The organism is Nonomuraea turcica (assembly GCF_030718205.1).
Taxonomy (GTDB): domain Bacteria; phylum Actinomycetota; class Actinomycetes; order Streptosporangiales; family Streptosporangiaceae; genus Nonomuraea.
The window spans coordinates 57672-113506 of sequence record NZ_JAUZQF010000008.1 but is presented as its reverse complement, the minus strand read 5'-3'; the positions used below and the strand labels follow the sequence as shown (position 1 = coordinate 113506).

The following is a 55835-nucleotide window of genomic DNA, read 5'->3' as shown; positions in this document are numbered from 1 at the left end:
GCGGCCATCAGCCGTCCCGTCGCCCAGGCCTGCCACGCCTGGCGGCTGTGCACCGGGTGGTTTCCCGGACGCAGGCGCAGCCCGAGCAGCCGCACGCTGACCAGCGTGACCAGGGCGAAGGCCGCCATGCCGGTGATCGTCGCCAGCGGTACGCCGGCCAGGGCGGAGGCGAGGGCCTCGCCGAGCGTGCGTGCGTCCCCGGCGAACGCGGCCAGAACCGCGAGGCCGGCTCCGGCAGCGACCGCCGGGAGCAGGCTGAGCGCGATGGCGGTCAGGCTGTACAACGTCGCCCAGAAGCGGGACCGGACGGCTCGCTCTCCTGGTTTGCGTGACTTGCCCTGCCGGAACGCCGGCGCGCCGGCCCAGAGCTCGCCTGCGGGCACGGTGCCGGCGACCGCCGATCCCGGCGCGATCCTGGAGTTCTTCCCGATCCTGGCACCGGGCAGCAGCGTCGAGCGGGAGCCGACGGTGGCGCCCGCGCCGATCCGGATCTCGCCGATGTGCAGCAGGTCGCCGTCGTACCAGTGGCCGCTGAGGTCGACCTCCTGCTCGACCGACGCGCCCCGGCCCAGCCTGAGCAGTCCTGTGACGGGCGGAGGCGAGTGCAGATCGGCCTCCGCGCCGACCTTGGCGCCGAGCATCCGGGCGTACCACGTCATCCAGGGGGCGCTGGCCAGGTCGGGGACGCCGAGTCTGGCCGCGAACTGCTCGGCGAACCACAGTCTCAGATGCACGCCGCCACCGCGTGGGTGGCTGCCCGGCCGTACGCCGCGCAGCAACAGCCGAGCCAGCCCCGCGGACAGGCCCATCCGCCCCATGGGGGTGACGAACGCCAGCGCGCCCAGGGCGACCCACCACCAGGACAGAGCCGGTGCCCACGGCGGCGCGAACAGGTTGTTGAGCGCCGCCAGCAGGACGATCCAGCGCATCGCGCCGGCAGTGAGCAGCGGAACCATGAGCAACGACTGCACGAGAGCGGCCCGCCGGGGCATGGGCGAGACGGGCGGCCGCGCCGGCTCGCGCTCGCCTCTCGCGATCAGGAGCCGCGCCAGCCCGGCGAGCGTCGGCTGTGCGTACACGTCGCCCACCGCCACATCCGGATAGTCGGGGCGCAGCACGGACACCAGCCGGGCCGCGGCCAGGCTGGTGCCGCCGTCGGCGAAGAAGTCCGCATCCGGTCCTTCCGGCGCGACGCCGAGGATGCCGCTCCACCGCTCCGCGAGCAGCGCCTCGGCCGGGCTCCACACGGCCGCGGGCGCGGACGGCTCGGCCAGCGGCCAGGGCAGCGCGTCACGATCGATCTTGCCGGAGGTCCTCGTCGGGAGCGAGTCGACCGGCGCCAGGCGCGGCACCAGGGCGGCGGGGAGCGAGTCGGCGAGCAGCTCGCGCGCCTCACCTGCGTCGAAGCCGGGTCCGGTGACGACATACCCCACGAGCACCTGGTGGCCGCCGCCCGCGGTGCGGACCGCGGCGGCCGCGCCGGTGACGCCCGGCAACGCTTGCAACGCGGCGTCCACCTCGCCCAGCTCGATCCGGCGCCCGCCGAGCTTCACCTGGTCGTCGGCCCGGCCGACGAAGACGAGGCCCTCGGGCTCGGCCCGGACGAGATCACCGCTGCGGTAGGCGCGTTCCCAGCCCAGCGATGGCAGCGGCGCGTACTTCTCGGCGTCTTTCACCGGGTCCAGGTAACGGGCCAGCCCCACGCCCCCGATGACGAGTTCGCCGGTCTCACCCATGGCCACCGGCTCACCCGAGTCGCCGATCACCGCCAGGTCCCACCCGTCGAGGGGCAGCCCGATGCGCACGGGACCCTCGCCGGTGAGCCGCGCGGCGGACGCCACCACCGTCGCCTCGGTGGGCCCGTAGGTGTTCCACACCTCCCGCCCCGGCACGGCGAGCCGCTCGGCCAGCTCGGGAGGGCATGCCTCGCCGCCGAAGATGAGCAGCCGGATCCCGGCGAGGTGCTCGACGGGCCAGAGCGCGGCCAGCGTCGGCACGGTCGAGACCGCTGTCACGCGCTGGGCGGCCAGCCAGGGGCCCAGGTCCATCCCGGTCCGTACGAGGGCTCGCGGCGCGGGCACGAGGCAGGCGCCGTGCCGCCAGGCCAGCCACATCTCCTCGCACGAGGCGTCGAAGGCCACGGAGAGCCCGGCCAGCACCCGATCGCCGGGGCCCAGCGGGCGGTCCGGCAGGAAGAGTCCCGCTTCGGCGTCGGCGAAAGCGGCCGCGGACCGGTGCGTCACCGCGACCCCCTTCGGCCTGCCGGTGGACCCGGACGTGAAGATGATCCACGCGTCGTCGTCCGGGAGCGGCGCCTCCGCAGCCCTCCCCGTGCCCTCGGACAGTGGCGCAGCGGTCTCCGCGTCCACGGACAGCGGCGCAGCGGTCCCCGCGCCACCGTACATCGTCAGCTTGCCGGCGAGGACGGCGTCGACCCCGGCTTCGGCGAAGACCAGTTCGGCGCGCTCGTCCGGGTCGTCGGCGTCGACGGGCACGTACGCGGCGCCGACCGCGAGCACGGCGAGGATGGAGACGTACAACTCGGCGGTTCCCGAGGCGATGCGCACGCCGACTCTGGCGCCGCGGCCGACCCCGGCTTCCGCGAGCTCGGCCGCGACCCGGTCCACCTCGGCGCGCAACGAGCGGTAGTCGAGGCGCACGGTGCCGTCGTCCAGCGCGGGGGCCTCCGGATGACGGCGCGTCGTCTCGTCGAGGATGTCGAGCAACGTGCGCGGTGGCGGCGCGAGCATGCCGGCGGGATAGACGGCGGACGCGGTCCTAGGGCGTAAATCGGCCGAGTGACGAGACAATGCTGCTCCCTGAGTCAGGCGGTCGGTGGCGCCTGCCCGGGAGGGTATCTGCCGCGCATCCACATCATCCGCCACTTTCGTGGCGATCGCGCCACCCCCGTGCCCAACGACCGCTATGTCCGCTGCTATTCCGCGACCTGCGCCGGACTGGCGTTCCACGCGCCGCGTCACATTCCTCCCTCGCCGCGGGTCAGCGCAGTAGAGATCCACGAAAGGGAGGAAGACATCATGTCACCGATTCTGGTCACCGGCGGGACGGGCACGCTGGGGCGCCTGGTGGTGCCGCTGCTGCGGAAGGCCGGTTGCGAGGTAAGGGTGCTCAGCCGGGGCGGCCACGGGCCCGAGAACGGTATCGAGTACGTGACCGGCGACATGTCCACCGGTGAGGGGCTGCAGGCCGCGGTGGACGGCGTCGAGACGATCGTGCACTGCGCGGGAAGCGCCAAGGGCGATGAGGTCAAGGCCCGCAACCTGGTGCAGGCGGCGTCGCGGGCGGGCGCCCCGCATGTGGTGTATATCTCGGTCGTCGGCGCCGACCGGGTCCCGGTCGTCAGCGGCATCGACCGCGCCATGTTCGGCTACTTCGCGGCCAAGCGGGAAGCCGAGCAGGTCATCACCGCGTCCGGACTGCCGTGGACCACCCTGCGCGCCACCCAGTTCCACGACTGGGTCTGGACGACGCTGGGGACGATGGCCAAGCTGCCGGTGCTGATGACGTGGGGCGGTGCCAGGTTCCAGCCGGTCGACGCAGGCGAGGTGGCGGCCCGGCTGGTCGAGCTCGCCCTGGACGAGCCCGCCGGGCTCGTGCCCGACATCGCCGGGCCGCGCGTGTACAGGATGGAGGAGCTGGCCCGCGACTATGTGAAGGCCACCGGCAAACGCCGGCTGATCCTGCCGGTGCGGAGCCCGGGCAAGGCCGCGGCCGCGTTCCGGGCCGGCGCCAACCTTGCCCCGGACCACGCCGTCGGCCGCCGGACCTGGGAGGACTTCCTGGCCGAGCAGAAGCGCCGAGGCCGCTAGGAGGGGACCGGCACTGCGGGGAGCAGCAGAGGCGCGGCCGCGGTGCGGAGCTCGTCGCTGAACGGCGCCGGCCGGAAGGTGGCGGGATCCAGATTGACGTTGACGCGATAGCCCTCCGCGTACACCACCGAGCGGTCCGCCGACAGCACACGGAAGCCGTACACCCCGCTCGTACGGCCAAGACGATCGATCCAGAAGTGCACCAGCGGCTCGCCCACCCCCGCGATAGGCACGTTGTAGGTCACCTTGAACTCCCGCACGGCCAGGAACACGTCCTTGAACGCCGACGCGGCGGCGTCGGGGGCCCAGCCGAGCCGGTGCCAGTAGGCGCTGATCGCCCGCTCGACCAGCAAGGCATACCGGGAGTTGTGCAGCAGGCCCATCGCGTCGAGGTCATCGAAATGCACCTGGACAGGCTCACAAACGCCGTATTCCATCATGTCAATCCTCCGGGAGCAGCTCAGGGTGAGGGGAGAGGGTGCGCAGCCGCTGGAGCACGGCACGGCGGGCATGAGCGAGAACGGCCGGCCCGTCGAGCAGCCGGGAATGGATGATGACCATCTCGCCGAGTGCGTCGATCTCGTAGGCGAGCTGGGCCGGGTCCACGCTCTCGGCCAGCTCGCCCAGCTCCACGGCGCCGGCCACCAGCCGCCTGATGAACTCCTGCCACTCGCGCATGGCCCGCGCGAGGCGGTCGTGCACGGCTCCGGGCCGGTCGTCGAACTCGGCCTGCACGGCGAAGAAGAAACACCCGCCGGGCAGCACGCCGTCGCCGTAGAACGCCAGCCGCGCCTCGTGCAGCGCGAACAGGCGCCGCACGCCCGCGGGGGCGCGCAGGGCGGGCCCGACCACCTGCTCGGTCCATTGGCGGGTGGCCCATTCCACCGCATCAAGCTGCAGTTTCTCCTTGTCGCGCCAGTGCGCGAAAAGTCCGGACTTGCTGATGCCGGTCGTCGTCGCCAGCCGTCCCAAGGAGAGCCCGGCCAGGCCTTCGACGGAGGCCAGCCCCACTGCCTGCTGGAGGATCGTCTCGCGGCTGCGCATCCCCCGTAGCAGCCGGCCGTCTTGCGTCATGCGGCTCAGACTATATGAACGACCGATCGGTCGTAAAGTTGAGCCGGGAATGCCGGGCCGTACACCCGCGTTGAGGCGGGCAGATGTAATTGAATATTCAACAGCCAGGAGGGATCATGCCCGCCATCACCGCCGACACCCTGACGCTGCCGCGCGTCGCCGTCCCCGATCCGACCGCGGTCGCACGCCGCCCCGTGCGGTCGGTGACGACCGCGCCCAGCGGGTTCGAGGGCGAGGGCTTCCCGGTGCGGCGCGCCTTCGCCGGCGTGCCGCAGTCCGCGCTGGACCCGTTCATTCACATGGACCAGATGGGCGAAGTCGAGTACGCCCCCGGCGAGCCCAAGGGCACCCCCTGGCACCCGCACCGCGGCTTCGAGACCGTCACCTACATCATGGACGGCATCTTCGAGCACCAGGACTCCAACGGCGGCGGTGGCACGATCACCGACGGCGACACGCAGTGGATGACCGCGGGGTCCGGGCTGCTGCACATCGAGAAGCCCCCGGAGCACCTGGTGGTGTCGGGCGGGCTGTTCCACGGCGTCCAGCTGTGGGTCAACCTGCCCCGCGCCCACAAGTTCCACCTGCCCCGCTACCAGGACATCCGCGGTCGCCAGACGGCGCTGCTCGCCTCGGCCGACGGCGGCGCGCTGCTGCGGGTGATCGCCGGTGAGCTGGACGGGCACGCCGGTCCCGGTGTCACGTTCACCCCGATCACGATGGTGCACGCGACCGTGAGCCCCGGAGCGCGGCTGGAGCTGCCGTGGAACCCCGGCTTCAACGCGCTCGCGTACGTGCTGGCCGGGCAGGGCTACGCCGGGGACGAACGCCGGCCGGTACGCAAGGGACAACTGGCCGTCTTCGGCCAGGGCGGGGCGCTCACCGTCGCCGCCGACACCGCCCAGCCCCAGGCCGAGCCCAACCTGGAGGTGCTGCTGCTCGGCGGGCAGCCGATCCGGGAGCCGGTCGTGCACTACGGCCCCTTCGTGATGAACACCCGCGCCGAGATCGTTCAGGCGATGGAGGACTACCAGGCCGGCCGCCTGGGCGTCGTCCCCGCCGAACGCGTCCCGCACGCCGAGGGGCCCGTCCCCGGAAAGGAGTGAGATGGTGATCGAGAACCTGGCCGAGGAGTACGAGCGCGGCCGCCTGTTCTTCGCCGCGGAGGACTACATCGGGGCCGCTCGCATCCTGGCCGGGGTGGTCGAGGCGGCCCCGGAGAACCTGGCGAGCCGGCTGCTGCTGGCCCGTGCCTACTACCACTCGGCCCAGCTCGGCCGGGCGGAGGCCGAGCTCCGGCTGGTCCTGGAGCGCGACCCGGCCGAGGGGTACGCCTGCCTGCTGCTCGGCCGTACGCTGCAGCGCCAGAACAGGCCGAAGGACGCGGAGCCGTACCTGCGGCTCCATGCCGCGATGACCGGAGAGTGACCCGCCTAGACGCGCTGCAGCAGGAGGGAGACGAAGCCGAGCACCCCACGGTAACCGGTGAGCCACATGTCACGGTGCTGTCTCATGGCGGCCATGGCCTGCTCGCCGTCGGGGCCGGGGTTGGCGGCGGCCCAGCGGGCCAGGGTGCCGGTCCACGACAGCTCGTACTCGTCCCATTCGGCCAGGTCGCTCACATGGCCGTAGACAGTCAGCCAGCCGCCGGACTCGGCCGCCGCGATCGTGCCCGCCAGGTCCGGGAACGTGCCGATGGCCTCGGCGAGGGCGGGATCGGGAGTGCGCTCCCAGAATCCCTCGCCGACCAGCGCCAGCCCGCCGGGGCGGACGAAGCGGGAGACGGCGTCCATGGTCTCCTTCAGCCCGCCGAAGGCGTGGGTGGAGCCTACGCAGAGCACCAGGTCGTACGGGTCGGCGGCGGGAAAGTCCGCGGCGGGCGTCAGCTGCAGTGACAGCCGGTCGGTCAGGCCACGGGCGGCGGCGGACCGTTCGGCGGCGGAAAGGGCGTGCGGGGAGAGGTCCACGCCGTCGGCGACGGCCGACGGGACGAGTTCGAGCGCCCGCAGCGACCACGCGGCCTCGCCGCAGCCGAGGTCGAGGATGCGGGCGCCGTCCGGCAGCTCTGCCCGGCGCAGCAACCGGTCGAGGTTGGCGTCTGTGATGGGGGCGGCGATCGGATGGTCGCGGTGAGCGATGGCGCTGATCAGCTGTCGGTCCATGCCGCCCATTCTCAGACGGCGGCCGCGTGGCCGCGGACCAGGCGGCCGACCTCGGCGCGCAGGTGCACGAAGTCGGGGTGCTCGCGGGTGGAGATCTGGTCACGCGGCCCGGGCAGGTCCACCTTGAGGTCGCCGACCACGTGCGCCGGGGCCTTGGACAACACCACCACGCGGTCGCCGACGTAGACGCTCTCGTCGATGTCGTGCGTGATGAGCACGATCGTCATCTGGTGGTGGCCGCGCACCTTGAGCACCAGGTCTTCCAGGTCCTCCCTGGTCTGCGCGTCCACGGAGCCGAACGGCTCGTCCATGAGCAACAACGACGGCCGGTACGCCAGCGCCCGCGCGATCGCCACCCGCTGCTGCATGCCGCCCGACAGCTGGAACGGGTATTTGCGCTCCGCGCCCGACAGCCCCACCGACTCCAGCGCCTCGAGGGCGGCCTCGCGGCGGGCCTTCTTGTCCATGCGCTTGCGGCGCAGCGGCAGGGCCACGTTGTCGGCCACCGACATCCACGGGAACAACGAGCGGCTGTAGTCCTGGAAGACCACGGCCAGGTTGTCCGGCGTCTGGCGCACGAGATTGCCCTCGACCTTGACCTCGCCGCCCGTCGGCGTGATCAGGCCGGCGATCGACCGCAGCAGCGTCGACTTCCCGCAGCCCGACGGCCCGACGATGCACAGCAGCTCGCCCGCGGCGACGCTCAGGTTGAGGCCTTCGATGGCGTGGTGCGCGTTCGGGCTACCGCCGCCGTAGACGTGGGAGAGGTTGTCTATCTCGAGCATGGAGTTCCTTGGGGGGCGGGACCGGCATCAGCACCAGACTCTAGCGGAGCAGGGAAAGCCGGACATGTCGGTCAGGTAAACCTGTTCAGGGCGCTGATCTTACTCCGTGAGTCGCTGGGCGGAGTGGTGCCAGCCGAGCACCCGGCGCTCCACGATGAGGAACAGTTCGTTCAGGAGGTAGCCGAGCACCCCGAGCAGGACGATCCCGGCCCACATGGACAAAGGGTCGGTCTGGTCCTTCGCGAAGGTGATCTGGAATCCGATGCCGTTCGTGGTGCCCGGCAGCAGCTCGGAGAACACCATGACGATCAACGACAGCGACAGGGCCAGCCGCAGCCCGGCGAACATCTTGGGCAACGCCGACGGCAGGATCACCAGGCGCAGCCGCTGGGCCCGCGTCAGCCGGAACACCTGACACGTCTGCAGGTGCATGGGCTCCACCGAGCGGGCGCCGTCGGCGGTGTTGAGCAGCACCGGCCACAGGATGCTGAACATGATGAACGCCAGCTGCATCCGCAGCCCGAACCCGAACACCAGGAACACGCTGACCAGCGCGGGAGGCGGGATCGCCCGCAGGAACTGCAGCACCCCGTCGAGATAGTCGTACACCCGCGCGGACAGCCCCACCGCCAGCCCGAGCACGACGCCGGCCAGCGCGCCCCCGATGAACCCGGCGGTCATCCGGCCGAGGCTCGGCAGGATGTTCTCGATGGCCGCGTCGGTCAGGAACACCGTGGCGGGCGGCCCGGAGAACCACATCGTGTGCATCCGCACCACGATCATGCTGGGCGCCGGGAAGAACGGGCTGCCCGCCGCCCTGGTGGCGGTCTCCCAGACCACGATCAGCACGACGAGCACCAGCCAGCGGAACGCCGCCGTCCGCACGCCCTTGCGGCGCGCGAGCGTGGTCCTGGTCGCGAACGTGGCGACCTCTGCCGTGGCTTTCATCCCGGCTCTCCCAACCGCGCGTGATGCCAGCGGAACGCCAGCCGCTCGGCCGCGACCAGCAACGCGTTCACCGCGACCCCGAACAGCCCCACCCAGCACGCCCCGGCCAGGATGTCGGTCATCCGCGCGGGCATGGCGATGCCGGCGAAGAAGATGAACACGCCGATGCCCTCACCACGGCCGGCCACGATCTCGGTGCTCACGGTCAGGATCAGCGCCACCCCGGTGGCCAGCCGGAAACCGGTCATGATGAAGGGTGCCGACGACGGCAGCGAGACCCGCAGCAGCACGGACAACGGCCCGAAGCCGTACGACCTGAGCGACTCCTTGGCCAGCGGGTCCACGCCGCGCAGGCCGTACATCGTGTTGTAGAGGATCGGCCACAGCGAGGCGTAGACCACGAGCGTGACGCGCAGCTGCAGACCCGTGCCGATCATGAGCGCCACCAGCGGGATCAGCGCGACGGACGGGATCGGCCGCAGGAACTCCACGACCGAGCGGGACGCGGCGTCGATGATCGGCACGCTGCCGAGCAGCAGGCCCAGCGGCACGGCGATCAGCGCCGCGATGCCGAGCCCCATGGCCCAGGCGAGCAGGCTCGTCAGGGCGTGCCCGCGGAAGGCCGGGTCGAACACGAGCGCCATGCCCCGCCCGGCGATCTCCGTGACGGGCGGCAGGTACTCGGAGGAGACCAGGCCGGTCCGGCTGAGCAGCTCGATCAGCGCGGCGAAGGCGAGGGCTCCGGCCGCCCGGCGCGACCACCTTGTGGCGGTCCCGGCCGGGCGGGCGCGGGCCAGGGTCTGAGCGCTCACCCGGAGGTCGTCGGCGACATGAGGGACTTGACCTCGATCGCCTTGCCGAGCCACTGGGCCTCCAGCATCCAGTCGGCCACGCGTTGCAGCCGGACCGGGTTGTCGTTGCTGGAGAAGTACGGGAACGTGACGGTGGCCGCGGTGGCCGCGTCGATCTGAGTGAAGGTCGGCAGCACCTTGGCCACCGCCTCGCGGTTGTTCTCCATCAGCTTGGCCGCGTTGTGGATGGCCCGCTGGAACGCCGCCGCGACCTTCGGGTTCTTGTCGTACCACTCCTGGGTGCTGACGTACCCGGAGATCGGGAACTCGGCCGCGGGGCCGGAGGCCGGGTCGAGGATCTTGCGTGCGCCCATCGAGGCCGTGGCCGCCGTGACCATGGGCTCGCCCAGGTAGGCGGCGTCGATCTGGCCGCTCTTCCACGAGGTCATGATGTTCTGAAACGTCACCGGGACGTACTTGATCGAGGCGGGGTCGACGTTGTTGGCCTTGAGCACCTGGGTGAGGGCCAGCTCCTGGAAGTTCCGCAGGACGTTCACGTTGATCGTCTTGCCTTCGAGGTCCTTGGCCGTCTTGATGGGCGAGTTGGGCAGGGCCATGATGCTCAGCGAGTCGGGGGCGGCCCGCGAGCCCTCGGCCAGGATCCGCAGCTTGAGCGAGCCCTTGTCGTGGGCGGCGAACATGGACACGTAGTTGCCGAACATGGCGTCGATCTCGCCGTTCAGCAACATGGGGATGGCCTCGGGCGCGGCCTGGACGACCTGCGGGGTGACCTCCAGCCCCTCCTTCTCGAAGAGCTTCTGGTCGATGGCGACGTAGATGGCCGCACTGTCGATCGCCGGCAGGGTGGCGATCTTGATCTTCGTCTTCTCCAGGCCACCGGCGGTGGCGGATGGTGGCGCGCTGGCAGTAGTGGAGCCGCCCGTGCTGCACGCGACGGCGCCGAGTGTCAAAGCTAATCCGATGATGGCGGCCCTGGCGGGATGGCCAAGCCTCATGTCAGGGACTCCCTTCAGATGGAGCCGGGGGGTGAGGGGGACCGGGCGGTTTCTGCTGCCGGGGTTGTGTGCCTGACGCACAACAGGGATTGACCGTAGCACCAAATTGGTGGTCATTATCGCGAAGATAACACTTGTGGTTGCAATGTCCGTTTGTCGCTATATCGTGAAATTTTGACGAGATGTAAGAAACTGAGTGTTTGTCCATTTTGGGAAAGGTGGTGTCGACGGGACCTCCGTTACTCCTGGGACAGATCTTGCTCGCGTTCTGTGGGTCTGAAGTGGCTTCTGGGACGCCTGATATTGGACGTTTTCCCAGATGGATGGCGGTCTACCGATTCAGTCCAATTTTTCGGACAATCAGGGATAAACACCTCATCGGGGCACTATTGGTGGTTGGCCCTAGCTAACCCTTGTGCTCAAATGGCGCTTATCTCGACGTACATATTGCCCCACGTGCATTTACCTGCATGGTCACCGAGAATTCCCCTCCCGGGGCGAGAGGTAGCGAAGGCAAGTGAGAACGCAGAGCGCTGAAGCTTCCGCCGACCGCGAGCCGCGCGCGCACCAGAAGCGACGGCCTGCCGCATCGTCGTCTGGCAGGTTCGGGCTGGGCAACTGGCACGTGCGGTCGCGCCTCATCGCGCTGATCGTCGTTCCCACGGCCGTGGCCGTGGGCCTCGGCGGGCTGAACGTGATCACCTCGCTCAACGACGCCAGCACCTACCAGACCCTTCGAGAGGTCGCCGAGGTCAGCGAGCAGCTCGGGGCGGTCACCCACGAGCTGTCCTTCGAACGTGACGAGAGCGCCCTCTGGATCGCCCAAGGCCGCCCCGAGAACCGCGAGGCCCAGCTCCGCACCACCTACAGCCGGGTGAACGCGCTCATCGAGGAGGCCAAGAACCGGGCGCAGGCGATCACCGACTCCCACGCCGAGGCCGTGCGGCCGGTGCTGCGGCGTCTGGAGGAGATCCCGACGCTGCGCGACACGGCCGTCAACGGGAAGATCCAGCCGCTGCCGATGATCCAGAAGTACTCGCAGATCATCGCGGCCCTTCTGCAGTTCCACGACCAGGTCGGCCAGGTCGCGGTCGACGACCAGGTCTCCGACAGCGCCAGCTCGACGGCCGCGATCGCCCGCGCCAAGGAGCAGGCGTCCAAGCAGCGCGGCATCCTGGCCAGTGCGCTGGACAAGAAGGGCTTCGACAGCGGCGAGTTCGACGCGCTCACCGACGCCAAGTCGCGCGAGGAGAGCGAGGAGACGCTCTTCGGCACCCTGGCCAACCTCGAGCAGCTGGAGCTCTACCGCAACACCGTGGTCGGCCGGGACGTGGACCAGACCGACCTGTTCCGGTTGCGGGCCATGGCGCAGTCGGCCGAGGGCAAGGAGCTGAGCATCGGCGTGCCGGCCAACAAGGACGTGGCCACATGGTTCGAGGTCAGCACCGGCAAGATCGACGCACTGCGCAGCGTGGAGAAGGAACTGGCATCCTCGGTGATCCTGCGGGCCCGGACCCTGGAGGAAGGCGCCAACCGCTCGGCGCTGATCTCCGGGGGGCTCATCCTGGTCCTGCTGCTCGTGGTGGTCGCGATCATCTCGCTCATCGCCCGCTCGCTCATCAGGCCGCTGCGCAAGCTGCGCCACGAGGCACTCGACATCGCCGGGCATCGCCTGCCCGAGACCGTGCAGCAGCTGCGTGAGAGCGGCGAGGGTACGGTCGGCCCGGTCGTCCCGATCGGCGTGGACACCCATGACGAGATCGGCGAGGTGGCGCGGGCGTTCGACGAGGTGCACCGCGAGGCCGTGCGGCTGGCCGGCGAGGAGGCGCGGCTGCGCAGCAACGTCAACGCGATGTTCGTGAACCTGTCGCGGCGCAGCCAGACGCTGGTCGAGCGGCAGATCACCCTGATCGACGGCTTGGAGCAGGGCGAGCAGGACGAGCAGCGGCTCGGGAACCTGTTCAAGCTCGACCACCTGGCCACCCGCATGCGGCGCAACAGCGAGAACCTGCTGGTGCTGGCCGGCCAGGACCCGCCGCGCCGGTGGAGCCAGCCAGTGAAGCTGGTCGACGTGGCGCGGGCCTCGCTGTCGGAGGTCGAGAACTACGAGCGCGTCGTGCTGCAGGTGCCCGACGGCGTCTCGGTGGCGGGACAGGCCGTCAACGACGTCATCCACCTGCTCGCCGAGCTGGTGGAGAACGCGTTGTCGTTCTCGCCGCGCGAGACCCGGGTGACGGTGTCGGGCAGCAGGATCGACGGCGGCGGTGTGATGTTGTCGATCACCGACTCCGGCATCGGCATGACGCAGGAGGAGCTGGTCCAGTCCAACGAGCGGCTGACCGACGCGCCGAGCGTCGATGTGTCGGTCTCGCGGCGGATGGGCCTGTTCGTGGTCGCCAGGCTGGCGCACCGGCACGGCATCCGGGTGCAGCTGCGCCCGCACAGCTCCGGTGGGCTGACCGCGATGGTGCTCATCCCGGAGAACATGCTCGGCTCCCAGGCGCCGACCTTCCCCGGCCAGCCGTCCTACAGCGGTAACCAGCCGCCGTCCTACAACCCGCCGGCCATCTTCCCTGGTGACCCGCCTTCGCCGTTCGCACAGTCGCCCGCTGCGGGCGGTGACCAGCCGCCCGCGTTCGGCCGGCCGCCTGCCTTGGCGGGCGACCCGCCGCTCGCCTTCTCCGGCGCGGGGAGCGGCAGGGAGGAGCCGTACTCGGGACCGCATCCCGCGCCGCCCGCCACGGACTGGCCGGAGTCCGCCTACCAGATGGGCCCAGGCCACCCCTCCTTCCCGTCGAACGCCGGGCCGGGCGGCTGGCAGGCCCCGCCGACCCAGTGGCAGCCCGACGCCGGGGCCTGGCCCGCCGAGCCGCGCGGCGCCGGCGGCTACGACAGCTCCGACGTCTGGTCCCCGCCGCGCAACGCGGGCTGGAACGGCAGCAGCCTGCCCAAGCGGTCCGTGCCCGGCTGGAGCGGCGGTGACACGATGCCGCCGCAGCGGCCGGGGTTCGAGTTCACCGACGGCGAACCGGCGGCCGCCGGCCCCATGCCGTCCGTCCCGCCCGCGTCCGCGGGCGACGACTACCTGCCGATCTTCGCCGCTGTGGAGTCCGCCTGGTTCGGGCGGGACAAGAGCTGGAGCTCCACCAAGGCGGACGAGGGCTGGAGCGCTGCGGAGGCGGTTGTGGAGCCCGTGCGTGGTGAATCGACGGCGGCGGGGCTGCCCAAGCGGGTGCCCAAGGCCAACCTGGTGCCCGGCTCGGCCGACACCTCGTCGGCGCCGAAGGGCGTCACGCCGATGCCATCGGTGTCCCCGGACCGGGTGCGCAACCGGCTCTCCAGCTTCCAGCAGGGCTTCCGGGCGGCACGCGATGACATCCACGAGGGCAGGGCGGCGTTCACCTCTGGCCCGCGGAACGACGACAGGGAGGAGGGAGTATGAACGATTTGAGCCATGCGGCACGCGGGGTCGACTGGCTGATCACCGATTTCGTCAGTACGGTCCCGGGTGTCGCGCATGCGGTGGTCGTCTCATCTGACGGGCTGCCACTGGCGGCCTCGTCGGGTTTCCCGGCCGACCGGGCTGATCAGCTGGCCGCCATCGCGTCGGGGCTGGTGAGCCTGACGCAGGGGGCGGCCAGGGTGTTCGAGGGGGGTGCGGTCAATCAGACGATCGTGGAGATGCAGCGCGGGCTCATGCTGATCATGTCGATCAGCGACGGCTCGTGCCTGGCGGTGCTTGCCGCCCCGGACTGCGACATGGGTCTGGTGGCGTACCAGATGACACTGATGGTCGACCGCGCCGGTCAGGTGCTGACTCCGGCTGTGCGCGCGGAGCTGCGTGCCAGCCAGACCAGGTGATGTACACGTGACAGACCCACGATGGACCAGCCGCGAATGGGCGTCCCCGCCAGAGCCACAGGCCCAGCCGCAGCTGAACCCAGACCCCGCTTCGCCCGTCCGTCCGTACGCGGTGACAGGTGGACGGACGGCGCCGCGGGTCAAACTGGCGATGGAGGCTCTGGTGTCCTCGGCCACGGCCGAGCACCGGGAGTTCTCGCATATCACGCCGGAGTACCAGGCGATCAGTCAACTGTGCCGGCAGGTCCGGTCCGTGGCGGAGGTGTCGGCCCTGCTGCGGATTCCCCTCGGCGTGGCACGCGTGCTGATCGCTGACATGGCGGCCGAAGGCCTGGTCCGCGTGCACCAGCCACAGCTGGACGCCGGACGGCCCGACGTTAATCTGCTCGAAAGGGTGCTCAGTGGACTTCGCAGGCTCTAGCCCCGGCCTCACCTCGACGAAGATCGTGGTGGCTGGAGGTTTCGGGGTGGGCAAGACGACGTTCGTCGGTGCGGTGTCGGAGATCATGCCGTTGACGACGGAGGCGGTGATGACCGACGCCTCGGCGGGGATCGACGACCTCGGCATGACGCCGCTGAAGTCGACCACCACCGTCGCGATGGACTTCGGCCGGGTCTCCCTCGACCGTGACCTGATCCTTTATCTGTTCGGCACGCCTGGACAGCACCGGTTCTGGTTCATGTGGGACGACCTGGTGCGCGGCGCGATCGGCGCCGTCGTACTGGTGGACACCCGCCGTCTTGCCGACAGTTTTCCGGCGATCGACTATTTCGAAGAAGCGCAGCTGCCGTTCATCGTGGGCGTCAACGGCTGGGACGGCCAATATCCGCACAGCGACACCGAGGTGCGCGACGCCCTGACCCTGGCGCCGCACATCCCGCTGGTGCGGCTCGACGCCCGCAAGAAGGACTCGGTGAAGAGCACGTTGATCAACCTCGTCGAGCACGCGCTCACGGTGCGGATGGCCGTGCCGGGCTGGGGCAGTTAGCCCCCGGCGGCGCCAGGAAATCCTGACGATCACGCCGGAGGCCCTCGCTCAGCGGGGACCGGCCTCGATGAGGCTCGCCCCGGAGCCCATCTCGATGACCTCGCCGATCGCCAGATCCGCCCGCCCGAGCAGCGCCGCGTATTCCTCGCGGCTGCGCTCCGCGCCCCCGTTGAAGATCGCCAGCATCCGCAGGTCGATGTCCTTGCCCAGATGCGGCGCCTCGTCGTCGGGCAACACCACCTCGAGGACCAGGACGCGACCGCCCGGGTTCATGGCCTGGCGGACGTTGCGCAGGATCTTGACGGCATCCTCGTCGTCCCAGTTGTGCAGCACACTGGCCAGTAGATAGACGTCGCCGCCGGCCGGGACCGAGGCGAAGAAGTCACCCGCGACGACCTCCGCCCGGTCCGACAGGCCCGCCGCGGCCAGCGTGCGCGCGGCGTGGGCGGTCACGTGCTCCAGATCGAACAGGATGCCCCGCATCCGCGGGTTGGCGTGCAGGACCGTGGCCAGGATGTGGCCCTTGCCGCCGGCCACGTCGACCATGGTCGCGGTGGCGGGGAAGGCGTAGCGTTTGGCCAGGCCCTCGGTGAGGGGCACGGCCCGGCGCCTCATGTAGTCGTCGAACAGGCTGCTCGACGACGGGTTCTTGGCCAGGTGGTCGTAGAGGTGGCCGTAGCGCTTCACGAAGGCCGAGCTGCCGTCGCGCACCGTGGCGGGGAGCATGCCCAGCGCGTACCAGAAGCCCTCCTCGCCGAGCATGCGGATCGAGGAGCGGACCGAGTCCGGCGCGTCGGACCGCAGGGCGGCGCCTCGCTCGGTGAGGTCGTACGTGTCAGGACCGGCGGGACGAATCAGGTCCTGGCTCGCCAGCTCGCGCAGCACCCGGCGCAGCGAAGGCGCGTGCGCGCCGCAGCGCCTGGCCAGCTCCGCGCCGTCGAGCGGGCCGTGCGCCAGGTGGTCGGCCAGGCCCAGCTCGGCCATGGTCAGCAGAGCCGCGAAACGGGACAGATCGCTTACGGCTCCCCAGAGGAGGTCGTCGGAATGCGGCATGAATTCTTCCAGCGGGATCACGCGTTGCGGTTGGCCTGCCGGTGCCAGACGAGCAGGCGCCGCTCGGCCAGCACGAACAGGGAGTTCACCAGGTAGCCCAGCACCCCGAGCAGGGCGATCGTCGCCCACACCCCCGCGCCGTCGAAGCTGCGCTGGGCCACCAGCAGCTGGTAGCCGATGCCGTCGGTGCTGCCGAACAGCTCCGAGATGACCATGAGGATCAGCGCGAGCGACAGGCTCAGCCGCAGCCCGGCGAAGATCTTCGGCGAGGCGGCCGGGAGGAGCACCACCCGTAGGTACTGGGCCTTCGACAGGTTGAAGACTCTGGCCGTCTCCGTGTACGTGCGGTCCACGGCCCTGACCCCGTCGATGGAGTTGAGCAGCACGGGCCAGATGACGCCGAACACGATCGCGGCCAGCTGCATGGTCAGCCCGGCCTTGAACAGCACCAGGAACAGCGGCAGCAGCAACGGAGGCGGGATGGCCCGGCCGAACTCGATCAGTGGGTCCACGTAGTCGGTCGCCGTCCGCGAGCGCCCGAGCAGCACGCCGAGCACGACGCCGAGCACGGCGGCCAGGATCCAGCCGCTCAACATGCGGCCGAGGCTCGGCAGCAGGTTCTCCACCGCGTCGTCGGTCAGGAAGATCCGCGTGACGGGCCCGGAGAACCACAGCTCGTACATGCGGACGACGATCGTCGTCGGCGGGGGGAAGTCGATGTCCTCCAGCCCACGCGCGATGAACTCCCAGGCGACGAGCACCACAGGGATGACCCAGAACCTGGCGCCGACCTTCACGAGGGTTTTCACGACTCCTGCGCTCCTGTCCGCATGCGGTGCCAGTGGAACAGGCGGCGCTCCCCGGCCAGGAGCGCCAGGTTCGCGATCACGCCGAATATCCCGGCCCAGAACGTCGCCGCCATCATGAGGTCCGTACGGTTGCCGCTGGCGGCCTGGACCACGAAGACGCCGATGCCGGCGGTGCCGCCCGCCAGCAGCTCGGCGCTGACCGCCAGAATCAGCGCGATGCCCGCGGCGATCCTGACTCCCGTCGCGACGAACGGGGCGGCGCTGGGCAGGCTCACCCTGGCGAGCACGGCCAGCGGGCCGAAGCCGAAGCTGCGCAGGGACTCCTTGGCCAGCGGGTCCACGTCCTGCATGCCGTAGAGGGTGTTGATCAGGATCGGCCACATGCAGGCGTACACGATGACCGAGATCTTCATCAGCCCGTCCACCGGGATCAGCAGGATGGCGAGCGGGATGATCGCGACGGAGGGGATCGGGCGCATGAACTCCAGCACGGGCCTGATGGCCCGCTCCACCGGCGGCAGCGCGCCGAGCAGCACGCCCAGGGGGACGGAGATCCCGATCGCGATCAGCAGGCCGAGCGCCCAGTTGGTCAGGGTCGTGCCGAGTCCCGTCAGGAACTCGGGGCTGACCAGGAGGAGCACGGCTTCGTACAGGATGGTCGAGGGGGCGGGGAAGACCACGTCGTCGCTCACGACGAAGCGGATGAGCAGTTCCCCGACGGCAAGGAGCCCCGCGGCGCCGGCGGCGCCGCGGAGCACTCGAGCACTGGTCATCCGGCCGCGGGGGCCGGGATGATGACGGACTTCACGTCGATCGGGCTCGTGATGTACTTGTATTCGAGCAGGAGGTCGGCCACCTTCTGCAGGCGGTTCGCGGTCAGCTCGGTCGGGTAGCTCAGCGGCGTGATCACGGACGCGGTCTTCGCGTCGATCTTCGTGTACGTCGGCAGAGCCGTCTCGAGCTCCTTACGGTCGGTCGAGACGTCCTTCAGCGCCTTGGCGACCGCCCGCTGGAACGCGGCCAGCGTCTTCGGGTACTTCTGCGCCCATTCCTCGGTGACCGACCAGCCGGAGATGGGGAAGTTCTCGGTCTGGCCGGTCATCGTGTCGGCCAGCTTGCGGAAGCCGAGCGTGCTCTGGGTGGAGGTGATGAAGGGCTCGACCATCCAGGCCGCGTCGGCCAGGCCGGTGTTGAGCGCGTTGCCCATCTCGGGGAACGCGACTTCCTTGTACTTGACGTCGTCCTTGGTGAGTCCAGCCACCTTGAGCTGCGTCTCCACGGCGAGCGTGGCGATGTTGCCGAGAGTGTTGACCGCGACGGTCTTGCCCTTCAGGTCCGCCACCGTCTTGATGGGCGAATCCTTCGGGACCATGATGTTGAACGTGTTCGGGGCGCCCTGGGAGGCCTCCGCGACGAGCTTGATCTTCTGGCCCTTGCTGACGGCCACCAACCCCGACACGTAGTTCTGGAGCGTGGCGTCGAGAGCACCGCTCAGGAGCTGCGGCATCGCAGCCGCGCCACCGGTGATGACCACCGGCTCGACCGTCAGGCCCTCCTGCTTGAAGTAGCCCTTGTTCACCGCAATGTAGAGCGATACGGAGTCAGGGATCGGGATCGCCCCGACCTTGATGGTGGTCTTCTCCAAGCCGTTGGCGCCGGTCGACGCGGTCGTGGAACTGTCGGAGCCGCTACAGCCGGCAAGCACTAGGGCGACTGCGACGCCGAGTGCGACGGCGCTGCAGCGCAGTTTGCGTGTCATCGGGGGGTTCTCCTACCAGGGGGAAGTTCTGGAGACGGCACAGGTTACCGGGCGTGAAGCGTACCGGAAGGGGGACTCCGATCGGCAGCGGTCCGCCGCGTATGGGAGTTTTATCGATTGAAGATGACGGTAAACGACTATAGATGTAAATATATAGACAAAGGGCGCTTTGTTACGATATGTCTGACTCGGAGGTGTGGTTGCGCTCCGTGGTCGAAGGCTTGCGACGTGAACAATGTGTGCCTTGGAACGGTTGAATACCGTCGAGGCGTTGGCTGAAGTATGAGGTTTGTGCTCAAATTGGGCCTCGAACTTGCCTGCGATCACTCGTCCCTGGGACGAAGCCGCTGAGACCCCCTAAGCAGGCCATGGCGAGAGGTTGCCACCAGTGAGGACAACAACGACCGACCCCGGTCGTGGTAGGGCTCCGGACGTGCCCGAACAGCCGGCGGGCGGCGAGGTGCCGGAGGTGACCCTGCCCAAGGCAGGGAGCCCGCTCGCGCTGCGCAACTGGCGTGTCCGCACGCGCCTCATCGCCCTCATCGCCGTTCCCACGATCGTGGCCGTTGTCTTCGGCGGCCTGCGCGTCACCACTTCGATCGGCAGCGCGGAGCAGTACCAGGTCATCGGCGAGGTAGGCAAGGTGGTCGGCCAATTCGGCGAGCTCTCGCGCGACCTCGGCCTCGAGCGCGACCTGGCCGCCCGCTACGCCGCCTCCCGGTCGGCGGCCGACAAGGACCGCTACAGCGACCAGCAGGAGGTCGTCGACGTCAACGTCAAGCGCGTCCTGGCGGCCGCGCAGACCGTCGAGCCGTCCCTGTCCGACATCGGCCGCAGGAACCTCGAGCGCATCAGGGTCCGGCTCGGCCAGTTGGGCTCGCTGCGCCAGACGGTGGCGGGGACCGACTCGCAGCTGCCGCCCCTGCCGACGATGGAGAAGTACTCCGAGACCATCACCGAGATGCTCCAGCTCTACGACGAGGTCGCCCAGGGCGCGACGGACGAGCAGCTGATCTCCACCAGCGCCGCCCTGCGCGCAATCGCCCGAGCCGAGGATGAGGGCTCCAAGCAGCGCGCGCTCCTGATGGCCGGCATCATCCGAGGGTCCTTCCTCGAGACCGAGTTCCAGGCGTTCGTCGACGCCACCGCCCGGCGGGTCAGCGAGCGGGACTCCTTCCTGGCTGTCGCCTCGCTGGATCAGCGGCAGGCGTTCGACGAGACCGTCGCCAGCGCGAAGATCGCCCGCGCCGAGCTCTTCATCGCCCGCGCCGTGCTGCTGCACAACAACGCCGCCGGTGCCCTGTCGAGCAGCGCCAGGGAGCAATACCTGCGCAGGCTCGACCCCTCCACCAACAAGGACGTGGACCTCTGGTTCGAGGCCATCGGCGAGACCGTCGACCGGCTCCACCAGGTCCAGAAGTCGCTCGGGGACCAGGTGGCCACCCGGAGCGCCGACCTCGCCGGCGGCGACCGGCAGCTCGCCGCGATCAACATCTCGATCGTGGCCGCCCTGCTGCTCCTGGTCCTCGCCATCACCGCCATCATGGCGGGCTCGCTGGTACGTCCGCTCCGCCGCCTGCGCGGAGACGCACTCAAGATCGCCGGTCAGACCCTGCCCGACCTCGTCCGCCAGCTGCGCAACACCGACGTCGACCCTGAACGGCTGAACGTCCCGCCCATCGAGATCAACTCCAAGGACGAGATCGGTGAAGTGGCCCGCGCCTTCGACGAGGTGCACCGCGAGGCCGTCCGCCTGGCGGGCGAGGAGTCCAAGCTGCGGAGCAACGTCAACGCGATGTTCGTGAACCTGTCGCGGCGCAGCCAGACCCTGGTCGAGCGGCAGATCACCCTGATCGACGGGCTGGAGCAGGGCGAGCAGGACGAGCAGCGGCTCGGGAACCTGTTCAAGCTCGACCACCTTGCCACCCGCATGCGGCGCAACAGCGAGAACCTGCTGGTCCTCGCCGGCCAGGAGCCGCCGCGCCGCTGGAGCCAGCCTGTCAAGCTCGTGGACGTCGCCCGCGCCTCGCTGTCGGAGGTCGAGAACTACGATCGCGTCGTGCTGGAGGTGCCCGAGGGCATCTCCATCGCCGGCCAGGCCGTCAACGACGTCATCCACCTGCTCGCCGAGCTGATCGAGAACGCCCTGTCGTTCTCGCCCCGCGAAGCCCGCGTCCCCGTCTCGGGCAGCAGGATCGACGGCGGCGGCATCATGCTCGCCATCAGCGACTCCGGCATCGGCATGACCGCCGAGGAGCTGGTCCAGGCCAACGAGCGGCTGGTCGACGCGCCCACCGTCGACGTCTCGGTCTCGCGCCGCATGGGCCTGTTCGTGGTCGCCAGGCTGGCGCACCGCCACGGCATCCGGGTGCAGCTGCGCCCGCACGGCTCCGGTGGGCTGACCGCGATGGTGCTCATCCCCGAGTCCCTGCTCGGTGCGCAGACCCCCGCGACCGCCGGATCCGCACCCGCGACCGCCGGCGCGGGCGTCGCTCGCGAGCAGGCCTTCCACACGCCGCAGCCCTCGGCCGCCGGGCCGTGGCAGCCGGGCGGCTACCAGCCCGGGCCCGGGCATCCGTCCTTCCCGTCGTACCCGTCGGCGGAGCCGGCGTCGAGCGGCTCCTGGTCATCGGCACCCCAATGGCCGGCGACCGGCGACAACTGGATGGCGAACAACTCGGCTCCCTCCTCGGACGTGTGGGTCTCCTCGCGGGGGCCGGTCACGGGAGAGACCACGGCCCTGCCCCGGCGGGGCGCTCTGCCGCCCGAGGGGCCCAGCCCGTGGACGCGCGGTCCCGAGCAGCCCGCCCCCGCCTCGCAGCGCCAGCACTTCCCCGAGACCGAGTCCGCGGCGACCGGCCCCATGCCGGCGGTCGAGCCCGCCTCGTCCGGGGACGAGTATCTGCCGATCTTCGCCTCGGTCGAGTCCGCCTGGTTCGAGCACGGCGTCGACAACGACGCGACCTGGGGTTCGGCCAAGGCCGACGCCGGTTGGAGCGCCGCCGAGGCCGTGGTCGAGCCGGCACGCGACGGGGCCACCGCGGCCGGGCTGCCCAAGCGGGTGCCGAAGGCCAATCTGGTGCCCGGCTCCGCCGAGGCCGTCTCGGCGCCGAAGGGCGTCGCGCCCATGCCGACGGTCTCGCCCGACCGGGTGCGCAGCCGCCTTTCGAGCTTCCAGCAAGGCTTCCGGGCGGCGCGTGACGACATCAGCGAGGGCAGGGCGTACGGGTCCGGCTCCAGGAATAACAGCAGGGACGAGGGCGTATGAGCGAGCGAAGCGAGCGGCCGATCAAACACAGCCGATTGTCGTTCATGCGACCGACGCAGGAGGGCGAATGAACGACCTGAGCCACGCGGCTCGCGGAGTGGACTGGTTAATCACCGACTTCGTCAGTACGGTTCCCGGGGTCGCGCACGCGGTGGTCGTCTCGTCCGACGGGCTGCCGCTCGCGGCCTCGTCGGGTTTCCCGGCCGACCGGGCTGATCAGCTGGCCGCCATCGCGTCGGGCCTGGTGAGCCTGACGCAGGGGGCCGCCAGGGTGTTCGAAGGCGGTGCGGTCAATCAGACGATCGTGGAGATGCAGCGGGGCCTGATGCTGATCATGGCGATCAGCGACGGCTCGTGCCTGGCGGTGCTGGCGGCACCGGACTGCGACATGGGTTTGGTGGCGTACCAGATGACATTGATGGTTGATCGCGCCGGTCAGGTGCTGACTCCGGCTGTGCGCGCGGAGCTGCGCGCCAGCCAGACCAGGTGATGTGAGTGACGAACCCATCGTGGAACAGCGGCGGGTGGAACAGCGGCGGCTGGGAGCCCCCGCAGCCTCCGCCCTCCAGCTCCGAGCCCGCTTCGCCGGTGCGTCCCTACGCCGTCACGGGCGGGCGAACCGCGCCCAAGGTGAAGCTGGCGATGGAGGCGCTGGTGTCCTCGGCGACCGCCGAGCATCGGGAGTTCTCGCACATCACGCCCGAATACAAGGCGATCAGCCAGCTCTGCCTGCAGGTCAGGTCGGTGGCGGAGGTCTCGGCGCTGTTGCGGATCCCGCTCGGCGTGGTGCGGGTTCTGATCGCGGACATGGCGGCGGAAGGCCTCCTACGAGTGCATCAGCCGCAGCTGGAAGCGGGTAGACCGGACGTCAACCTGCTGGAAAGGGTGCTCAGTGGACTTCGCAGGCTCTAGCCCCGGCCTGACCTCGACGAAGATCGTCGTGGCTGGGGGCTTCGGCGTGGGCAAGACGACGTTCGTTGGCGCGGTGTCGGAGATCATGCCGTTGACCACGGAGGCCGTCATGACCGACGCTTCCGCCGGCATCGACGACCTGGGCATGACACCGTTGAAGTCGACGACGACCGTGGCGATGGACTTCGGCCGCGTCTCGCTGGACAGTGACCTGATCCTGTACTTGTTCGGCACGCCTGGACAGCACCGGTTCTGGTTCATGTGGGACGACCTGGTGCGGGGGGCGATCGGCGCCGTCGTGCTGGTGGACACCCGCCGCCTGGCCGACAGTTTTCCTGCCATCGACTACTTCGAAGAGGCGCAGCTGCCGTTCATCGTGGGGGTGAACGGCTGGGACGGCCAGTATCTGCACAGCGACGCCGAGGTGCGGGACGCTTTGACGCTGGCGCCGCACATCCCGATGGTGCGGCTCGACGCGCGTTCGAAGGACTCGGTCAAAGGTGCTCTGATCAACCTCGTCGAGCACGCGCTCACGGTTCGCATGGCCGTGCCAGGCTGGAGCGGCTAGGAGAGCGGATAGGCTGGAGTCTCCGACGTACATTCGCTTCGAGGACTGGCCAACCACGTGTTCGAGACGCTATCCGACCGGCTGACATCGGTCTTCTCCTCCCTCCGAGCCAAGGGCCGGCTGTCCGATGCCGACATCGACGCCACCACCCGCGAGATCCGCATCGCCCTGTTGGAGGCCGATGTCGCGCTGCCGGTGGTGAAGGCGTTCGTCGCCCAGGTCAAGGAGCGCGCCCGCGGCACCGAGGTCTCCCAGGCGCTCAATCCGGCGCAGCAGGTCGTCAAGATCGTCAATGACGAGCTGATCGAGATCCTCGGCGGTGAGACCCGCAGGCTCCGCTTCGCCAAGACGCCGCCGACCGTCATCATGCTCGCGGGCCTCCAGGGCGCCGGCAAGACCACCCTGGCAGGCAAGCTGGCCAGGTGGCTGCGCGAGCAGGGCCACGCGCCCATGCTGGTGGCCGCCGACCTGCAGCGCCCCAACGCCGTCCAGCAGCTCCAGGTCGTGGGCGAGCGGGCGCAGGTCGCCGTCTACGCGCCCGAGCCGGGCAACGGCGTCGGCGACCCGATCGGGGTCGCCCGCACGTCGATCGACGAGGCGAAGCGCCTCAATCACGACATCGTCATCATCGACACCGCCGGCCGCCTGGGCATCGACCAGGAGATGATGAAGCAGGCCGCCGACATCCGCGACGTGGTCCAGCCCGACGAGGTCCTGTTCGTCGTGGACGCCATGATCGGCCAGGACGCCGTCACCACGGCCCAGGCGTTCATGGAGGGCGTCGGCTTCGACGGCGTCGTGCTGACCAAGCTCGACGGCGACGCCCGCGGCGGCGCCGCGCTGTCGGTCCGGCACATCACCGGCCGGCCGATCATGTTCGCCTCGACGGGTGAGAAGCTCGAGGACTTCGACGCCTTCCACCCGGACCGGATGGCCTCCCGAATCCTGGACATGGGTGACATCCTCACCCTGATCGAGCAGGCACAGAAGACGTTCGACGAGGAGCAGGCCGCCAAGATGGCCGGCAAGCTCACGTCGGGCGAGAGCTTCACGCTCGAGGACTTCCTCGAGCAGATGATGATGGTCCAGAAAATGGGGCCGATCAAAAACCTGCTCGGCATGATGCCCGGCATGGGGCAGATGCGCGACCAGCTCAACTCGATCGACGACCGCGATCTCGACCGCATCGCCGCGATCATCCGTTCCATGACGCCGGGCGAGCGCCAGGACCCCAAGATCATCAATGGTTCGCGCCGGGCGCGCATCGCCGCCGGCTCCGGCGTCACGGTCACCGCGGTCAACAACCTGGTCACCCGCTTCTTCGAGGCGCAGAAGATGATGAAGCGGATGGCCGGCGGGATGGGCATCCCGGGCATGCCGGGTGGGCGTGGCAAGGTGGCCAAGGCGCAGAAGAAGAACAAGAAGGGGCGGCGGGTCAGCGGTGACCCGCGCAAGGCGGCACTGGAGAAGGCGTCGTCCGGCGATGCTCCGGCGCCGCCCAAGCAGGGCGGGATGCTGGGAAACCTGCACGGCAAGCTGCCTCCGGGGATGGACCTGCCGCCGGGCTTCGACCCCTCCAAGTTCAAGCTCCCGGGCCAGCAGTAACCACCCTGGGCTATTGTTGCCGGCGCTTTGCGGCGCCCTTCCCGATGAGGTCGTAGGCAGTGCCGTCGATCTGGCACAATGACATGTTGGAACACCGTGACCAGGTGGGCGCCCTCTAACCTCCCGCCGGCCGCGTCTGTCCCTGGAGCGTCGACCAGCCGTGCCCCACTCGGCGAAGCGCCGCTCACCCACGCTCGAATGCAGGAGAGACCACACCCGTGGCAGTCAAGATCAAGCTCAAGCGGCTCGGCATGATCCGCAACGCGCAATACCGTATCGTCGTCGCCGACAGCCGCACCAAGCGTGACGGCCGGGCGATCGAGGAGATCGGCCTGTACCACCCGAAGGACGACCCTTCGCGCATCGAGGTCAACGCCGAGCGTGCGGCTTACTGGCTCGGGGTCGGCGCGCAGCCGACCGAGCCGGTGCTCAAGCTGCTCAAGCTCACCGGTGACTGGCAGAAGTTCAAGGGCGAGCCCGCCCCGGCGCCGCTGAAGGTGGCCGAGCCGAAGCCGGACCGTCACGCCATCTACGAGGCTGCGGCCAAGGAGGCGCTGTCCGGTGGCGACACCGGCACGGCCGCCACCACGCCGCCGAAGAGGGCCAAGAAGAAGGAAGAGGCCGAGGTCCCCGTCGAGACCCCGACCGAGGGCGAGGCCTGACGTGCTCGAGGAGGCTCTCGAGCACCTCGTGAAGGGCATCGTCGAACATCCTGACGATGTCCGGGTCCGCGCACGCCGCATTCGCAGCGGGCGCGTCCTGGAGGTCCGGGTGCACCCCGAGGACCTGGGCAAGGTCATCGGACGCGGCGGGCGCACCGCCAAGGCGCTGCGTACGGTCGTGAACGCCCTGGCCGACGGGAAATACGTGCGGGTCGACCTGCTCGATCTGCACGAAGCAGTCCGTTAGCGTCAGGTTTCCGCGCCCTCATCGGCTCTCTGGCCGATGGGGGCGCTTGCGTTAAGAAAGGGCACAACACGTGCAGCTGGTCGTCGGCCGGATAGGTCGTCCGCACGGGGTACGCGGTGAGGTGACCGTGGAGGTGCTTACCGACGAACCCGAGCGGCGCTTCGTCGTCGGCACGTCCATCGCGACCGACCCCGCCGATCGGGGGCCGCTCGTCGTCGCCGGCCGGCGCTGGCACAAGGACATCCTGCTGATCGCGTTCGACGGCGTCACCGACCGGGACGAGGCAGAGGAGCTGCGGGGCACCATGCTGGTCATCGACTCGGCCGACGTGGAGCCGTCCGACGACCCCGACGAGTTCCACGACCACCAGCTCATCGGCCTAGCGGTGGAGACCGTCGCCGGCGATCCGGTGGGCGAGGTCACCGACGTCCTGCACCACGGGCAGGACCTGCTGGTCGTCCGCAGGAAGGGCGCCGACGAGGCGCTCATCCCGTTCGTGAAGGCCCTGGTGCCGGAGGTGGACCTGGAAGGCGGGCGGCTGATCGTCGATCCGCCGGAGGGCCTGCTGTGATGCGGCTCGACATCATCTCGATCTTTCCTGAATACTTCGCGCCCCTGGACGTGTCGCTGATCGGCAAGGCACGTGAGCGGGGCACCCTGGACGTACGTGTGCACCAGTTGCGCGACTGGACCCACGACGTGCACAAGACCGTCGACGACACGCCGTACGGCGGTGGTCCCGGCATGGTCATGAAGCCCGAGGTGTGGGGCGAGGCCATCGACGCGGTGATCGGGGACGGCGCGCCGCGGATGATCGTGCCGACCCCGAGCGGGCGGCCGTTCACCCAGGAGCTCGCGCAGGAGCTGGCGGCGGAGCCGTGGCTGCTGTTCGCGTGCGGGCGCTACGAGGGCATCGACGCGCGGGTCATGGCTGAATACGGCACGCGGCTGCGCGTGGACGAGGTCAGCATCGGTGACTACGTGCTGGCCGGGGGCGAGGTCGCGGTGCTGGTCATGGTGGAGGCCATCGGCAGGCTGCTGCCCGGCGTGCTGGGCAACGCCCAGTCGGCCGTGGACGACTCCTTCGCGCCCGGGTCCATGCGCAATCTGGTCGAGGGCCCCGTCTACACCAAGCCGCCCGTCTGGCGGGGCCATGAGGTGCCTGCCGTGTTGCTGTCCGGGCACCATGGGAAGGTGGCCAGGTGGCGACGGGACGAGGCGCTGCGCCGCACCGTACGAAACCGGCCCGAGCTGGCGGCGGCACTCGACCCCGGCACGCTCGACAAGCACGATAGGAAGCTCCTGGAGGAGCTCTCGTTTCGCGTCCTCCCCGAAGATATGGCAAACTGAATCGCTGCCAACCTTTCATTGGTTGGTCTGTCATGCCCGGGAAACGATCCCGGGTTCATCACATCAGCAGGCGCGTCCGCCGCGAGCCATGGCCGGGTGGACCTCCGCGTGCTTACGAGGACTTGAGGACAGCTCTCATGCACACGAAGATCCAGGAGCTCGAGAAGGCGACCCTGCGCAGCGACGTGCCGGGATTCCGCCCCGGTGACACGCTCGAGGTTCACGTACGAGTCGTCGAAGGCAACCGCTCCCGTATCCAGGTCTTCAAGGGCTTCGTGCTGCGCCGGCAGGGCAGCGGCGCCCGCGAGACCTTCACGGTCCGCAAGGTCAGCTACGGCGTCGGCGTCGAGCGCACCTTCCCCGTGCACAGCCCGGTCATCGAGAAGGTCGTGCTTCTGACCCGCGGCGACGTGCGCAGGGCCAAGCTCTACTACATGCGCGATCTGCGCGGCAAGGCCGCCCGCATCCGCGAGAAGCGCGAGACGACGGCTGCCAAGTAAGCCCTGGTCTTTCCCGAATGGCCCGCCCCCCGGGGGCGGGCCATTCGGCTTTACAGGGCCGTTTCCTTTATGTGGAGCGACTCGTGCTCGGTGTAACGTCGGTCGAGGCTTGCCGAGCCGAATCATCATCTAGGCTCGTCAGCGATGACTAGCGAGAGCCAGGAGCACGGCGCGGCGCGCCGCCCTGTCGAGGACGAGGTGGACGTGGTCGCCGAAGAGACTCAGAAGCCGGCCAAGGGCGAAAAACAGGATAAGGAGAAGAAGGGGTCGTTCTGGAAAGAGCTTCCCGTTCTTGTCGTTGTCGCCCTGGTGCTGGCACTGATCATCAAGACGTTTGTGGTCCAGGCCTTCTACATCCCGTCGGAGTCGATGGAGAACACCCTCCTGAAGAACGACAGGGTCCTGGTCAACAAGCTCGTCTACCACACGCGCGACATCGAGCGCGGCGACGTGGTGGTGTTCTCCGGCGTCGATTCCTGGGACGGCGAATTCCAACTGGAGGAGCCGTCCAACGCGGTCGCGGGATTCTTCCGGTGGGTGGGCACGGCGTTCGGCCTCGTACCCGGTGAGAAGGACTACATCAAGCGGGTCATCGGCATCGGTGGCGACCACGTCCGGTGTTGCGACTCCAAGGGACGCATCACGGTCAACGGCACGCCCATCGACGAGGAGAGCTACCTCTACCCCGGTAACGTGCCCTCCGACAAGTTCTTCGACGTCACGGTGCCGCAAGGGCGGCTGTGGGTCATGGGGGACCACCGCTCGGTCTCGCTCGACTCGCGTTCACATACCGGAGACCCGGGTGGCGGTTCCATACCTGAAGGTCAGGTCATCGGGCGGGCGTTCGTGATCGTCTGGCCGTTCGACCGGGCAAGCGTGATCGACATCCCGGCCACGTTCGCACAGCCCGCGCTCCAGGCGCTCGGTGGGTCGATCCCGCTCGTCGCCGGGTTTGGGCTGGCCGTACCCTTGGTCCTGGTTCGTCGGCGCTGGCTGCGGAGGAGGCGTTGATGGCCGTCACCAAGAAGGCGGAGGGCGTGGGGAAAGAGAAGAAGAAGGGCAGTTTCCGCGAGACGGTGCTGCTGCTGGTGATGGGCGTCGGCATCGCGTTGTTGCTGCAGGCGTTCGTGGTGGGCTCGTTCTACATCCCGTCCGAGTCGATGGAGAACACCCTGCTGATCAACGACCGCGTGTTCGTCAACAAGCTCGCGGGCAAGCCGGAGCGCGGCGACATCGTGGTGTTCAAGGGCTGGAACGGCGAGGACACCATCAAGCGCGTCATCGGTGTCGGCGGCGACAAGGTGGTGTGCTGCGACGCCAAGAAGCGCATCACGGTCAACGGCACGCCGCTGGACGAGACCTCCTACCTCTACCCCGGCGATTTCGCCTCTGGCGATAAGTTCAACGTCACGGTGCCCGCGGGAAAGTTGTGGCTGATGGGTGACCACCGCACCGCCTCGGCCGACTCCCGGTCCCACATGGAGGAGCCCGGTGGGGGCTTCATCTCGGAAGACGCGGTGGTCGGCACGGCGGTCGTGCGCTACTGGCCGCTCAATCGCGGCTATCTCTTCTCCCGGCCCGACATTTTCGACAAGGTCAAGTAGAGGGGGCTTTCGGTCGCGGGCCGCGGCGAATGGGGCGTACGCTGCCTCTGTCATGACAGTTGCGTTCCGCCCTCGACCGAGCGTCGTCCGGCGCGATTCCGGGCTCTACGCCTATGAGCGGGCGCTGGCCCGCCGCGGCCTCACCCCGATCGCCGGCGTCGACGAGGCGGGCCGTGGCGCCTGCGCAGGACCGCTCGTGGTCGCGGCCGTGATTCTGCGCAGGGAGATCGCCGGCCTCGCCGACTCGAAGCTGCTCACGCCGGCGGTGCGCGAAACCCTTTACGATCGGATCACGCGTGTCTCCCATGTAGGCATAGTGGTGATCCCGCCGGGGGAGATCGACGCCAAAGGTCTTCACAAGTGCAACGTTTCAGGAATGCGGCGAGCTGTCGCACAGTTGCCTTGTGACCCGGAGTACATCCTGACGGACGGCTTCCCGGTGCCCGGGCTGCCCGCGCCGTCGCTCGCTGTGTGGAAGGGGGATCAGGTGGCCGCTTGCGTGGCGGCCGCGTCCATCGTGGCCAAGGTGACCAGGGACCGCCTGATGGTGGCGCTCGACGAACGCTTTCCGCAGTACGGCTTCGCCGAGCACAAGGGATACGTCACACCGGGGCACCGGCTGGCGCTGGAAACGCACGGCCCATGTGCCGACCACCGTTACTCGTTCGTCACGGTGGCCAGGGAGATGGGTGAGAATGAAATGGGGGCCGGGGTTGCCTGAGCAGGCAAACCGGGGGACCGGTACGACAGGAGGACCGCGATGAGCGCAGAGGATCTCGAAAAGTACGAAACCGAGATGGAGCTGCAGCTTTACCGCGAATACCGTGATGTCGTCGGTTTGTTCACATACGTCGTGGAGACTGAGCGGCGCTTCTATCTGACCAACTCGGTCGACCTCGACGTCCGTACCGCGGAGAACGGCGACGTCTTCTTCGATGTGAAGATGCAGGACGCTTGGGTGTGGGACATGTATCGGCCGGCGCGGTTCGTGAAGAACGTGCGGGTGGTCACGTTTAAGGATGTAAACGTGGAGGAGTTGGCGAAGGCCGATCTGGAGATGCCTAAGGAAGGGTTCTCGGGGTAGTCCGGTCGGTCGTGACTGGGGCTGTTGGCTGGTCGGGGCGGGGATGTGGGCTGGCTGGAGGTGGGCCGGTCAGTCCGCTCGCGTCCGGTTAGCCGGTCGGAGGCGAGGCCGCCAGGGGTGAGCTCGCTGACGGCTGATGCGGGATTGCTCCGGATCTCGGCGATCAGCCAGCCACTGGCGCACCTCATCCGCGCAGCCCATCCCGCAGCCCGCCGGCGCCGGCCCATCCGCGCAGCTCAGCGATGCAGGCCCATCCGCGCAGCTCAGCGACGCAGGCCCATCCGCGCAGCTCAGCGACGCTGGCCCATCCGCGCAGCTCAGCGACGCTGGCCCATTCACACATGTAATCCAGGCACGTCACCGGCGCGGTCCATCCGCCCACGTCAGCGGCGCGGTCCATCCGTACGGTCCATCCGTGCGGTCTGCTCGCGCAGCCACCCGCGGGCCACCCGCGGGCCACCCGCGGGCCACGCGCGGCCACTCGCGCGGCCACTCGCGCAGCTCACCCCAGGCCGCCAGCTCCGTCTGGAAGCACCCGCGTTTTCCATCCATCTCGCCCAAGCCCGCCTCGGCTGACCAACCGCCTGCGAGAGGCCGTCTGTCACCCGATGCGCCTGCCTGCCGGGGCCCGACCGTCTTCTCGGCGCAACGGTTTATACGGATGTCCATGTGCGGCCCCAAGGGTGTGCGGCCCACTGGTTTATCGCCGATCAGCGCACTTATCCACAAGGCGCAGTGACTCACGGCCCGTAATCCCCAGAATCCCGCTCGGCCCAACGGCCATCACCCCGCATCCGCCAAGGTCGGTCCCGTACCGGACCGGATCGACGCCGACCTGACCCGACCTGACGGAGGTGGCACATGGCCACGAAGAACGATCTCGAGCTTGGCAAGCAAGGCGAGGAACTAGCCGTGATCTATCTGAAGGCCAAGGGCATGGAGATCATCGAACGCAACTGGCGCTGCCGCTATGGCGAGATCGACATCATCGCCGAAGAAGGCCCCAACCTGGTCGTCGTCGAGGTCAAGACCCGATCGAGCAGGTCCCACGGCACGGCCCTGGAGTCGGTGAGCCCTGCCAAGCTGGACAGACTTCGAGTGCTCGCGGCCAAGTGGCTGGCCACGCAGTCCCGCACGTTCGAGGCCGTCCGCGTGGATGTGATCGCCTTGGAGCGGTTCGCGGGCAACTTCGCTCTTCGCCACGTGCGGGGGGCGTTCTAGATGGCCGTGGCCCGCACCCGCAGCGTCGCCCTCGTGGGCGTGACGGGCCGTACCGTCGAGGTCGAGGCCGACGTGGGCAACGGCCTGGCAGGCATCCATCTCATCGGCCTCCCGGACATGGCACTGAGTGAGGCTCGCGACCGGGTCAGATCCGCGGTGGTCAACAGCACATACCCGTGGCCCGACGCCCGCATCATCGTCAGCCTCTTCCCTGCCAGCCTCCCCAAACGCGGATCCCAGTTCGACCTCGCCATAGCGGTGGCGATCCTGGGCGCGGCCGGGGTGGTTCCCGCCGAGCGGGTGGCGGAGCCGTTCTTCCTGGGGGAGCTCGGCCTGGACGGCCGCATCAGACCCGTACGTGGGGTGCTGCCCTCCATTCTCGGCGCGGCCAAGCACGGAGACGCCACGGTCATCGTGCCGTCCGCCAACTCGGCGGAGGCGGCCCTGGTCCCCGACGTGAAGGTGGTTCCGGTGGCGACTCTGCGCCAGCTGGTGGAGTGGCTGCGGAGGGGAGACGAACCACCAGAACATCAGGTCGTCGAGGAGCAGGTCAAGCTGCCCTCCACCATCACGGAGCGCACGATCGACCTGGCGGACGTCGTGGGCCAGCCGGTCGCCCGCAGGGCCCTGGAGGTGTGCGCGGCGGGCGGACACAACCTCTGGATGCTGGGCCCGCCCGGCACGGGCAAGACCATGCTGGCGGAGCGCCTTCCGACCCTCCTGCCCGACCTGGAGCTCGACCATGCTCTGGAGGTCACGGCGATCCATTCGGTCGCCGGTGTCCTGCCGGCCAACGCGCCCATGATGAGCAGGCCGCCGTTCATCAGCCCGCACCACACGGCGACCGCTGCCGCCATCATCGGCGGCGGCAGCACGATCGTGCGCCCGGGGGCGGTCTCGCTCGCCCACCGCGGCGTCTTGTTCATGGACGAAGCCCCCGAATTCCCCCGTCACATGCTGGACGCGCTGCGGCAGCCGCTGGAGTCGGGCCGCGTGACCGTATCCAGAGCGGCGGGCTCGGTCACGTTCCCGGCCAGGTTCATGCTCGTCCTGGCCGCGAACCCCTGCCCGTGCGCCCAAGCAGAGGACCAGGGGGAAGGCTGCAAATGCTCTCCCACGGTCAGGCGCCGCTACCTCGGCAGGCTCTCCGGTCCCCTGCTCGACCGAGTGGACATGAAGGTCACCGTGGCGCGCGCCTCCAAGCGCGAGCTCATGGCAGACCGCCAGTTCGCGGAATCCAGCGCGACGGTGGCCGAGCGCGTGCTCGTGGCCCGCGAGCGAGCCGCCAAACGCCTGGCCGGCACTCCATGGCGGACAAATGCCGAAATCCCCTCATCCGTCCTCCACGCCGACTACCGCCCGTCCCCCGAGGCTATGAAGCCCATGACGTCCTGCCTCGACTCGGGCACCCTCACCGCCCGCGGCCTGGACCGCGCGGTCCGCGTGTCCTGGACCCTCGCCGACCTGGCCGACAAGGACCGTCCCGAGGAAGACGAAACCACTGCCGCCCTCCACTTCTGGCTAGGTGTGACGTCGTAATGCGCGCCACCACCTCCACAACCCCCGACCCCGCACCCACCAAGCCCAGGAAAGGGTCATGACCCCACCAACGCCCTCACACCACGAATGGGATGAACAGAGCCCTCCGCTCGCACCCTCACCGCCACCGCCCTACCACCCGTCCTGGGCCACCACCCACACGCCCCAACAACTACGACCAGCTGAGAGTCCGGCGGTGCCGTCAGCTGCGCCATCAGGCGGGACGCCAGCCCAGGCGCCAGCCGTGTCCTCAGCTGGGGCGCCAGTCGTGCCGTCTGTTGGGGCGTCTGCTGCGCCGTCTGTCGTGCCGCTTCCTGGGTCCTCTGCTAGGGCGTCTGCCGTGCTGCATGCTGGGCCGCTTACCGGGCCGCCGGCTGTGCCGTCAGTCGCGCCCTCTGCTCGGCCGTCTGTCGTGCCGTCTGCTGGGGCGCCAGTCGTGCTACGAACCGCCTCGGCGATCGGTGCCGAGGCTGAAATAAGTGATCGCAACGGAGTCGATCAGGAGCCTCTCGACGGTGGGGCCTCCCAGCGTCATGAGACCGCTCAGGGTCGTGAGACCGCTCAGGGTCGTGAGACCGCTCAGGGTCGTGAGACCGCTCTGGGTGAGGGCGCTCAAGATGGCGAGGTCGCCCAGGATGGCGAGGTCGCCCAGAGTCATGAGACCGCTCAGGGTCATGAGGCCGCCCAGGATCTTGTAGTCGCCCAGGATCATGACGCCAGCCAGCAGCGCGAAGTCGCCCAGAATGGTGCGGCCGTCCAACATCGTGAGGCTCTCCAACATTTCGAGGTCAGGGAAAGCCTGCCGGGCGACGACGGTGATGATCCGCAGCGGGTCGGACACTCTCGGCCTGTTGTCGAATCTCTTGAGGTGGCCGAGCATCCTCAGGCCGTCGAGTACGAGGCAAGAGCCGCGCTCATGCGGGCAGCGGACGTCGGTGACACGATCATGGGTCGCCTCGTGGCCCAGTATGGAGCCGTAGGTACGGCGCAGGCGATCCGCGCCCGCACGCTTCCGGGGGACTTCACAGTCCAGGAGGCCCGGCAGGAGCGTCCCACCGACCTGACGGCACGTCTGAATGCCTGGCATGCGCGGCTGGCTGCCGCAAACCCCGCCGCCGATCTCGAAACCGGGGAGAAATCCGGCGCCCGTCTGGTCATTCCCGGCAGCCCGGAATGGCCCACTCAACTGGACCACCTCGGTCCCAGCCGTCCCCTTGGACTATGGCTGCACGGCACGGCGGACCTCCGCTTCTCCTGCCTCAAATCCGTGGCCGTGGTAGGCGCCCGATCCGCGACCGCCTACGGCGTGCACATCGCGGCCGAGTTCGGCGTCGGCCTCAGCGAGTCCGGCTGGACTGTCGTGTCCGGTGGCGCCTATGGGGTGGACGCCGCGGCCCATCGAGGAGCTCTGGTCGCCGATTCGCCGACAGTCGTCGTCCTGGCCTGCGGCGTGGACTTCTGCTACCCGACCAGCCACGACACCCTGTTCGCGGCCGTCAAAGATCAGGGTGTGGTGGTGAGCGAATGCCCGCCGGGAGTGCATCCGACCCGGGCGCGTTTCCTTATCAGGAACCGCCTGATAGCCGCGCTGTCGAGGGGCACCGTCGTGGTGGAGGCCGCCCTGCGCAGCGGCGCTCTCAACACCGCCGCCCACACCCTGACACTCCACAGGCACCTGGCCGCCGTACCCGGCCCTGTCACATCGCGCATGTCAGCCGGATGCCACAGACTTCTTCGCGAGCGCAAGGCGGTATGCGTCACCTCGGCAGAGGAGATGATCGAACTCGTCGGCGTGATAGGCGACGACCTGGCCCCGCAGATCCGGGCCCCAGCGGTCCCGAGAGACAAGCTCAACGAGTCAACGAGAAGGGTCCTCGACGCGATCCCCAAGCGAGGCGGCGTCGGCCCGGCCTCCATAGCGGTTGCAGCCGGGCTGGGCCTGGACGCCACCCTGAGCGCGCTGGGCGGACTGGCCGCGGCAGGCTACATCGAGCGCTCCCCTGACGGCTGGCGTCTCCGCAAACAAGGAACCGCGTATCGGAAGGCATCGGAAGCCACTGTCCTGGAGCCGCCGCGGGTTGCGGAGGACGCGGATCCAACCCAGGAACCACCGTTCCCAGACGACGACGATCTCGCACACCACGAGGATGGCCTTCCCTCCCTGGCAGACGGTTCTCAGGGGGCGGGAGCATGACGACCGGAATGGACGATCGGGCTTGCCCTGAGTGAGGAGGCGGATTTACGCGGTTTCCTCCAGCAAGCCAACAAGTGGGGGTCACTGGTTTTCATTGTGCTTCCCCGGTGGCCGGGCCTGCCGACAGACTGGGGTCTGCGGCCATCGCTTGATGTTCCTTCGATCTCGGTGCAAGCCCTCGGAGGATCGTGCGGTGGCCCGCACCATTTTCGGTCGGCGACGTGCAGATATGGCCAGGCGAATCGCCCATCACGACCGCGCAGGAGCACCACTTTCACCACATACTCCAACTGGGCTGTGCGGATGAGCCGGCTGCATGCCTGCGGGAAGTGCGCGCTCTTCGTTTCTTGCCAGGGGATCCGCGGGGGTTGGGCGGTGATTGCGTAGGTGGGAGCGTCACTGCGTGGTTGTTCTCGAGGTGGTGTTTGGGGTTGGGTGACGGTGGGACGATCGTTTTCTAGACGGCGTTGAAGGGGAGGCCGGGCGTGGGCAGGGACGAGGTGGTGGCCGAGTTCGGCCGGTACCTGCGGTTCGAGCGCGATGTTTCGCCGCATACCGTCCGGGCCTACCTGGCAGACGTCAACTCTCTGCTCGATCACTTGGACGGGCCGATCGAGGACCTGGATATCGGGGTGCTCAGGGAGTGGCTGGCCGAGCAGCATGGGGCGGGGAGGGCGCGGGCCACGCTGGCGCGCAGGGCGGCCTGCGCTCGTACGTTCACCGCCTACTGCCATCGTCGGGGCTGGTTGCCGGTGGACCCCGGGCTGCTCCTCGGTAGCGCCAAGGCGCCTCGCTCCTTGCCTTCCGTGCTCGATCAGGAGCAGGCTCAGGCCGTCCTGGCCGAGCCTGCGACGGTGGAACCCAAGGAACTGCGGGATCAGGCTCTCCTTGAGATGCTGTATGCCACCGGCGTGCGAGTGAGCGAGCTGTGCGCGCTCGATGTCGACGACGTGGACCGGGATCGGCACGTCATCAGGGTGTTGGGCAAAGGGCGCAAGGAGCGTTCGGTGCCGTTCGGATTGCCTGCCCTCCGGGCGTTGGACAGGTGGTGCATTTACGGGCGCCCGCTGTGGGTCCGGGCGGGGTCAGGGCCGGCGCTCTTCCTTGGGGTGCGGGGAGGGCGCATCGACGCGGGGACCGTTCGGCGGGTGGTGCATGCGCGGCTGGCGGCGGTGGACGGGGCTCCGGACATGGGGCCGCACGGATTGCGGCACACTGCGGCGACCCATCTGCTGGAGGGCGGTGCGGATCTGCGTAGTGTTCAGGAGTTGCTCGGCCATGCGTCCCTGAACAGCACGCAGATCTATACGCACGTCTCGATCGAGCGCTTGCGGGCCGCGTACAGGCAAGCTCATCCGAGGGCATGACCCCCTTCCATCGTCCATTTCGCCGGTGTTCCTGCCCTGGGGTTGCGCTTGCGGACGCCGTCCGTTGTGGGGAGCCCGCTGGTCATGGTGGTGGTGCGGGTGAGGAGCGTTGATCGCGGGCTCCTCTGGCGTGGCGGCTGTGGCGGCGTTTGCGGTGTTGGCCCTTTCTCGAGTTTTGATCGCTGGTTGGCGTACGGCGTCGTCGGCGGCGTCGGTGGAGGGCGGTGATCAGGTAGGCCGTTCCCAGCAGTGCGGCGGCCACGGCCACGGTGATGGTGGGTGCCGGGCGGGCCGAGGTCGCGCTGCTCAGGTCATAGCCGTTCAGAGGGCTGGGCGGGGTGGGGGTGTGTGACGACGTCTGGCGTGATGCGGTGACGGCCGTGGTCGTGGTCGAGGTGGGACGCGTCTTTGCTTCCGTTCGTGCTGGCAGTGGCGGTTGGTCCATCTGTGGTGGCGGTGGCGTCGTTGCCGGTGGAAGACGTGGAGGCCAGAAGGGAAGGAGGCGGATGGGGCCGTGGCCCAGCAGGACCAGGGGGTTCAGGTAGCCGGTCTCGCGGAGGAGGCCCCAGTGCAGGCATGACTCCGGGCAGTGATCACCTGAGGGCTCGATGACGCCTAGCTCGGTTCCTGGGGTGACGGGCTGGCCGCGTTTCACCGAAGCTGCGACCGGCAGGTATGTCGTGCGTAGGCCGTCTTCATGGTCGATGGTGACTACGCCCTTGCCCGCTACGGGGCCGGCGAAGCGGACGATGCCTTCGCCTGCTGCCAGGACTGGGGTGGCGGCGGGGGCGGCCAGGTCTATGCCGCGGTGTCCGGCGAGCCAGGGCTCGGGAGGCGGGGTGAAGCGGCGGAGGATCCTGGGGTGGCCGTCCAGAGGCCAGCGCCACGTCGGAGGTGACGCGCTTGCTGGGGGAGCGGTGAGGGGGAAGAGCGCGGTGGCGAGGATGGTGGCCAGCACGGCGGCGGCGTGGGATTTCATGGCGGGAGTCTGTTCGAGACGGCTGGGGCGGTGTTGGGCCGAGCGCCGTTCTGTGGATACTCCGTCGGTCAGTCAGATCTAGGGGCCAGGTTTCATGGTCATGAAGAGGTCCGGGGATCCGGGGCGGCTGGGGCTGGAGGGCGGCGGCGGGGGCGTAGCGGGGAGGTCCAGATCCACAGGGTGCTCAGGGCGATGCCTGCGGCGCAGAGGAAGATGACCGGGCGCAGGCCGAGGACGTCGGCGGCGATGCCGCCGGCCAGGCCGCCGAGGGCCAGGACGCCTTGGACCGCGAACGTCGTGGTGGCGTTCACCCGGCCCCGCAGCTCCGGGGATGTCTCACGGAGGATGATCGCGCCCATGCACGTGGCGAAGGCCACCACGATGCCGCCTGTGATCGTTCCGGTGACGGCCAGCAGCGAGAGCTTCCACCAAAGAGGGCCGGTCAGCAGGCCTACCGCCAGGATCTCCATGGGGAAGAAGATGACCGCCGCGAGCAGGATGCGGTTCTCGCCGTAGCGCTTCGCGAGGCGGGCCGTGATCCAGGCGCCCAGGAGGCCGCCCACGCCGTTGAGAGCGATGAGGGCGCCGATCATGCCCTTGGGGATGCCCAACGTGTTCACCATGTAGAGCATGTAAACGGCCGTGTACGCCATCGCGAAGAAGTTGATCGTGACGCCCGCCGCCAGCAGGGCGCGGAGCGCCGGGTGGGTGAGTGCGGCTCGTAAGCCCGTCGTGACATCGCGCCACATGCCCCGGGAAGGGGCGGGCTCGTTCCGCTCCGGGGTGCGGATGGCGCGCAGCAGCAGGGCCGAGGTCAGGAAGGACAGTGCCTCCGCCAGTACGGCCAGCGGGGCCGTGAGGAGCTGGACCAGCAGGCCGGCCAGGCTGGGGCCGCCGACCGAGGCGACCGAGTAGGAGGCGTGGAAGCCGGCCATTGCCTCCGTGTGCTGGGCGGGCGGAACCACAGCTGCCAGGTGCGGGAAGTTCGCCGCCTTGAAGAGCACTCCGGCCGTGCCGATCACCAGGGCCACGATGATCAGCCATGCCACGTTGAGGAGGCCGAGGAGCCAGGCCAGGGGAACCGTGGCGGCCGCCACGCAGGAGACGAGCTCGCAAGCGATCATGAGCGGGCGGTGCCGCCTGAGCCGGTCGGCGATGGCGCCCGACTGGAGGGCGAACAGGAGGGCGGGCACCGAGGCGGCCGCGGTCAGCATTCCCATGTGGGTCGGGGAGGCGGTCAGCAGGGTCACCGCCGTCAGGGGGATGGCCAGCTTGGAGACCTCGGAGCCGGTGATGGAGATCGTACGGGCGGTCCACAGGAGGCGGTAGTCGCGTTGCCTGCGGAGGGGTGGCGGGTCGGCGGGCGGAGATGGAGAGTTGTGAAGGGATTGCTTCATAATTTATGAAAGTATCCCTTCATAGTTCTGAAGGCAATACTTCAGACCTTCTCCGGGTACCGTTGGCGCATGACTCGGGACAGTGACGTGCTCAGTGATCCCAAGGCGATGCGAGCGCTGGCCCACCCGGCGCGGCTGATGATCCTGAACAGGCTCGGGGTCGAGGGCAGCGCCACCGCCACGGAGGTGGCGGAGATCGCGGGCATCACGCCCAGCGCGGCCAGCTACCACCTGCGGATGCTGGCCAAGTACGGCTTCGTCGAGGACGCGCCGCCCCGGGGCGACGGCAGGGAGCGGGTGTGGCGGCCGGTCAATCGGTCGATCCGCGTCGGTGTCCAGCCTGGCGACCAGCCGGACGTCCGGGACGCCAAGCTGTCGTTGATGCAGGCGTTCCGGCGCGAGGCGAACGAGGAGGCCGATCGGGCGCTGGCCGGCATCGACCAGGAGCCGGATGAGTGGCGCGACGCGACCAGGTTCAATCGAAGCCTGATCAGGGTGGACGCGGAGGAGATGGTGCGGCTCAACGACGCGATCCAGAAGCTCATCGAGCCGTACGTGGCCCGCGGCCGCGAGGAGGCGGACGCGCCGAGCGGGGCCAGGATCGCCGAGGTGCAGGTCAATCTGTTCCCGGTCGCGAAGCGGCCGGTTCCCGGCCTGCCCACCGAGGATCATGACGCGCGCTGATGCCCTGGGCCCGGCCGATGGGGTCCGGGGTTGTGGCCGACTGGTCGCCAATGTGCGCCGACGTGGTCCGGGCTTGAGGCGCGTTGATCTCCGGTGCCCGGCGATGTGGTCCGGGCTTGAGGCGTGTTGATTTCCGGTGCCCGCCGATGTGGCCGGAGCTTGAGGCCGGGTGGCGCCAGGGTTGGTCGATGTGATCTGAGATCGAGGTGCATGGGGTGGGAATGTCCGTTTGACCGCAGACGGTCAGCCAGGGGCGTTGTGGGAGGTAGACTTTTCGGTGGCCTGTCACCACAGGCCGACTTCGCATGCCCCACTGCGGACCGCGCCATCGGTCCGGGCCCACGGCCCGGCTGGAGCGGGTTCGGGGCATCAGGGCGGCAGCCGACGTGTTGCCGCGGCACAACCGAGAACCGCGCCCATCCGCAGGGCGCCCAGACCTGGAGGACCAGCAAATGGCCCCCGTCGTCACCATGCGACAGCTGCTCGAGAGCGGCGTTCACTTCGGCCACCAGACCCGGCGCTGGAACCCGAAGATGAAGCGCTTCATCTTCACGGAGCGCAACGGCATCTACATCATCGACCTGCAGAAGTCGCTCTCCTTCATCGATCGTGCGTACGACTTCGTGAAGGAGACCGTCGCCCACGGCGGCACGATTCTGTTCATCGGCACCAAGAAGCAGGCTCAGGAGGCCATCTCCGAGCAGGCCTCGAGGGTCGGCATGCCCTACGTCAACCAGCGCTGGCTGGGCGGCATGCTCACCAACTTCTCCACCGTGCACAAGAGGCTTCAGCGTCTGAAGGAGCTCGAGGAGCTCGACTTCGACAACGTCGCGGCCTCGGGGCTCACCAAGAAGGAGCTCCTCATGCGCCGTCGTGAGAAGGACAAGCTCGAGCGCACGCTCGGCGGCATCCGCGACATGGGCCGCGTGCCCAGCGCGGTGTGGATCGTCGACACCAAGAAGGAGCACATCGCGATCAGTGAGGCCAAGAAGCTTGGCATCCCTGTCGTCGCGATCCTCGACACCAACTGCGACCCCGACGAGGTCGACTACCCGATCCCGGGCAACGACGACGCCATCCGCGCCGTCGGCCTGCTCACCAGGGTCGTCGCCGACGGTGTCGCGGCCGGTCTGATGGCTCGCTCCGGCGCCGCTCGCGGCGACGAGAAGCCGGCCGCAGCCGAGCCGCTGGCCGAGTGGGAGCGCGAGCTCATCGAGCAGGGCACCACGGCTGACGAGGCCGCCGAGGCCGCTCCGGCGGAGGCTGCTGCGCCCGAGGCTGCTGCGGAAGAGGCTGCTCCGGCCGAGGTCGCCGCGGAAGAGGCCGCTCCGGCTGAGGCTGCTGCGGAAGAGGCTGCTCCGGCTGAGGCCGCTGCCGAGGAGGCCGCTCCGGCCGAGGCTGCCGCCGAGGGCGAGACCGAGCAGCAGGCCTGATCCGAGCGACGGTGAGGACCGCGGGCGGCAGTCCTGAACTGATGGTGTGAACCAAAGGTCAGGGTTGCGGCCGCGGTCATCGCCACGGCTCGGGTGCGGGCAAGCACGGCGCCACGTGCTCGGGTGAAGGCAAGCAAGGCAAGCTGACATCTGAATAACGGCGAATCACCCATCGGCTGGGCGATGCGCAAGGCACGTGTCCTGACTGGGCAAACGGCTGAGCTGCGATCGGCGAGCCCGACCCGCGCCATCCTGATCAGGCGGTTTGCTGAGGCCGATCGCCGGAGGTCATGGCCGATGGTGGTGGCCGAGCTCAGGTGGTAGGTCGCGGCGAGGCTGGGCAGTATGGCCAGCGGAGCAGCGGCGGAGCCGGCCCGGGCCGGAGCAAGGTAAGGCAAGGCTTGTAGGACGGCACGCGCCTGCCGTGCACGACCAAGGGTGGGCAACCGGATCCCCGGGCGCCCACCCGATCCACGACGACGAATCCCACGACGACGAAATCCCACAAGGAATAAGAGCAATGGCTTCCGTGAACATGGCCGACGTCAAGCGGCTTCGCGAGATCACCGCTGCCGGCATGATGGACTGCAAGAAGGCGCTCGAGGAGTCCGAGGGCGACTTCGACCGCGCCATCGAGCTGCTGCGCCTCAAGGGCGCCAAGGACGTGGGCAAGCGTGAGGCCCGCACCGCCTCCAACGGCCTCGTCGCGCTTAAGCAGGACGGCGACTCCTCCGCCGCGCTGCTCGAGCTCAACTGCGAAACCGACTTCGTGGCCAAGGGCGAGCGCTTCCAGGAGCTGGCCGGCCAGGTCGTCGCGCACGTCCTGGAGACCAAGCCCGCCGACGTGGCCGCGCTGCTGGAGTCCTCCTTCGACGGCAAGTCCGTCAAGGAGCACCTGGACGTGGCCAACGTCGCGCTCGGCGAGAAGATCGAGATCCGCCGCTTCGCGGTGCTCGAGGGCGGCTACATCGGTGCTTACATGCACAAGACCGACCCCGCGCTGCCCCCGGCCGTTGGTGTGCTGGTCCAGCTGGACAAGCCGAACGCCGACGTCGCCAAGGACATCGCGCAGCACGCCGCCGCCATGGCCCCGCAATACCTCAAGGCCGACTCGGTGCCGGCCGAGGTCGTCGACAAGGAGCGCAAGCTCTTCGAGGAGATGACTCGCGAGGAGGGCAAGCCCGAGGCGGCGATCGGCAGGATCGTCGAGGGCCGGGTCAACGGCTGGTACAAGGACTTCACGCTGCTCCAGCAGGCGTTCGTGAAGGACAACAAGAAGAGCGTCGGCAAGTACGCCGAGGAGAACGGCGTCGAGGTCCTCGCCTTTGTCCGTTTCAAGGTCGGCCAGGCTTAGGCTTTAGGCAAGCCACCAGCCCACGATTCACCGAATGAAGGAGGCCGCCGCCGTGCAGGACCACCGGGAGTCAGCCCACGAATCCACACGGGCGGCGGCTTCCTCATCGCCAATTCCGCTCAATCACCTGAGGTGGAAGCGGGTGATGCTGAAGCTGTCGGGCGAGGCCTTCGCCGGCAGCGAGCCACTCGGCATCGACCCGGGTGTCGTCGATCACCTGGCCGACTCGATCGCCGAGGCGGTACGCGAGGGCGTGCAGGTCGCCGTCGTGGTCGGCGGCGGCAACATGTTCCGCGGCGCCACCCTGTCGCAGGGCGGCATCGACCGGGCCAGGGCCGACTACATGGGCATGCTCGGCACGGTCATCAACTGCCTGGCCCTGCAGGACTTCCTGGAGCGCCGGGGCGTCGAGACCCGCGTGCAGACCGCGATCACCATGCAGCAGGTGGCCGAGCCGTTCCTGCCGCGCCGCGCGATCAGGCATCTCGAGAAGGGGCGCGTGGTCATCTTCGGCGCCGGCCTCGGCTCGCCGTTCTTCTCCACCGACACCGCGGCATCCCAGCGCGCCCTGGAGATCGGCGCCGAGGCGCTGCTCAAGGGCACGCAGGTGGACGGCATCTATGACTCCGATCCACGGAAGAATCCTGACGCGGTCAGGTTTGACCATCTCGACTACGGCGAGGTGCTGCTGCGCGACCTCGCGGTCATGGACGCCACCGCGATCAGCCTGTGCAAGGACAACGATCTGCCGATCGTGGTCTTCGACCTGATGGGCGAGGGCAACATCCTGCGAGCCGTACGCGGTGAGAAAATCGGCACGCTGGTGAGTCCCGCAGGCAAATGACGGAGCGAGCCCGACACCGGCAGCTAGTAGACGACAGGGAGCCGCTGTGATCGACGAAACCCTCCTCGAAGCCGAGGAAAAGATGGACAAGGCCGTCTCGGTCGCGAAGGAGGACTTCGCGACCATCCGGACGGGCCGCGTCACGCCATCGATGTTCAACAAGATCAGTGCCGAATATTACGGCACGCCGACGCCGATCCAGCAGCTGGCGTCGTTCCACGTGCCCGAGGCGCGCATGGTGCTGATCCAGCCCTATGACAAGAGCTCGATGGGCGCGATCGAGAAGGCCATCCGCGACTCCGACCTCGGTGTCAACCCGACGGACGACGGTCAGGTGATCCGCGTGACGTTCCCGGAGCTGTCCGAGGAGCGCCGCAGGGAATACATCAAGGTCGCCAGGAACAAGGGCGAGCACGCGAAGGTCTCCATCCGTAATATCCGGCGTTCCGCCAAGGAGATCCTCGACAAGATGATCAAGGACGGCGACGCGGGCGAGGACGAGGTCAGGCGGGCAGAGAAGGAGCTCGACGACCTCACTCAGAAGCACGTCGCCAAGATCGACGAGCTGCTCAAGCACAAGGAAGCCGAGCTGCTCGAGGTCTGAGCGGCGCACCCGCGGACAGCGGGTCCGGCATCTACGGCCCTCGCCCGAGGCGGCGGGGGCCGTGTCTCATGGAGAACTCTGTGGAAGAACCTACGGCTGGCACCAGCCCGAGCGGCGGCGGCCGTAGCGGACGGAACCTGCCTGCCGCGATCGCCGTCGGCGTGGTGCTGGGCGCGCTGGCGCTCGGCTCCCTCTACACGATCAAGGAGCTGTTCCTCCTGGTGGTCGTGGGTGCCGTGGGTGTCGGCGTGGTGGAGCTGACCAGGGCGTTCGCCACCCGGGACATCAACGTGCCGGCCGTGCCCGTGCTCGGCGGCCTGGTGGCGATGCAGGCGGCGGCCTACTGGGGCGGGCCGGTCTGGTTGCTCGCCACGTTCGTGATATTCGCGTTCGTGTTGCTGATCTGGCGGATGTTCAGCGACGGCACGGAAGGCTACGTGCGCGACGCGACGTCGTCGGTGTTCACGTTGTTCTATCCCGTGCTGCTGGCGGCGTTCGTGCCCATGCTGCTGCGGGCGGACGACGGCGACCACCGCGTGGTGATCTTTCTCGCGGTGACCGTGGCCAGCGACATCGGCGGCTACGTCGCGGGCGTGTTGTTCGGCAGGCACCAGATGACCGCCATCAGCCCGAAGAAGACCTGGGAGGGCTTCGCCGGGTCGCTTGTGGCGTGCACGGCGGTCGGGGCGTGGCTGGTGACATGGCTGCTCGGTGGCGCGCTCTGGCAGGGGGCGCTGATCGGCGCGCTGGCCGCACTGCTGGCGACCGTGGGCGACCTCATCGAGTCGATGATCAAGCGGGATCTCGGCATCAAGGACCTGGGCACGATCCTGCCCGGCCACGGCGGTCTGATGGACCGGCTCGATTCGCTGGTCACGACGCTGGTGCCGGTCTGGGTGCTGATGACGCTGTTCTTCTAGCGGTGCTGGGCCTCGAGCACCTCCCTGGTGACGGGGGTCAGCCAGAGCCACCGTACGGCCTCGCCGCCGAAGGCGAATCCTGACATGTCGGGCATGTGGGGGGCGTCGGCCTGCATCAGCACGCCTGAGTACTGCGGCCCCAGCGGGAACGTCGACGGCTCGTGATACCACTTCGCGGTGTGCCCGTGGCCCAGCCAGGTGACCGAGTGCCACGGATACTGCGACAACCACACCAGCAGCAGCGCCGCGTCCCTGGGGTCCTCGCGGGTGGCCACGGCCAGCTCGATCCTGGCGTACGCGCCGGGTTTGTCGATCCACTGCTCGACCGTCGGCATCCGCTGGCAGCTCATCCCCACCGTGGACAGCACGCTGAAGCCACGTTTCCGGTGCGGCGGGCGCTCGGTGATCCCGACGGTCGGCAGCCGCTCGCCGCTGGCGTCCCAATACCTGCCCGCCGGCCCCAGCACCCGGTCCAGATGTCCCATCACGAACTGCTGGAACGACGGCCACGACCCCTCGCTGTGCCGCCAGCGCCAATAGGACTTGGCGTTGGTGATCCGAGGCTCCAGCCCCTCCAGCGCCTCCGCCAGCGCCCACGCGAACGGCGACTCGCCCACCGCGTCCCGCGCGTAGCCGGGCATGCCCCTGCTCATGTCCGCCCAGCCGGGGATGACCGCCAGCAGGACGTCGTCCTCGTAGAGGGCGACCCCGTCGCCTTCCTCGAACCACAGCGCGGTGAGCTGGCCGAGCGGCCGGCGGCCGTCCGGGTGCAGGGTGTTGTGCCTGGGCATCAGCGGCGGCAGTCCGGCGTTGATCCTGGCCAGGTCCACGACGGCGGGGGCCGGGCGGTGGTTGGCGAGCCAGACGGCGCCATGGACCGTTCCGCCGGGCGAGCACAGGTAAGCTACCGAGGAGTCCTCGTCCCGCTCGACCACGAGCGTCCGGCTGCCGTACGGGTTGCCGGCGGCGAGGACGACCTCGGCGCCACCCTCGCCTGATGCCGCCCGGAAAATCGCCATACGTGAGCACTGTAGATCCGGCGGAGACCATGACGCGACCCGTAGCGACAGCAGGAATTCCACCTCCGATCCCAGCGTTCACTACCCTGGTCGGAAACACTTGAAGCAAAGGCAGAAACGTGTCCCAGCCCCCTGGTCAGCTCACCTTCGTCGCACCGCGACGGGCCAAGCCCGCACGGCACCTGGCCGACCTGTCGATGGCCGATCGGCGGGCCGCGGTGACCGAGCTGGGCGAGAAGGCCTTCCGCGCCGACCAGCTCTCACGCCACTACTTCGAGCGCCTCACCGCCGACGTCGGCGCGATGACCGACCTGCCCGCCGCCTCCCGGGAGAAGCTCGGCGCGCTGCTGCCGACCCTGCTGACCTCGGTGAGGGAGCTGGCCACCGACGGCGGGACCACGCGTAAGACGCTGTGGCGGCTGTTCGACGGCGCGCTGGTCGAGTCGGTGCTCATGCGTTACCCCGACCGGGTCACGATATGCGTGTCGTCGCAGGCCGGCTGCGGCATGAACTGCCCGTTCTGCGCCACCGGCCAGGCGGGCCTGACCCGCAACATGTCCACCGCCGAGATCGTCGAGCAGGTCGTGGCGGGCGCGCGGGCGCTGGCGGCCGGTGAGGTGCCTGGCGGGCCGGCGCGGGTGAACAACGTCGTGTTCATGGGCATGGGCGAGCCGCTGGCCAACTACAAGCAGGTGATCGGCGCCGTCCGCCGCCTGGTCGAGCCCGCGCCGCACGGGCTGGGCATCTCCGCCCGCGGCGTCACGGTCTCCACGGTCGGCCTGGTGCCGGCCATCGGCAAGCTCGCCGACGAAGGGCTGCCGGTCACGCTGGCGCTGTCGCTGCACGCGCCCGACGACGAGCTGCGTGACACGCTGGTGCCGATCAACACGCGGTGGAAGGTGTCGGAGGTGCTCGACGCCGCGTGGGCGTACGCGGCCACGACCAAGCGGCGCGTCTCGATCGAATACGCGCTGATCAAGGACATCAACGACCAGGAGTGGCGGGCCGACCTGCTGGGCAAGCTCGTCAAGAACAAACTGGTGCACGTCAACCTGATCCCGCTCAACCCGACGCCCGGGTCCAAGTGGACGGCGTCGCGGCCGGAGGACGAGCGGGCGTTCGTCCGGCGGCTGCAGTTCCACGGCGTGCCGGTCACCGTGCGCGACACGCGGGGGCGCGAGATCGACGGGGCCTGCGGGCAGCTCGCCGCCGCCGAGTAGATCAGCCCTTCAGACGTCGCCAGATGTAGAACGCGAGGGCGAGCAGGCACCAGGCGAGTGAGACGGCGGCCAGCTCGGGGAGCCGGGAGACCAGATCACCGTCGTTCGCCGCCCGCATCCAGCGCACGACCGGGACCGTGAGCCAGTACAGCGGCGAGGCGCTCAGCAACAACATCAGCAGGAACCCGAGCACCAGGCTCATGATCGACAGAGCCGGTGAGGGAAGGATGGCGCGGCTGGTCAGCGCGCCCAGCGCGGTCCCGGTCAAGGCCGCCAGGGCGTGCACGGCGAGAGCGGCGCTCAGCAGGCCGGGCTCCGGGGCGCCGCTCACGCCGAGCAAGAGGGCCGCCGCCAGGCCGATTCCGGCGAAGACGGCACACGTCGCGAACGCCGCCACGAGCCCCGCCGCCAGTTCCCTGCCCCGGCCGCCTGCCGCGACCGCGGACATCTCGCGTTGCCGGTCGGGCTCGGTGTCGAGGAGGCTCCTCGCGGCCCAGGCCAGGATGAGGATGATCAGTACGGCGCCGTCGGTGAGCACGCTCGCCTCCTGCCCGCGTGGCGCCCGGCTGCCGTGCAGGATCGCCAGCATGGCCAGGGCGAGCAGGAGGGCCTGGTAGACGCGGTGGGAGCGGATGTAGGCCGCCAGGCGGAAGGTGGCCAGGGCGATGATCATCCGGTCTCCTCGATCTCGCGGGCCTGGTAGCCCTCGTCGCGCATTCTGGCGAGGAAACGGGGGAGGTCGGCGGCGGGCAGCGTGACCGCCACGGTCGCGCTCTTCTCCTGGACGAGGGCGGCGGCGGTGGTGCTCTCCTTGAGGTGGCCGTCGAGCAGCGACCAATGACGCAGGCCGGGTAAGGCGCGCAGGCCGCCCTGGTGATCGCTGGCGATGACGATGGCGCCGCGCGCCGCGACCTCGGCGGCGATCGCGGGCAGTGCCTCGCGGGCGTCGGCGTCGAGCCCGGCGAACGGCTCGTCCATGATCAGCAGCCCGGGCTCGGCCATCAGCGCCTGGACCAGGCCGACCTTGTGCGCGCTGCCCTTCGACAGCTCGCCCAGGGGCACGGCCAGAAGGTGCTCCATGTTGAGCCGTTCGGTCCACGGCTCCCAGCGGGCGCCGCCGCGTACGCGGGACATGTGACGCAAGTAGGCCGTGACCGTGAACGGCTGGTCGGCGGGGAAGCGGTCGGGCGCGAACCCGACGACGTCCGGACGCCCGGTGATGGTGCCCTTCGTCGGCGCGGCGAGCCCGGCCAGCAGCCGGAGCAGCGTCGACTTGCCGGCCCCGTTGACGCCGCTCAGCTCGATCACGTCACCGGGGGCGAGCTGCGCGTCGGCATCCTGGATGACGAAATCATCACGCCTGCGGTAGCGGAAGAAGACCTGGGACAGACGCATGGTGGTGTAACGGTATATGCCGGGTCGCATGCTGGGGATAAAAGAGGCCCCACAATGGAGGTACCCCCAGCACGATTCAAGAGGAGTGTGGGCTTGAACCGCTTTCCGCGCGTCATGGGTATGCGTTCAGGCTATGACCCCGTGGAGGTCGACGCCTTGATCGGGCGGATCGAGGCGACCCTGGGCAGAGGCTCGCACACCTTTGAGCCCGTCACCGCCGACGAGGTGCGTACGGCCACCTTCCGCGCCAAGCGCGGCGGCTATCACGAGACCGCGGTCGACTTCGCCCTGGAAGCGTTCGTGGTGGCGCTGGAGACCCAGGCCAAGCGGCCCGTGCGGCTGGCCATGGCCGAGCCCACCGGCGAGATGCTGCGCGAGGAGTGGTTCGAGGGTCAGGCGGCACGCGTCGAGCGGGTGGCCTTCCGCCCGGGCCGGATGGGCAGCGGCTACAACGAGGACGAGGTCGACGCCTTCCTCGACCGCATCGTGGCCACCTTACGCGGCACCACCGACTTCCCCGTGACGGCGAAGGAGGTGCGCGAGGCGAAGTTCTCGACCGTGCTGTTCAAATCCGGCTACTTGATCGCGGATGTGGACTCGTTCCTCGCGAGCATCGCGGATGTGCTGGAGCAGCGCGGCTAACCGTCCTGGACGGCGGTGAGCACGCCGTGCAGGTCGGGCAGGACCTTCTGGATGATCGTCTCGTCCGGGGCGCGCTCGCCCAGCCGGTTGATCCACACGCGGCGGATGCCGAGCCGGTGGGCGGGCACCATGTCGTGGAAATAACTCCCCGCCACGTGCACCCAGGTAGACGGCTGGTGCGCGCGTTTGAACAGATCGAAGTGGGCGTTGTCAGGTTTGTACGCCCCCGCGTCCTCCGACGTCACCACCGCCTCGAACGGCACCTGCAGCCGCCGCAGCGTTTCGGCGATCAGGTCGCGGTCGCAGTTGGTGAGCAGCGCCAGATTCCAGCCGGCCGCCCGCAGCGCCGACAGTTCGGCCCCCACCTCCGGGAACACCGGCCAGTAGGGGATCGTCGCGGCCGGCACAGTGGCGTCGTCCTCGTTCAGCTCCACCTTCTCCTCCGCGCAGGCCCGGCGGAGCGTCTCGGCCATGACGTGGCGATAGCGGAGCGTCGGCGACTCGGCCTGCACGGCCTGCTCGTGCCGGTTGTACGCCTCCAGCAGGCGCGCCCCCTGGCCGGGCGCGATCAGCTCGGCGCTGGTGAATAGGCCGTGCCGCCAGTCGACAAGAGTGCCAAAGCAGTCGAACGTTACCCATTTCATACGTCTCATCATGCTGCCTATGACGCTCTCTGGAAGACCCGTCGACTCGCGAGTTGGAGCTCAAACCGGTGGAGTGAGGTGCGGGTGCTGGGAGCGCTTGTTCGCCTCGTACGCCTCCCGCAGAGCGTCCGGCGTGCCCACCTGCGCCACGGGCACGTCCCACCATGCCTCGGAGGACGGCGCGTCGTCCGCCATGCGGTCGGTGCGGACGTAGATGACCGTGGTCTCCGTCGCGGAGCGCGCTGTGTCGAGCGCCTTGCGCAGGTCGGCGACCGACTCCGCCCGCAACACGGACGCGCCCAGGCTGGCGGCGTTCGCGGCCAGGTCCACCGGCAGCGGGCCGCCGTCGAACCGGCCGCCGCCGCGGTAGGCGTAGGAGGTGCCGAGCCGCTGCGCGCCGACACTCTCCGACAGGTGGCCGATGGAGGCGAAGCCGGAGTTGTCCACCAGGACGACGATCAGCTTGATGCCCTCGGAGATCGCCGTGACGAGTTCCTGGGCCATCATCAGGTAGGAGCCGTCGCCCACCAGCACGAACACCTCACGCTCCGGGGCCGCCATCTTGACGCCCAGCCCGCCCGCGATCTCGTAGCCCATGCAGGAGTAGCCGTATTCGACGTGGTAGTTGCCCGGGCCGCTCGGCCGCCAGAGTTTGTGCAGGTCGCCGGGCATCGAGCCGGCCGCGCACACCACCACGCCGTCGTCGCTCGCGGCCGTGTTGACGGCGCCGATCACCGCCGACTGCGGCGGCGGGGAACCCTCCAGCGCGTACGCCGCCTCCACGGCCGCGTCCCACGCCCGGGTCAGCCCGGCGGCCCGCTCACGGTAGTCGTCCGGCACTCCGCGCCAGCCCGCGAACGCCTCGGCCAGCTCCGCGAGCCCCTCCCGGGCGTCGGCCACCAGCTGCAGGCCCGACAGCTTGGCGGCGTCGAAGCCGGTGATGTTGATGTTGAGGAAGCGCGCGTCGGGGGCGAAGATCGTCCGGGAGGCGGTGGTGAAGTCGCTGTAGCGGGTGCCGACGCCGATGATCAGGTCGGCCTCGCGGGCCAGCGCATTGGCCGCGGTCGTGCCGGTGGCGCCGATGGCGCCCACGGCGAGCGGGTGCCCGTAGGGGAGTGCGCCCTTGCCTGCCTGCGTCTCGGCCACCGGGATGCCGTACGTCTCGGCGAAGAGCCGCAGCTGCTCCGTGGCGTCGCTGTAGATGGTGCCGCCGCCCGCGACGATCAGGGGGCGTGCGGCCGACTTGACCAGCTGGGCGGCCCGGAACACAGCGGCACGCTCGGGGCGGGGCCTGGGGATGTGCCAGACGCGGTCGGCGAACAGCTCCTCCGGCCAGTCGTACGCCTCGGCCTGCACGTCCTGCGGGAGCGCGATCGTCACCGCGCCGGTCTCGGCCGGGTCGGTGAGTACGCGCATGGCCGCCAGCAGCGCGGACGGCAGCTGCTCGGGGCGGTTGATCCGGTCCCAGTAGCGGGAGACCGGCTTGAAGCAGTCGTTGACCGAGATGTCGTACGAGCGCTGCTCCTCCAGCTCCTGGAGCACCGGACCGGCCACGCGGGTGGAGAAGATGTCGCCGGGCAGGAGAAGCACCGGGAGCCGGTTGATGGTGGCGCCGGCCGCGCCAGTGATCATGTTGGTGGCGCCGGGGCCGATCGACGTCGTGCAGGCCAAGGTGGCCAGCCGGTTGCTGGCCCGGGCGTAGGCGGCGGCCGTGTGGACCATGGCCTGCTCGTTGCGGCTCAAGTGGTAGGGCAGGTTTTCCGTCGAGGTGGCCAGTGCCTGGCCCAGACCCGCGACGTTGCCGTGTCCGAAGATGCCCGTGCAGCCGCCGAAGAACCTGCGTTGCACGCTGTCGCGCTCGCTCCACTGGTGGGCCAGGAAACGTACGACGGCCTGCGCCACGGTCAACCGGGTCGTCATGAAATCCTCCCGAACGGCAGTCTAGGGTCGATGAGCTGGTCGTCCCACGACGAACGGATCCAGGCGTGGCGAGGATCGTCGCACGCTTCAGCTCTTCACATCGTCCAGTGTTCGGTTGTTAGATGGCCACTGTCCGGTCGAAGACGCAATATGCGGTGCATCTCCTCGGCAATATGTGCAGGTCTTTACGTCATATGAATGTCATGACATATTGGCCCATGGCTTACCTCCTTACCTGATCTGTCGGAGGGTTTGCATGGCATTGCGTAAAGTCGCCGCGGTCCTCGCCGTGGCCGGGATCGGATTAGCCGCCTGCGGCCAGTCGTCCGGCGGTGGCGGTGGCGGTGGCACCATCGAGTTGACCATCGCCCAGAACGCCATCGCGGGCGGCAAGAACGCCGCCGCGGCGGACTTCATCGCCAACTGGGTGATCCCCAAGTTCGAGGCGGCCCAGAAGGCGAAGGGCAAGGACGTCAAGGTCAAGTTCGTCCCCAGCGGCGTCGACGACGAGCAGTACAAGACCAAGCTCTCCCTGGACCTCAAGTCGGGCAAGGGCGCGGACGTGATCGACATCGACGGCATCTGGGCCGGTGAGTTCGCCGAGGCCGGTTACATCAAGCCGCTGGCGGACGTGGTCGGCGCCGAGGCCGACGCCTGGGACGGCTGGGCGCAGATTCCCGAGTCCGTGCAGGGGCTGGCCACGTACAACGGCAAGAAGTACGCGCTGCCGATCGGCACCGACGGCCGCGTGCTCTACTTCAACAAGACGCTCTTCCAGAAGGCCGGCCTCTCGGCCGACTGGCAGCCGAAGAGCTGGCAGGAGATCCTCGACGCCGGGACCAAGCTGAAGTCCGCGGGCGTGCCGGTGCCGATCCAGGTCAACGCCGGGACGGCGATGGGCGAGGCCACCTCGATGCAGGGCGTGCTGCCGCTGCTCGCCGGCGCGGGCGGCGAGGTGCAGAAGGACGGCAAGTGGACCGGCGCCTCCCAGCCGCTCAAGGACGCGCTCGGCTTCTACCAGAAGATCTACGGCGGCGGCCTCGGCGACCCCAAGCTGCAGCAGGAGGCCAAGGGCCGCGACAAGTCGTTCCAACAGTTCGCCGAGGGCAAGATCGGCATCCTGATGGAAGGCGACTACTTCTGGCGCGGCGTCATCAACCCCAAGGACGGCGTGGCCCCGATGGACGATCGCGACCAGAGCGTCGGCTACGCGCTGATCCCGGCCATGGAGCCCGGCAAGGGCATCCGCGGCCAGGACTTCGTCAGCATGTCCGGCGGCGCCCTGCGCACGGTCAACCCCAACACCAAGCATCCGAAGGAGGCCTTCGAGCTGCTGGCCTTCACGCTCTCGCCGGAGGCGCTGAAGGAGGAGACGAAGGACGGCAACGTGCGCATCACGCCGCGTACGGACGTCAACAAGGAGATCCTCGCCGGTGAGCCACTGCTGACCTTCATCTCGGACAAGGTGCTGCCGCTGACGGCCTTCCGGCCGCCGGTCGCGGTCTACCCGCAGGTGTCGGTGGCGCTGCAGGAGTCCACCGCCGCGGTCGTCGGCGGCACCGCGCCCGACCAGGCGGCGACCGCGTACCAGAAGACGCTCGAAGGAATCGTCGGTGGCGCAGGCAACATCATCGCCCCCTGACCTCGTTGACGAGGAAGCCCCCGCCCGCCGCTCCTACAGCTCGGACGCGGCGGGCCTGGGCCGGCTCAGGGCCGGGATCTTCGTGGCCCCCGCGCTGCTGCTCGTCGCGGCCTTCCTCGTCTTCCCCGCGCTCTGGGTGCTCTACCTGGGGCTGACCAACTACCGGCTGACCGGGATCGCCGCGGCCGAGCCGCAGTTCGTGGGGCCGGCCAACTTCATCGACGCGGTGTCCAACCCGGCGTTCTGGAACTCGACCTGGCTGACCGTGCAGTTCGTGCTGGGCTCGGCGGTCATCGGTCAGGTCGGGCTGGGCTTCACCATCGCCTGGTTGCTGCGCGACCGGCAGGGGCCGCTCAAGCGGCTGGTCGAGGGCCTGGTCATCCTGGCCTGGATCCTGCCCAGCGCGGTGGTGTCGTTCCTGTGGGTGGCGCTGCTCGACCGCGACGGTGGCACGCTCAACGCGCTGCTCGGCCTGCCCGGGTCCGCCTGGCTGCTCGATCACCCGATGTTGTCGATCATCGTCTTCAACACGTGGCGTGGCACCGCGTTCTCGATGATGTTGTACGGCGCCGCGCTCGGCAACGTGCCGCCCTCGCACCTGGAGAGCGCCCGCCTGGCCGGTGCCTCCGGCTGGCAGCAGCTCAGGGACGTGGTGTTCCCGCACATCAGAGGCCACATCCTGACGAACCTGCTGCTGATCAGCCTGTGGACGTTCAATGACTTCACCCCCTTCCTGATCACGGCGGGCGGGCCGGACGGGAGGTCGGAGATCCTGGCGGCGCACGTGTACAAGGTCGCGCTGCAGAGCGGCGAGCTGGGTTACGGGGCGGCGGTCTCCACGGTCATCCTGCTGATCAATCTGGTGGTGGCGGTGTTCTACCTGCGGTTGCTGCGGAGCAGGAAATGACGGCGCGGTTCGTGGTCGGCCGGATCGGCTTCTACACGCTGATCGCGGTGCTGCTGGCGTTCTTCACGATCCCGCTGCTCTGGCTGGCGAGTGCCCCGTTCACCTCCGACCCGACGTATGAGGTGGCTGTGCCCGACTTCACCTGGGAGAACTTCCAGGCGGTCGTGGAGCATCCGTACGCGTTGCCGTCGCTGTACAACTCGCTGGTGTTGTCGGCCGGCACGGCGGTGCTGGTGGTGGCGATGGCGGCGCTGGCGGCGTACGCGTTGAGCCGGGTACGGCTGCCGGGGCGCGACGCGCTGCTGTACGCGTTGTTGCTGCTGTCGTCGATCATCACCGGGACGGCGGCCATGGTGCCGCTGTTCCAGCTGGCGGTGGAGCTCAACCTCATCGACTCGCACTTCGGGCTGATCCTCATCCTGACGGGCGGGCTGCTGCCGGCGGCGATCTTCATGTTGAAGGACTTCATGGACTCGACGCCGAAGTCCTATGAGGAGTCGGCGCGGGTGTTCGGGGCGTCGCCGCTGCAGATCGTGCGGCACGTGGTGGTGCCCTTGGTACGGCCGGGGCTGGCGACCATCGGGGTCTGGGCCGTGGCCAACGTGTGGGGAAATTTCCTGATGCCGTACCTGCTGCTGAGCGATGTCGAGAAGCAGCCGGCGGCCGTGATCACGTACACGCTGTACACCGAGGGCGGCCAGGCCAACCTGCGGATGTTGTCCACGTTCGGGCTGCTGTACTCGGTCCCCGTGGTGATCATGTACCTGTTCGTCAGCAAGAAATACGGCTTCCGCTTCCACGGAGGGATCAAGCGTTAAATGGCCGCCATCGAACTACGCGGGCTGACCAAGATCTATCCCGGCGGGGTGAAAGCCCTCGACGCGCTCGACCTGGTCATCCCCGACGGCGAGTTCTTCGCGCTGCTCGGCCCCTCGGGCTGCGGCAAGACCACGTTGCTGCGGACCATCGCCGGGCTGGAGGCCGCCACCGGCGGCGCCGTGGTCATCGGCGAGCGCGACGTGACCGGGGTGCA

At 69.0% G+C, this 55835-nt stretch carries 58 protein-coding genes (2 of these 58 cut by a window edge); 37 read left to right on the top strand and 21 right to left on the bottom strand.

The genetic code is table 11. The features are described 5' to 3' along the window. On the bottom strand, positions 1–2750 hold the 5' portion of the coding sequence (locus tag Q9G87_RS21695) for a Pls/PosA family non-ribosomal peptide synthetase (protein ID WP_305918243.1). It extends 1084 nt beyond the left edge of the window; 2750 of the gene's 3834 nt are visible here — the first part of the coding sequence; the start codon lies at positions 2748–2750; its stop codon lies beyond the left edge, outside the window. 288 nt (positions 2751–3038) lie between these two features. On the opposite strand from Q9G87_RS21695, the gene Q9G87_RS21690 reads away from it, so the two are divergent. Then, on the top strand, positions 3039–3830 hold the full coding sequence (locus Q9G87_RS21690; RefSeq protein WP_305918242.1) for an SDR family oxidoreductase: 792 nt from the start codon (positions 3039–3041) through the stop codon (positions 3828–3830). Here Q9G87_RS21690 and Q9G87_RS21685 read toward each other — a convergent pair. Together Q9G87_RS21685 and Q9G87_RS21680 are read right to left on the bottom strand one after the other, a co-directional pair. Then, positions 3827–4237, bottom strand: coding sequence for an acyl-CoA thioesterase (locus Q9G87_RS21685; RefSeq protein ID WP_305918241.1), 411 nt, complete (start codon positions 4235–4237; stop codon positions 3827–3829). The two genes, Q9G87_RS21690 and Q9G87_RS21685, sit on opposite strands and share 4 nt — an antisense overlap. 34 nt (positions 4238–4271) lie before the next feature. After that, a complete protein-coding gene (locus Q9G87_RS21680) occupies positions 4272–4904 on the bottom strand; it encodes a TetR/AcrR family transcriptional regulator (protein WP_305918240.1) in 633 nt (210 codons plus the stop codon). Positions 4905–5020: 116 nt separating this feature from the next. Between Q9G87_RS21680 and Q9G87_RS21675 the strand changes: the two genes are divergently transcribed. Continuing rightward, positions 5021–6010 (top strand): pirin family protein, encoded by a 990-nt coding sequence (locus Q9G87_RS21675; protein ID WP_305918239.1) that lies wholly within the window; start codon positions 5021–5023, stop codon positions 6008–6010. 1 nt (position 6011) lies between these two features. Further along, positions 6012–6332, top strand: a complete 321-nt coding sequence (locus Q9G87_RS21670) for a tetratricopeptide repeat protein (protein ID WP_305918238.1) — start codon at positions 6012–6014, stop codon at positions 6330–6332. Between the two features lie 5 nt (positions 6333–6337). On the opposite strand, the gene Q9G87_RS21665 is transcribed toward Q9G87_RS21670, so the two are convergent. From Q9G87_RS21665 to Q9G87_RS21645, 5 genes are all read right to left on the bottom strand, one after another. Then, positions 6338–7066: an SAM-dependent methyltransferase gene (locus Q9G87_RS21665; RefSeq protein ID WP_305918237.1), complete on the bottom strand. Its 729-nt coding sequence runs from the start codon at positions 7064–7066 to the stop codon at positions 6338–6340. 11 nt (positions 7067–7077) lie between these two features. Continuing rightward, positions 7078–7851, bottom strand: coding sequence for an ABC transporter ATP-binding protein (locus tag Q9G87_RS21660; protein ID WP_305918236.1), 774 nt, complete (start codon positions 7849–7851; stop codon positions 7078–7080). 99 nt (positions 7852–7950) lie between these two features. After that, positions 7951–8799 carry an ABC transporter permease gene (locus Q9G87_RS21655; RefSeq protein ID WP_305918235.1) on the bottom strand — a complete coding sequence of 283 codons (849 nt, stop codon included), beginning with the start codon at positions 8797–8799 and terminating at the stop codon, positions 7951–7953. Beyond that, complete coding sequence (locus Q9G87_RS21650; protein WP_305918234.1) at positions 8796–9611, bottom strand: ABC transporter permease; 816 nt, start codon at positions 9609–9611, stop codon at positions 8796–8798. The genes Q9G87_RS21655 and Q9G87_RS21650 overlap by 4 nt, the downstream gene beginning before the upstream one ends. Beyond that, positions 9608–10606, bottom strand: coding sequence for an ABC transporter substrate-binding protein (locus Q9G87_RS21645; RefSeq protein ID WP_305918233.1), 999 nt, complete (start codon positions 10604–10606; stop codon positions 9608–9610). Before Q9G87_RS21645 ends, Q9G87_RS21650 begins: the two co-directional genes overlap by 4 nt. 517 nt (positions 10607–11123) lie before the next feature. Between Q9G87_RS21645 and Q9G87_RS21640 the strand changes: the two genes are divergently transcribed. From Q9G87_RS21640 to Q9G87_RS21625, 4 genes are all read left to right on the top strand, one after another. Beyond that, entirely contained in the window at positions 11124–14048 is a 2925-nt protein-coding gene (locus tag Q9G87_RS21640) for a sensor histidine kinase (protein WP_305918232.1), read from the top strand. Next, positions 14045–14467 (top strand): roadblock/LC7 domain-containing protein, encoded by a 423-nt coding sequence (locus tag Q9G87_RS21635; protein WP_020546542.1) that lies wholly within the window; start codon positions 14045–14047, stop codon positions 14465–14467. Before Q9G87_RS21640 ends, Q9G87_RS21635 begins: the two co-directional genes overlap by 4 nt. A 73-nt stretch (positions 14468–14540) precedes the next feature. Then, the gene (locus Q9G87_RS21630) at positions 14541–14888 is read left to right on the top strand and encodes a DUF742 domain-containing protein (protein WP_305918521.1); all 348 of its coding nucleotides are present in this window, start codon (positions 14541–14543) and stop codon (positions 14886–14888) included. Further along, positions 14869–15456, top strand: coding sequence for a GTP-binding protein (locus Q9G87_RS21625; protein ID WP_305918231.1), 588 nt, complete (start codon positions 14869–14871; stop codon positions 15454–15456). The genes Q9G87_RS21630 and Q9G87_RS21625 overlap by 20 nt, the downstream gene beginning before the upstream one ends. 48 nt (positions 15457–15504) lie before the next feature. Here the strand turns inward: Q9G87_RS21625 and Q9G87_RS21620 are convergent, their stop codons facing one another. The 4 genes from Q9G87_RS21620 to Q9G87_RS21605 are packed head-to-tail and all read right to left on the bottom strand — an operon-like array spanning position 15505 to position 19077. Beyond that, complete coding sequence (locus Q9G87_RS21620; protein ID WP_305918230.1) at positions 15505–16509, bottom strand: methyltransferase; 1005 nt, start codon at positions 16507–16509, stop codon at positions 15505–15507. 17 nt (positions 16510–16526) lie between these two features. Beyond that, on the bottom strand, positions 16527–17318 hold the full coding sequence (locus Q9G87_RS21615) for an ABC transporter permease (RefSeq protein ID WP_305918229.1): 792 nt from the start codon (positions 17316–17318) through the stop codon (positions 16527–16529). Then, complete coding sequence (locus Q9G87_RS21610) at positions 17315–18091, bottom strand: ABC transporter permease (protein ID WP_305918228.1); 777 nt, start codon at positions 18089–18091, stop codon at positions 17315–17317. Before Q9G87_RS21610 ends, Q9G87_RS21615 begins: the two co-directional genes overlap by 4 nt. Continuing rightward, positions 18088–19077, bottom strand: coding sequence for an ABC transporter substrate-binding protein (locus Q9G87_RS21605; protein ID WP_305918227.1), 990 nt, complete (start codon positions 19075–19077; stop codon positions 18088–18090). The genes Q9G87_RS21610 and Q9G87_RS21605 overlap by 4 nt, the downstream gene beginning before the upstream one ends. A 433-nt stretch (positions 19078–19510) precedes the next feature. Between Q9G87_RS21605 and Q9G87_RS21600 the strand changes: the two genes are divergently transcribed. The 14 genes from Q9G87_RS21600 to Q9G87_RS21535 all read left to right on the top strand — a co-directional run bounded on the left by Q9G87_RS21600 (position 19511) and on the right by Q9G87_RS21535 (position 30877). Next, complete coding sequence (locus Q9G87_RS21600; protein WP_305918226.1) at positions 19511–22345, top strand: sensor histidine kinase; 2835 nt, start codon at positions 19511–19513, stop codon at positions 22343–22345. Positions 22346–22412: 67 nt separating this feature from the next. Then, positions 22413–22835 carry a roadblock/LC7 domain-containing protein gene (locus tag Q9G87_RS21595; protein ID WP_305918225.1) on the top strand — a complete coding sequence of 141 codons (423 nt, stop codon included), beginning with the start codon at positions 22413–22415 and terminating at the stop codon, positions 22833–22835. 5 nt (positions 22836–22840) lie between these two features. Continuing rightward, positions 22841–23257, top strand: a complete 417-nt coding sequence (locus Q9G87_RS21590; protein ID WP_371825804.1) for a DUF742 domain-containing protein — start codon at positions 22841–22843, stop codon at positions 23255–23257. A 7-nt stretch (positions 23258–23264) separates the two neighbouring features. Continuing rightward, a complete protein-coding gene (locus Q9G87_RS21585; protein ID WP_305918519.1) occupies positions 23265–23825 on the top strand; it encodes a GTP-binding protein in 561 nt (186 codons plus the stop codon). Positions 23826–23882: 57 nt separating this feature from the next. Further along, complete coding sequence (ffh, locus tag Q9G87_RS21580) at positions 23883–25430, top strand: signal recognition particle protein (protein WP_305918224.1); 1548 nt, start codon at positions 23883–23885, stop codon at positions 25428–25430. 218 nt (positions 25431–25648) lie between these two features. Continuing rightward, positions 25649–26092, top strand: a complete 444-nt coding sequence (gene rpsP / locus Q9G87_RS21575) for a 30S ribosomal protein S16 (RefSeq protein WP_305918223.1) — start codon at positions 25649–25651, stop codon at positions 26090–26092. Between the two features lies 1 nt (position 26093). Continuing rightward, positions 26094–26339 carry an RNA-binding protein gene (locus tag Q9G87_RS21570; protein WP_043634919.1) on the top strand — a complete coding sequence of 82 codons (246 nt, stop codon included), beginning with the start codon at positions 26094–26096 and terminating at the stop codon, positions 26337–26339. Between the two features lie 70 nt (positions 26340–26409). After that, entirely contained in the window at positions 26410–26910 is a 501-nt protein-coding gene (rimM, locus tag Q9G87_RS21565) for a ribosome maturation factor RimM (protein ID WP_305918222.1), read from the top strand. Next, positions 26910–27689 carry a tRNA (guanosine(37)-N1)-methyltransferase TrmD gene (trmD, locus tag Q9G87_RS21560; RefSeq protein ID WP_305918221.1) on the top strand — a complete coding sequence of 260 codons (780 nt, stop codon included), beginning with the start codon at positions 26910–26912 and terminating at the stop codon, positions 27687–27689. Before rimM ends, trmD begins: the two co-directional genes overlap by 1 nt. Before the next feature lie 137 nt (positions 27690–27826). Next, positions 27827–28189: a 50S ribosomal protein L19 gene (gene rplS / locus Q9G87_RS21555; protein WP_305918220.1), complete on the top strand. Its 363-nt coding sequence runs from the start codon at positions 27827–27829 to the stop codon at positions 28187–28189. A gap of 144 nt (positions 28190–28333) precedes the next feature. Beyond that, positions 28334–29200 (top strand): signal peptidase I, encoded by an 867-nt coding sequence (gene lepB / locus Q9G87_RS21550; RefSeq protein WP_305918219.1) that lies wholly within the window; start codon positions 28334–28336, stop codon positions 29198–29200. Beyond that, positions 29200–29793 carry a signal peptidase I gene (gene lepB, locus Q9G87_RS21545; RefSeq protein WP_305918218.1) on the top strand — a complete coding sequence of 198 codons (594 nt, stop codon included), beginning with the start codon at positions 29200–29202 and terminating at the stop codon, positions 29791–29793. The genes lepB (Q9G87_RS21550) and lepB (Q9G87_RS21545) overlap by 1 nt, the downstream gene beginning before the upstream one ends. Positions 29794–29845: 52 nt before the next feature. Beyond that, positions 29846–30514, top strand: coding sequence for a ribonuclease HII (locus Q9G87_RS21540; protein WP_305918217.1), 669 nt, complete (start codon positions 29846–29848; stop codon positions 30512–30514). Between the two features lie 39 nt (positions 30515–30553). Then, positions 30554–30877 carry a DUF2469 domain-containing protein gene (locus Q9G87_RS21535; protein WP_026215037.1) on the top strand — a complete coding sequence of 108 codons (324 nt, stop codon included), beginning with the start codon at positions 30554–30556 and terminating at the stop codon, positions 30875–30877. Between the two features lie 184 nt (positions 30878–31061). On the opposite strand, the gene Q9G87_RS21530 is transcribed toward Q9G87_RS21535, so the two are convergent. Beyond that, the gene (locus Q9G87_RS21530; protein ID WP_305918216.1) at positions 31062–31277 is read right to left on the bottom strand and encodes a hypothetical protein; all 216 of its coding nucleotides are present in this window, start codon (positions 31275–31277) and stop codon (positions 31062–31064) included. Between the two features lie 461 nt (positions 31278–31738). On the opposite strand from Q9G87_RS21530, the gene Q9G87_RS21525 reads away from it, so the two are divergent. After that, positions 31739–32098: a YraN family protein gene (locus Q9G87_RS21525; protein WP_305918215.1), complete on the top strand. Its 360-nt coding sequence runs from the start codon at positions 31739–31741 to the stop codon at positions 32096–32098. Continuing rightward, the gene (locus tag Q9G87_RS21520) at positions 32099–33637 is read left to right on the top strand and encodes a YifB family Mg chelatase-like AAA ATPase (protein ID WP_305918214.1); all 1539 of its coding nucleotides are present in this window, start codon (positions 32099–32101) and stop codon (positions 33635–33637) included. A gap of 439 nt (positions 33638–34076) precedes the next feature. On the opposite strand, the gene Q9G87_RS21515 is transcribed toward Q9G87_RS21520, so the two are convergent. Next, entirely contained in the window at positions 34077–34478 is a 402-nt protein-coding gene (locus Q9G87_RS21515; RefSeq protein ID WP_305918213.1) for a hypothetical protein, read from the bottom strand. Positions 34479–34505: 27 nt separating this feature from the next. On the opposite strand from Q9G87_RS21515, the gene dprA reads away from it, so the two are divergent. Both dprA and Q9G87_RS21505 read left to right on the top strand, forming a co-directional pair. After that, the gene (gene dprA / locus Q9G87_RS21510; protein ID WP_305918212.1) at positions 34506–35831 is read left to right on the top strand and encodes a DNA-processing protein DprA; all 1326 of its coding nucleotides are present in this window, start codon (positions 34506–34508) and stop codon (positions 35829–35831) included. A gap of 485 nt (positions 35832–36316) precedes the next feature. After that, the gene (locus Q9G87_RS21505) at positions 36317–37198 is read left to right on the top strand and encodes a tyrosine recombinase XerC (protein WP_305918211.1); all 882 of its coding nucleotides are present in this window, start codon (positions 36317–36319) and stop codon (positions 37196–37198) included. Between the two features lie 82 nt (positions 37199–37280). Here Q9G87_RS21505 and Q9G87_RS21500 read toward each other — a convergent pair whose 3' ends face one another. Continuing rightward, positions 37281–38177, bottom strand: coding sequence for a M23 family metallopeptidase (locus tag Q9G87_RS21500; protein WP_305918210.1), 897 nt, complete (start codon positions 38175–38177; stop codon positions 37281–37283). 98 nt (positions 38178–38275) lie between these two features. After that, positions 38276–39574: an MFS transporter gene (locus Q9G87_RS21495; protein ID WP_305918209.1), complete on the bottom strand. Its 1299-nt coding sequence runs from the start codon at positions 39572–39574 to the stop codon at positions 38276–38278. A gap of 69 nt (positions 39575–39643) precedes the next feature. Here Q9G87_RS21495 and Q9G87_RS21490 point away from each other — a divergent pair, with 69 nt between their 5' ends. The 6 genes from Q9G87_RS21490 (at position 39644) to Q9G87_RS21465 (ending at position 45413) form a co-directional block, all read left to right on the top strand. After that, positions 39644–40258, top strand: a complete 615-nt coding sequence (locus Q9G87_RS21490) for an ArsR/SmtB family transcription factor (protein ID WP_305918208.1) — start codon at positions 39644–39646, stop codon at positions 40256–40258. Between the two features lie 452 nt (positions 40259–40710). After that, complete coding sequence (gene rpsB / locus Q9G87_RS21485; RefSeq protein WP_305918207.1) at positions 40711–41691, top strand: 30S ribosomal protein S2; 981 nt, start codon at positions 40711–40713, stop codon at positions 41689–41691. A gap of 520 nt (positions 41692–42211) precedes the next feature. Continuing rightward, positions 42212–43045 (top strand): translation elongation factor Ts, encoded by an 834-nt coding sequence (tsf, locus tag Q9G87_RS21480; protein WP_305918206.1) that lies wholly within the window; start codon positions 42212–42214, stop codon positions 43043–43045. 145 nt (positions 43046–43190) lie between these two features. Beyond that, entirely contained in the window at positions 43191–43889 is a 699-nt protein-coding gene (pyrH, locus tag Q9G87_RS21475; RefSeq protein ID WP_241563775.1) for a UMP kinase, read from the top strand. 46 nt (positions 43890–43935) lie between these two features. Further along, on the top strand, positions 43936–44493 hold the full coding sequence (gene frr / locus Q9G87_RS21470; protein WP_305918205.1) for a ribosome recycling factor: 558 nt from the start codon (positions 43936–43938) through the stop codon (positions 44491–44493). Positions 44494–44573: 80 nt separating this feature from the next. Continuing rightward, on the top strand, positions 44574–45413 hold the full coding sequence (locus tag Q9G87_RS21465; protein ID WP_305918204.1) for a phosphatidate cytidylyltransferase: 840 nt from the start codon (positions 44574–44576) through the stop codon (positions 45411–45413). Here Q9G87_RS21465 and Q9G87_RS21460 read toward each other — a convergent pair. After that, on the bottom strand, positions 45410–46432 hold the full coding sequence (locus tag Q9G87_RS21460) for a suppressor of fused domain protein (protein WP_305918203.1): 1023 nt from the start codon (positions 46430–46432) through the stop codon (positions 45410–45412). The two genes, Q9G87_RS21465 and Q9G87_RS21460, sit on opposite strands and share 4 nt — an antisense overlap. A 119-nt stretch (positions 46433–46551) precedes the next feature. Here Q9G87_RS21460 and rlmN point away from each other — a divergent pair, with 119 nt between their 5' ends. Next, complete coding sequence (gene rlmN / locus Q9G87_RS21455; protein ID WP_305918202.1) at positions 46552–47652, top strand: 23S rRNA (adenine(2503)-C(2))-methyltransferase RlmN; 1101 nt, start codon at positions 46552–46554, stop codon at positions 47650–47652. A gap of 1 nt (position 47653) precedes the next feature. Here the strand turns inward: rlmN and Q9G87_RS21450 are convergent, their stop codons facing one another. Together Q9G87_RS21450 and Q9G87_RS21445 are read right to left on the bottom strand one after the other, a co-directional pair. After that, positions 47654–48325, bottom strand: coding sequence for a hypothetical protein (locus tag Q9G87_RS21450; protein ID WP_305918201.1), 672 nt, complete (start codon positions 48323–48325; stop codon positions 47654–47656). Beyond that, positions 48322–49077: an ABC transporter ATP-binding protein gene (locus tag Q9G87_RS21445; RefSeq protein ID WP_305918200.1), complete on the bottom strand. Its 756-nt coding sequence runs from the start codon at positions 49075–49077 to the stop codon at positions 48322–48324. The genes Q9G87_RS21450 and Q9G87_RS21445 overlap by 4 nt, the downstream gene beginning before the upstream one ends. 111 nt (positions 49078–49188) lie before the next feature. Between Q9G87_RS21445 and Q9G87_RS21440 the strand changes: the two genes are divergently transcribed. Continuing rightward, a complete protein-coding gene (locus tag Q9G87_RS21440) occupies positions 49189–49689 on the top strand; it encodes a DivIVA domain-containing protein (RefSeq protein ID WP_305918199.1) in 501 nt (166 codons plus the stop codon). Here the strand turns inward: Q9G87_RS21440 and Q9G87_RS21435 are convergent. Both Q9G87_RS21435 and iolD read right to left on the bottom strand, forming a co-directional pair. Further along, positions 49686–50333, bottom strand: coding sequence for an HAD-IA family hydrolase (locus Q9G87_RS21435; RefSeq protein WP_305918198.1), 648 nt, complete (start codon positions 50331–50333; stop codon positions 49686–49688). The two genes, Q9G87_RS21440 and Q9G87_RS21435, sit on opposite strands and share 4 nt — an antisense overlap. A gap of 60 nt (positions 50334–50393) precedes the next feature. Beyond that, the gene (gene iolD, locus Q9G87_RS21430) at positions 50394–52253 is read right to left on the bottom strand and encodes a 3D-(3,5/4)-trihydroxycyclohexane-1,2-dione acylhydrolase (decyclizing) (RefSeq protein WP_305918197.1); all 1860 of its coding nucleotides are present in this window, start codon (positions 52251–52253) and stop codon (positions 50394–50396) included. A 256-nt stretch (positions 52254–52509) separates the two neighbouring features. On the opposite strand from iolD, the gene Q9G87_RS21425 reads away from it, so the two are divergent. The 4 genes in view from Q9G87_RS21425 to Q9G87_RS21410 are tightly spaced (each overlapping or abutting the next) and all read left to right on the top strand, a layout consistent with a single transcriptional unit that may run on beyond the window. After that, positions 52510–53895 (top strand): extracellular solute-binding protein, encoded by a 1386-nt coding sequence (locus Q9G87_RS21425; protein ID WP_305918196.1) that lies wholly within the window; start codon positions 52510–52512, stop codon positions 53893–53895. Beyond that, positions 53867–54802, top strand: coding sequence for a carbohydrate ABC transporter permease (locus Q9G87_RS21420; protein WP_305918195.1), 936 nt, complete (start codon positions 53867–53869; stop codon positions 54800–54802). The genes Q9G87_RS21425 and Q9G87_RS21420 overlap by 29 nt, the downstream gene beginning before the upstream one ends. Beyond that, positions 54799–55620, top strand: coding sequence for a carbohydrate ABC transporter permease (locus Q9G87_RS21415; RefSeq protein WP_305918194.1), 822 nt, complete (start codon positions 54799–54801; stop codon positions 55618–55620). Before Q9G87_RS21420 ends, Q9G87_RS21415 begins: the two co-directional genes overlap by 4 nt. Further along, positions 55621–55835: the beginning of an ABC transporter ATP-binding protein gene (locus Q9G87_RS21410; protein ID WP_305918193.1), read on the top strand. 850 nt of this gene lie beyond the right edge of the window; only the first 215 of its 1065 coding nucleotides appear in the window; the start codon lies at positions 55621–55623; its stop codon lies beyond the right edge, outside the window. It begins immediately after the preceding gene.

Excerpts from the sequence above, each read along its gene's own strand:
- Q9G87_RS21690 (WP_305918242.1), top strand. The coding sequence starts at position 3,039 with ATGTCACCGATTCTGGTCACCGGCGGGACGGGCACGCTGGGGCGCCTG.
- rpsB (WP_305918207.1), top strand. The coding sequence starts at position 40,711 with ATGGCCCCCGTCGTCACCATGCGACAGCTGCTCGAGAGCGGCGTTCAC.
- rplS (WP_305918220.1), top strand. The coding sequence starts at position 27,827 with ATGCACACGAAGATCCAGGAGCTCGAGAAGGCGACCCTGCGCAGCGAC.
- Q9G87_RS21660 (WP_305918236.1), bottom strand. The coding sequence starts at position 7,851 with ATGCTCGAGATAGACAACCTCTCCCACGTCTACGGCGGCGGTAGCCCG.
- Q9G87_RS21645 (WP_305918233.1), bottom strand. The coding sequence starts at position 10,606 with ATGAGGCTTGGCCATCCCGCCAGGGCCGCCATCATCGGATTAGCTTTG.
- Q9G87_RS21535 (WP_026215037.1), top strand. The coding sequence starts at position 30,554 with ATGAGCGCAGAGGATCTCGAAAAGTACGAAACCGAGATGGAGCTGCAG.
- Q9G87_RS21655 (WP_305918235.1), bottom strand. The coding sequence starts at position 8,799 with ATGAAAGCCACGGCAGAGGTCGCCACGTTCGCGACCAGGACCACGCTC.
- Q9G87_RS21540 (WP_305918217.1), top strand. The coding sequence starts at position 29,846 with ATGACAGTTGCGTTCCGCCCTCGACCGAGCGTCGTCCGGCGCGATTCC.
- Q9G87_RS21675 (WP_305918239.1), top strand. The coding sequence starts at position 5,021 with ATGCCCGCCATCACCGCCGACACCCTGACGCTGCCGCGCGTCGCCGTC.
- pyrH (WP_241563775.1), top strand. The coding sequence starts at position 43,191 with ATGCTGAAGCTGTCGGGCGAGGCCTTCGCCGGCAGCGAGCCACTCGGC.
- Q9G87_RS21445 (WP_305918200.1), bottom strand. The coding sequence starts at position 49,077 with ATGCGACCCGGCATATACCGTTACACCACCATGCGTCTGTCCCAGGTC.
- Q9G87_RS21490 (WP_305918208.1), top strand. The coding sequence starts at position 39,644 with ATGACTCGGGACAGTGACGTGCTCAGTGATCCCAAGGCGATGCGAGCG.
- lepB (WP_305918219.1), top strand. The coding sequence starts at position 28,334 with ATGACTAGCGAGAGCCAGGAGCACGGCGCGGCGCGCCGCCCTGTCGAG.
- Q9G87_RS21635 (WP_020546542.1), top strand. The coding sequence starts at position 14,045 with ATGAACGATTTGAGCCATGCGGCACGCGGGGTCGACTGGCTGATCACC.
- Q9G87_RS21610 (WP_305918228.1), bottom strand. The coding sequence starts at position 18,091 with ATGACCAGTGCTCGAGTGCTCCGCGGCGCCGCCGGCGCCGCGGGGCTC.
- Q9G87_RS21435 (WP_305918198.1), bottom strand. The coding sequence starts at position 50,333 with ATGAAATGGGTAACGTTCGACTGCTTTGGCACTCTTGTCGACTGGCGG.
- Q9G87_RS21620 (WP_305918230.1), bottom strand. The coding sequence starts at position 16,509 with ATGCCGCATTCCGACGACCTCCTCTGGGGAGCCGTAAGCGATCTGTCC.
- Q9G87_RS21525 (WP_305918215.1), top strand. The coding sequence starts at position 31,739 with ATGGCCACGAAGAACGATCTCGAGCTTGGCAAGCAAGGCGAGGAACTA.
- trmD (WP_305918221.1), top strand. The coding sequence starts at position 26,910 with ATGCGGCTCGACATCATCTCGATCTTTCCTGAATACTTCGCGCCCCTG.
- Q9G87_RS21595 (WP_305918225.1), top strand. The coding sequence starts at position 22,413 with ATGAACGACCTGAGCCACGCGGCTCGCGGAGTGGACTGGTTAATCACC.
- Q9G87_RS21460 (WP_305918203.1), bottom strand. The coding sequence starts at position 46,432 with ATGGCGATTTTCCGGGCGGCATCAGGCGAGGGTGGCGCCGAGGTCGTC.
- Q9G87_RS21500 (WP_305918210.1), bottom strand. The coding sequence starts at position 38,177 with ATGAAATCCCACGCCGCCGCCGTGCTGGCCACCATCCTCGCCACCGCG.
- Q9G87_RS21670 (WP_305918238.1), top strand. The coding sequence starts at position 6,012 with ATGGTGATCGAGAACCTGGCCGAGGAGTACGAGCGCGGCCGCCTGTTC.
- Q9G87_RS21425 (WP_305918196.1), top strand. The coding sequence starts at position 52,510 with ATGGCATTGCGTAAAGTCGCCGCGGTCCTCGCCGTGGCCGGGATCGGA.
- Q9G87_RS21450 (WP_305918201.1), bottom strand. The coding sequence starts at position 48,325 with ATGATCATCGCCCTGGCCACCTTCCGCCTGGCGGCCTACATCCGCTCC.
- iolD (WP_305918197.1), bottom strand. The coding sequence starts at position 52,253 with ATGACGACCCGGTTGACCGTGGCGCAGGCCGTCGTACGTTTCCTGGCC.
- Q9G87_RS21520 (WP_305918214.1), top strand. The coding sequence starts at position 32,099 with ATGGCCGTGGCCCGCACCCGCAGCGTCGCCCTCGTGGGCGTGACGGGC.
- Q9G87_RS21680 (WP_305918240.1), bottom strand. The coding sequence starts at position 4,904 with ATGACGCAAGACGGCCGGCTGCTACGGGGGATGCGCAGCCGCGAGACG.
- Q9G87_RS21495 (WP_305918209.1), bottom strand. The coding sequence starts at position 39,574 with ATGAAGCAATCCCTTCACAACTCTCCATCTCCGCCCGCCGACCCGCCA.
- Q9G87_RS21665 (WP_305918237.1), bottom strand. The coding sequence starts at position 7,066 with ATGGACCGACAGCTGATCAGCGCCATCGCTCACCGCGACCATCCGATC.
- Q9G87_RS21530 (WP_305918216.1), bottom strand. The coding sequence starts at position 31,277 with ATGGACCGCGCCGCTGACGTGGGCGGATGGACCGCGCCGGTGACGTGC.
- Q9G87_RS21605 (WP_305918227.1), bottom strand. The coding sequence starts at position 19,077 with ATGACACGCAAACTGCGCTGCAGCGCCGTCGCACTCGGCGTCGCAGTC.
- lepB (WP_305918218.1), top strand. The coding sequence starts at position 29,200 with ATGGCCGTCACCAAGAAGGCGGAGGGCGTGGGGAAAGAGAAGAAGAAG.
- tsf (WP_305918206.1), top strand. The coding sequence starts at position 42,212 with ATGGCTTCCGTGAACATGGCCGACGTCAAGCGGCTTCGCGAGATCACC.
- Q9G87_RS21415 (WP_305918194.1), top strand. The coding sequence starts at position 54,799 with ATGACGGCGCGGTTCGTGGTCGGCCGGATCGGCTTCTACACGCTGATC.